The sequence below is a fragment of the Salmonella sp. SJTUF14076 genome (assembly GCF_015534835.1).
Lineage (GTDB): Bacteria > Pseudomonadota > Gammaproteobacteria > Enterobacterales > Enterobacteriaceae > Salmonella > Salmonella enterica.
In genome coordinates, this window is record NZ_CP064674.1 from 1,031,182 (window position 1) to 1,088,072 (window position 56,891).

At 47.8% G+C, this 56,891-nt stretch carries 59 protein-coding genes and 4 pseudogenes (2 of these 63 only partly in view); 42 read left to right on the forward strand and 21 right to left on the reverse strand.

What is annotated here, in order from left to right; translation table 11 throughout:
• A protein-coding gene (gene mutS, locus HU143_RS05035; protein ID WP_001005802.1) for a DNA mismatch repair protein MutS crosses the window boundary here: on the reverse strand, positions 1 to 920 show its start. The gene continues 1,648 nt to the left of window position 1, outside the view; only the first 920 of its 2,568 coding nucleotides appear in the window; the start codon lies at positions 918 to 920; its stop codon lies off the left edge, out of view.
• A 158-nt stretch (positions 921 to 1,078) separates the two neighbouring features.
• Here mutS and HU143_RS05040 point away from each other — a divergent pair.
• The 3 genes and pseudogenes from HU143_RS05040 to HU143_RS05055 form a co-directional block, all read left to right on the forward strand.
• A pseudogene (locus HU143_RS05040) lies at positions 1,079 to 1,477 on the forward strand (cytoplasmic protein); the annotation flags it as partial.
• Positions 1,478 to 2,062: 585 nt separating this feature from the next.
• A complete protein-coding gene (locus HU143_RS05050) occupies positions 2,063 to 2,731 on the forward strand; it encodes a hypothetical protein (RefSeq protein ID WP_000445914.1) in 669 nt (222 codons plus the stop codon).
• Between the two features lie 26 nt (positions 2,732 to 2,757).
• Positions 2,758 to 3,252, forward strand: coding sequence for a hypothetical protein (locus HU143_RS05055; RefSeq protein ID WP_023227564.1), 495 nt, complete (start codon positions 2,758 to 2,760; stop codon positions 3,250 to 3,252).
• Between the two features lie 244 nt (positions 3,253 to 3,496).
• Here the strand turns inward: HU143_RS05055 and pphB are convergent, their stop codons facing one another.
• Positions 3,497 to 4,153, reverse strand: a complete 657-nt coding sequence (pphB, locus tag HU143_RS05060) for a protein-serine/threonine phosphatase (RefSeq protein ID WP_000420452.1) — start codon at positions 4,151 to 4,153, stop codon at positions 3,497 to 3,499.
• A 337-nt stretch (positions 4,154 to 4,490) separates the two neighbouring features.
• Between pphB and HU143_RS05065 the strand changes: the two are divergent.
• Positions 4,491 to 4,705, forward strand: a pseudogene (locus tag HU143_RS05065) (IS5/IS1182 family transposase); the annotation flags it as partial.
• Between the two features lie 72 nt (positions 4,706 to 4,777).
• Here HU143_RS05065 and HU143_RS05070 read toward each other — a convergent pair.
• The 3 genes and pseudogenes from HU143_RS05070 to HU143_RS05080 form a co-directional block, all read right to left on the reverse strand.
• The gene (locus HU143_RS05070; protein WP_023227563.1) at positions 4,778 to 5,305 is read right to left on the reverse strand and encodes a GNAT family N-acetyltransferase; all 528 of its coding nucleotides are present in this window, start codon (positions 5,303 to 5,305) and stop codon (positions 4,778 to 4,780) included.
• Entirely contained in the window at positions 5,302 to 5,592 is a 291-nt protein-coding gene (locus HU143_RS05075; protein WP_072162154.1) for a DUF1778 domain-containing protein, read from the reverse strand. The genes HU143_RS05070 and HU143_RS05075 overlap by 4 nt, the downstream gene beginning before the upstream one ends.
• Positions 5,593 to 5,861: 269 nt before the next feature.
• Positions 5,862 to 6,040: pseudogene (locus HU143_RS05080) on the reverse strand (IS3 family transposase); the annotation flags it as partial.
• A gap of 240 nt (positions 6,041 to 6,280) precedes the next feature.
• On the opposite strand from HU143_RS05080, the gene HU143_RS05085 reads away from it, so the two are divergent.
• Positions 6,281 to 6,607 carry a hypothetical protein gene (locus tag HU143_RS05085; protein WP_000393302.1) on the forward strand — a complete coding sequence of 109 codons (327 nt, stop codon included), beginning with the start codon at positions 6,281 to 6,283 and terminating at the stop codon, positions 6,605 to 6,607.
• Between the two features lie 272 nt (positions 6,608 to 6,879).
• Here the strand turns inward: HU143_RS05085 and HU143_RS05090 are convergent, their stop codons facing one another.
• From HU143_RS05090 to invH, 3 genes and pseudogenes are all read right to left on the reverse strand, one after another.
• Entirely contained in the window at positions 6,880 to 7,227 is a 348-nt protein-coding gene (locus HU143_RS05090) for a DUF1493 family protein (RefSeq protein ID WP_001669174.1), read from the reverse strand.
• On the reverse strand, positions 7,212 to 7,661 hold the full coding sequence (locus HU143_RS05095) for an STM2901 family protein (RefSeq protein ID WP_000381610.1): 450 nt from the start codon (positions 7,659 to 7,661) through the stop codon (positions 7,212 to 7,214). The genes HU143_RS05090 and HU143_RS05095 overlap by 16 nt, the downstream gene beginning before the upstream one ends.
• Positions 7,662 to 8,091: 430 nt before the next feature.
• A pseudogene (gene invH / locus HU143_RS05100) lies at positions 8,092 to 8,536 on the reverse strand (SPI-1 type III secretion system invasion lipoprotein InvH).
• Positions 8,537 to 8,991: 455 nt separating this feature from the next.
• Here invH and invF point away from each other — a divergent pair.
• From invF to sptP, 22 genes are all read left to right on the forward strand, one after another.
• Positions 8,992 to 9,642 carry a type III secretion system transcriptional activator InvF gene (invF, locus tag HU143_RS05105; RefSeq protein WP_001674874.1) on the forward strand — a complete coding sequence of 217 codons (651 nt, stop codon included), beginning with the start codon at positions 8,992 to 8,994 and terminating at the stop codon, positions 9,640 to 9,642.
• On the forward strand, positions 9,639 to 11,327 hold the full coding sequence (gene invG, locus HU143_RS05110; protein ID WP_000848113.1) for a type III secretion system outer membrane ring protein InvG: 1,689 nt from the start codon (positions 9,639 to 9,641) through the stop codon (positions 11,325 to 11,327). Before invF ends, invG begins: the two co-directional genes overlap by 4 nt.
• Entirely contained in the window at positions 11,324 to 12,442 is a 1,119-nt protein-coding gene (gene invE, locus HU143_RS05115) for a type III secretion system gatekeeper InvE (protein ID WP_000612171.1), read from the forward strand. The genes invG and invE overlap by 4 nt, the downstream gene beginning before the upstream one ends.
• Before the next feature lie 24 nt (positions 12,443 to 12,466).
• Positions 12,467 to 14,524 (forward strand): type III secretion system export apparatus protein InvA, encoded by a 2,058-nt coding sequence (gene invA, locus HU143_RS05120; protein WP_185191074.1) that lies wholly within the window; start codon positions 12,467 to 12,469, stop codon positions 14,522 to 14,524.
• A gap of 23 nt (positions 14,525 to 14,547) precedes the next feature.
• Positions 14,548 to 14,955, forward strand: coding sequence for an SPI-1 type III secretion system chaperone SpaK (spaK, locus tag HU143_RS05125; protein WP_001164066.1), 408 nt, complete (start codon positions 14,548 to 14,550; stop codon positions 14,953 to 14,955).
• Entirely contained in the window at positions 14,952 to 16,247 is a 1,296-nt protein-coding gene (invC, locus tag HU143_RS05130) for a SctN family type III secretion system ATPase InvC (RefSeq protein ID WP_000856766.1), read from the forward strand. The genes spaK and invC overlap by 4 nt, the downstream gene beginning before the upstream one ends.
• Positions 16,225 to 16,668 carry an SPI-1 type III secretion system protein SpaM gene (gene spaM, locus HU143_RS05135; protein WP_000555884.1) on the forward strand — a complete coding sequence of 148 codons (444 nt, stop codon included), beginning with the start codon at positions 16,225 to 16,227 and terminating at the stop codon, positions 16,666 to 16,668. The genes invC and spaM overlap by 23 nt, the downstream gene beginning before the upstream one ends.
• Positions 16,668 to 17,678, forward strand: a complete 1,011-nt coding sequence (spaN, locus tag HU143_RS05140; RefSeq protein ID WP_001619772.1) for an SPI-1 type III secretion system protein SpaN — start codon at positions 16,668 to 16,670, stop codon at positions 17,676 to 17,678. Before spaM ends, spaN begins: the two co-directional genes overlap by 1 nt.
• On the forward strand, positions 17,678 to 18,589 hold the full coding sequence (gene spaO, locus HU143_RS05145) for an SPI-1 type III secretion system protein SpaO (RefSeq protein ID WP_000058736.1): 912 nt from the start codon (positions 17,678 to 17,680) through the stop codon (positions 18,587 to 18,589). Before spaN ends, spaO begins: the two co-directional genes overlap by 1 nt.
• On the forward strand, positions 18,579 to 19,253 hold the full coding sequence (gene spaP / locus HU143_RS05150) for an SPI-1 type III secretion system export apparatus protein SpaP (protein ID WP_000526016.1): 675 nt from the start codon (positions 18,579 to 18,581) through the stop codon (positions 19,251 to 19,253). The genes spaO and spaP overlap by 11 nt, the downstream gene beginning before the upstream one ends.
• 25 nt (positions 19,254 to 19,278) lie before the next feature.
• Positions 19,279 to 19,539, forward strand: a complete 261-nt coding sequence (gene spaQ / locus HU143_RS05155; RefSeq protein ID WP_000342503.1) for an SPI-1 type III secretion system export apparatus protein SpaQ — start codon at positions 19,279 to 19,281, stop codon at positions 19,537 to 19,539.
• Positions 19,540 to 19,542: 3 nt separating this feature from the next.
• A complete protein-coding gene (gene spaR, locus HU143_RS05160; protein ID WP_000498965.1) occupies positions 19,543 to 20,334 on the forward strand; it encodes an SPI-1 type III secretion system export apparatus protein SpaR in 792 nt (263 codons plus the stop codon).
• Positions 20,321 to 21,391, forward strand: a complete 1,071-nt coding sequence (gene spaS, locus HU143_RS05165) for an SPI-1 type III secretion system export apparatus protein SpaS (RefSeq protein WP_000097721.1) — start codon at positions 20,321 to 20,323, stop codon at positions 21,389 to 21,391. The genes spaR and spaS overlap by 14 nt, the downstream gene beginning before the upstream one ends.
• A gap of 137 nt (positions 21,392 to 21,528) precedes the next feature.
• A complete protein-coding gene (gene sicA, locus HU143_RS05170) occupies positions 21,529 to 22,026 on the forward strand; it encodes a SycD/LcrH family type III secretion system chaperone SicA (RefSeq protein ID WP_000386309.1) in 498 nt (165 codons plus the stop codon).
• A 2-nt stretch (positions 22,027 to 22,028) separates the two neighbouring features.
• Positions 22,029 to 23,810: an SPI-1 type III secretion system needle tip complex protein SipB gene (gene sipB / locus HU143_RS05175; RefSeq protein WP_000245782.1), complete on the forward strand. Its 1,782-nt coding sequence runs from the start codon at positions 22,029 to 22,031 to the stop codon at positions 23,808 to 23,810.
• 27 nt (positions 23,811 to 23,837) lie between these two features.
• Positions 23,838 to 25,067 (forward strand): SPI-1 type III secretion system needle tip complex protein SipC, encoded by a 1,230-nt coding sequence (sipC, locus tag HU143_RS05180; protein WP_000909022.1) that lies wholly within the window; start codon positions 23,838 to 23,840, stop codon positions 25,065 to 25,067.
• Positions 25,068 to 25,137: 70 nt separating this feature from the next.
• Positions 25,138 to 26,169: an SPI-1 type III secretion system needle tip complex protein SipD gene (sipD, locus tag HU143_RS05185; protein ID WP_000932249.1), complete on the forward strand. Its 1,032-nt coding sequence runs from the start codon at positions 25,138 to 25,140 to the stop codon at positions 26,167 to 26,169.
• 18 nt (positions 26,170 to 26,187) lie between these two features.
• Entirely contained in the window at positions 26,188 to 28,245 is a 2,058-nt protein-coding gene (gene sipA, locus HU143_RS05190; RefSeq protein WP_023227560.1) for an SPI-1 type III secretion system effector SipA, read from the forward strand.
• A gap of 18 nt (positions 28,246 to 28,263) precedes the next feature.
• Positions 28,264 to 28,512 (forward strand): acyl carrier protein, encoded by a 249-nt coding sequence (locus tag HU143_RS05195; protein ID WP_023227559.1) that lies wholly within the window; start codon positions 28,264 to 28,266, stop codon positions 28,510 to 28,512.
• A gap of 43 nt (positions 28,513 to 28,555) precedes the next feature.
• A complete protein-coding gene (locus HU143_RS05200) occupies positions 28,556 to 28,816 on the forward strand; it encodes a hypothetical protein (protein ID WP_000692250.1) in 261 nt (86 codons plus the stop codon).
• 26 nt (positions 28,817 to 28,842) lie between these two features.
• Entirely contained in the window at positions 28,843 to 29,235 is a 393-nt protein-coding gene (sicP, locus tag HU143_RS05205; RefSeq protein WP_001147851.1) for a chaperone SicP, read from the forward strand.
• Positions 29,222 to 30,853, forward strand: coding sequence for an SPI-1 type III secretion system effector GTPase-activating protein SptP (gene sptP / locus HU143_RS05210; protein ID WP_023227558.1), 1,632 nt, complete (start codon positions 29,222 to 29,224; stop codon positions 30,851 to 30,853). Before sicP ends, sptP begins: the two co-directional genes overlap by 14 nt.
• Before the next feature lie 53 nt (positions 30,854 to 30,906).
• Here the strand turns inward: sptP and iagB are convergent, their stop codons facing one another.
• The 3 genes from iagB to hilD all read right to left on the reverse strand — a co-directional run bounded on the left by iagB (position 30,907) and on the right by hilD (position 35,086).
• On the reverse strand, positions 30,907 to 31,389 hold the full coding sequence (gene iagB / locus HU143_RS05215; protein ID WP_023227557.1) for an SPI-1 type III secretion system invasion protein IagB: 483 nt from the start codon (positions 31,387 to 31,389) through the stop codon (positions 30,907 to 30,909).
• Positions 31,390 to 31,406: 17 nt separating this feature from the next.
• The gene (gene hilA / locus HU143_RS05220) at positions 31,407 to 33,068 is read right to left on the reverse strand and encodes a transcriptional regulator HilA (RefSeq protein ID WP_001728894.1); all 1,662 of its coding nucleotides are present in this window, start codon (positions 33,066 to 33,068) and stop codon (positions 31,407 to 31,409) included.
• Between the two features lie 1,088 nt (positions 33,069 to 34,156).
• Positions 34,157 to 35,086 (reverse strand): transcriptional regulator HilD, encoded by a 930-nt coding sequence (hilD, locus tag HU143_RS05225; RefSeq protein ID WP_000432699.1) that lies wholly within the window; start codon positions 35,084 to 35,086, stop codon positions 34,157 to 34,159.
• A 315-nt stretch (positions 35,087 to 35,401) separates the two neighbouring features.
• Between hilD and prgH the strand changes: the two genes are divergently transcribed.
• The 9 genes from prgH (at position 35,402) to sprB (ending at position 41,966) form a co-directional block, all read left to right on the forward strand.
• Positions 35,402 to 36,580 carry a type III secretion system inner membrane ring protein PrgH gene (gene prgH, locus HU143_RS05230; protein WP_023227556.1) on the forward strand — a complete coding sequence of 393 codons (1,179 nt, stop codon included), beginning with the start codon at positions 35,402 to 35,404 and terminating at the stop codon, positions 36,578 to 36,580.
• A 24-nt stretch (positions 36,581 to 36,604) separates the two neighbouring features.
• Positions 36,605 to 36,847, forward strand: a complete 243-nt coding sequence (gene prgI, locus HU143_RS05235; protein ID WP_001143300.1) for a type III secretion system needle filament protein PrgI — start codon at positions 36,605 to 36,607, stop codon at positions 36,845 to 36,847.
• A gap of 18 nt (positions 36,848 to 36,865) precedes the next feature.
• A complete protein-coding gene (gene prgJ, locus HU143_RS05240) occupies positions 36,866 to 37,171 on the forward strand; it encodes a type III secretion system inner rod protein PrgJ (RefSeq protein WP_000020431.1) in 306 nt (101 codons plus the stop codon).
• Complete coding sequence (prgK, locus tag HU143_RS05245; RefSeq protein ID WP_000621238.1) at positions 37,168 to 37,926, forward strand: type III secretion system inner membrane ring lipoprotein PrgK; 759 nt, start codon at positions 37,168 to 37,170, stop codon at positions 37,924 to 37,926. Before prgJ ends, prgK begins: the two co-directional genes overlap by 4 nt.
• Positions 37,898 to 38,497, forward strand: coding sequence for an oxygen-regulated invasion protein OrgA (gene orgA, locus HU143_RS05250; protein WP_001591231.1), 600 nt, complete (start codon positions 37,898 to 37,900; stop codon positions 38,495 to 38,497). Before prgK ends, orgA begins: the two co-directional genes overlap by 29 nt.
• Positions 38,454 to 39,125, forward strand: coding sequence for a type III secretion system linker protein OrgB (gene orgB / locus HU143_RS05255; RefSeq protein ID WP_000916658.1), 672 nt, complete (start codon positions 38,454 to 38,456; stop codon positions 39,123 to 39,125). Before orgA ends, orgB begins: the two co-directional genes overlap by 44 nt.
• 15 nt (positions 39,126 to 39,140) lie before the next feature.
• Positions 39,141 to 39,593, forward strand: a complete 453-nt coding sequence (locus HU143_RS05260; RefSeq protein ID WP_000612177.1) for a type III secretion system effector protein OrgC — start codon at positions 39,141 to 39,143, stop codon at positions 39,591 to 39,593.
• A 345-nt stretch (positions 39,594 to 39,938) separates the two neighbouring features.
• On the forward strand, positions 39,939 to 40,826 hold the full coding sequence (gene hilC, locus HU143_RS05265) for an invasion transcriptional regulator HilC (RefSeq protein ID WP_000243998.1): 888 nt from the start codon (positions 39,939 to 39,941) through the stop codon (positions 40,824 to 40,826).
• Between the two features lie 384 nt (positions 40,827 to 41,210).
• Positions 41,211 to 41,966, forward strand: a complete 756-nt coding sequence (gene sprB, locus HU143_RS05270) for a transcriptional regulator SprB (RefSeq protein ID WP_001246666.1) — start codon at positions 41,211 to 41,213, stop codon at positions 41,964 to 41,966.
• A gap of 276 nt (positions 41,967 to 42,242) precedes the next feature.
• Here sprB and sitD read toward each other — a convergent pair whose 3' ends face one another.
• From sitD to sitA, 4 genes are read right to left on the reverse strand one after another with little or no spacing between them, the layout of a single operon-like run.
• On the reverse strand, positions 42,243 to 43,091 hold the full coding sequence (sitD, locus tag HU143_RS05275) for an iron/manganese ABC transporter permease subunit SitD (protein ID WP_000480208.1): 849 nt from the start codon (positions 43,089 to 43,091) through the stop codon (positions 42,243 to 42,245).
• Complete coding sequence (sitC, locus tag HU143_RS05280) at positions 43,082 to 43,942, reverse strand: iron/manganese ABC transporter permease subunit SitC (protein WP_023227555.1); 861 nt, start codon at positions 43,940 to 43,942, stop codon at positions 43,082 to 43,084. Before sitC ends, sitD begins: the two co-directional genes overlap by 10 nt.
• Positions 43,939 to 44,760 (reverse strand): iron/manganese ABC transporter ATP-binding protein SitB, encoded by an 822-nt coding sequence (gene sitB / locus HU143_RS05285; RefSeq protein WP_023227554.1) that lies wholly within the window; start codon positions 44,758 to 44,760, stop codon positions 43,939 to 43,941. The genes sitC and sitB overlap by 4 nt, the downstream gene beginning before the upstream one ends.
• Positions 44,757 to 45,674 (reverse strand): iron/manganese ABC transporter substrate-binding protein SitA, encoded by a 918-nt coding sequence (gene sitA, locus HU143_RS05290; RefSeq protein WP_064441661.1) that lies wholly within the window; start codon positions 45,672 to 45,674, stop codon positions 44,757 to 44,759. Before sitA ends, sitB begins: the two co-directional genes overlap by 4 nt.
• A gap of 181 nt (positions 45,675 to 45,855) precedes the next feature.
• Here sitA and HU143_RS05295 point away from each other — a divergent pair, with 181 nt between their 5' ends.
• On the forward strand, positions 45,856 to 46,200 hold the full coding sequence (locus HU143_RS05295; protein ID WP_023227553.1) for a nitrous oxide-stimulated promoter family protein: 345 nt from the start codon (positions 45,856 to 45,858) through the stop codon (positions 46,198 to 46,200).
• Positions 46,201 to 46,261: 61 nt separating this feature from the next.
• Here HU143_RS05295 and flhA read toward each other — a convergent pair whose 3' ends face one another.
• The 6 genes from flhA to hypA all read right to left on the reverse strand — a co-directional run bounded on the left by flhA (position 46,262) and on the right by hypA (position 52,248).
• Positions 46,262 to 48,340: a formate hydrogenlyase transcriptional activator FlhA gene (flhA, locus tag HU143_RS05300; RefSeq protein WP_064441663.1), complete on the reverse strand. Its 2,079-nt coding sequence runs from the start codon at positions 48,338 to 48,340 to the stop codon at positions 46,262 to 46,264.
• Positions 48,341 to 48,558: 218 nt separating this feature from the next.
• Complete coding sequence (hypE, locus tag HU143_RS05305; RefSeq protein WP_001059959.1) at positions 48,559 to 49,569, reverse strand: hydrogenase expression/formation protein HypE; 1,011 nt, start codon at positions 49,567 to 49,569, stop codon at positions 48,559 to 48,561.
• A complete protein-coding gene (gene hypD, locus HU143_RS05310) occupies positions 49,566 to 50,687 on the reverse strand; it encodes a hydrogenase formation protein HypD (protein WP_023227552.1) in 1,122 nt (373 codons plus the stop codon). The genes hypE and hypD overlap by 4 nt, the downstream gene beginning before the upstream one ends.
• Positions 50,687 to 50,959, reverse strand: coding sequence for a hydrogenase 3 maturation protein HypC (hypC, locus tag HU143_RS05315; protein WP_000334871.1), 273 nt, complete (start codon positions 50,957 to 50,959; stop codon positions 50,687 to 50,689). Before hypC ends, hypD begins: the two co-directional genes overlap by 1 nt.
• Positions 50,950 to 51,822, reverse strand: coding sequence for a hydrogenase nickel incorporation protein HypB (gene hypB, locus HU143_RS05320; protein WP_000337646.1), 873 nt, complete (start codon positions 51,820 to 51,822; stop codon positions 50,950 to 50,952). Before hypB ends, hypC begins: the two co-directional genes overlap by 10 nt.
• A gap of 69 nt (positions 51,823 to 51,891) precedes the next feature.
• Positions 51,892 to 52,248: a hydrogenase maturation nickel metallochaperone HypA gene (gene hypA, locus HU143_RS05325; RefSeq protein ID WP_000544461.1), complete on the reverse strand. Its 357-nt coding sequence runs from the start codon at positions 52,246 to 52,248 to the stop codon at positions 51,892 to 51,894.
• A gap of 209 nt (positions 52,249 to 52,457) precedes the next feature.
• Here hypA and hycA point away from each other — a divergent pair, with 209 nt between their 5' ends.
• From hycA to hycE, 5 genes are all read left to right on the forward strand, one after another.
• Entirely contained in the window at positions 52,458 to 52,919 is a 462-nt protein-coding gene (hycA, locus tag HU143_RS05330) for a formate hydrogenlyase regulator HycA (protein ID WP_000158074.1), read from the forward strand.
• 145 nt (positions 52,920 to 53,064) lie between these two features.
• Entirely contained in the window at positions 53,065 to 53,673 is a 609-nt protein-coding gene (hycB, locus tag HU143_RS05335) for a formate hydrogenlyase subunit HycB (RefSeq protein ID WP_001079163.1), read from the forward strand.
• Entirely contained in the window at positions 53,673 to 55,499 is a 1,827-nt protein-coding gene (gene hycC / locus HU143_RS05340; protein ID WP_023227551.1) for a formate hydrogenlyase subunit 3, read from the forward strand. The genes hycB and hycC overlap by 1 nt, the downstream gene beginning before the upstream one ends.
• Positions 55,500 to 55,501: 2 nt before the next feature.
• Positions 55,502 to 56,425: a respiratory chain complex I subunit 1 family protein gene (locus tag HU143_RS05345; protein ID WP_000110563.1), complete on the forward strand. Its 924-nt coding sequence runs from the start codon at positions 55,502 to 55,504 to the stop codon at positions 56,423 to 56,425.
• Between the two features lie 17 nt (positions 56,426 to 56,442).
• On the forward strand, positions 56,443 to 56,891 hold the beginning of the coding sequence (gene hycE / locus HU143_RS05350) for a formate hydrogenlyase subunit HycE (RefSeq protein WP_023227550.1). 1,261 nt of this gene lie beyond the right edge of the window; 449 of the gene's 1,710 nt are visible here — the first part of the coding sequence; it begins with the start codon at positions 56,443 to 56,445; its stop codon lies beyond the right edge, outside the window.

Here is a 56,891-nt window from a genome sequence, read left to right on the forward strand (position 1 = left end):
CGGCTACCCATTGGCGTCACGGTACAGTCAAGCACCGCGGCGAGGGTATTTTCGACACCACCGGCCAGGTTTTGGGTAATTTCCAGATTGCGGCGGGTCGCGGCATCCATAATGATGCTGTCCTGCTGGCGTTCCATCGTAATGGAACGAATATGCGGCAGGGAGGTGCGCTGGGTATCTTTTGCGTACTGTAACAGGCAGCCTGCCGCACATAATCCACGCGAGGCATTTTCGACGCCGAAACCGACCAGATCCCGCGTACCGAATTGCAGATTTAACTGCTGGCGGGCGGTATCAATCTCAAACTCCCACAACGGGCGACGGCGCAGACCCCGGCGTCCCTCTATTAACGCCATTTCAGCAAAATCTTCGGCATACAACAGTTCGGCGGGATTGGTGCGCTGCAGCTCTGCGGCCATCGTTTCACGATCGGCGGGTTCGCTCAGCCGAAAGCGCCCGGAGCTGATATCCAGCGTGGCGTAACCGTAGCCTTTACCATCCTGCCAGATAGCCGCCAGCAGGTTATCCTGACGCTCCTGTAACAGGGCTTCATCGCTGATGGTGCCAGGCGTAACGATACGCACGACCTTACGTTCAACGGGACCTTTGCTGGTGGCCGGATCGCCAATCTGTTCGCAAATAGCGACGGATTCGCCCTGATTGACCAGTTTCGCGAGGTAGTTTTCTACGGCGTGGTGCGGGATACCCGCCATAGGGATAGGTTCGCCAGCCGATGCGCCGCGTTTGGTCAGCGAAATATCGAGCAACTGCGACGCACGCTTTGCGTCGTCATAAAACAGCTCGTAAAAGTCTCCCATACGATAAAAGAGCAGGATCTCCGGATGCTGGGCTTTCAGCTTGAGATACTGCTGCATCATCGGGGTGTGGTTGGAGAAGTCCTTATCAAATGACTCATTCATATTGATTTTACTCGTTTTTTTATTCTTTCAAGTGCTCATGTGGCCCCGGGTAAAACCCTTATAAACTCACATAAACTCATAAATTTGTAGCTCACCTGTAGCCTAAAATGTGACAGGTTACATTCTCATCATTCCTGGACTACAACAGGGGTGATACTTTGAAAACAACTCTCAGCCAGCCTTTCATTATCAACAAGTTAAGTATCAATTTTAAGCCTGCACTCAGTCGCTCTGGAAAAATCGTTTTCGAAGCTAACCCAGCTCAAAAACTCTACACTGTTTTCGATGACCACAGACAAGCTCCTGCTGGTTTCGGGGTAAAAGCCAGTTTGACGAAAAAAACCTACGTAATCCAGCGAAGAGTAGCCTCGTCAGATCGTAATGTCAGTGAGGGTAGGAAGCCAAGTTCTGTCTTGAAAGTAAAAGTTGGAAATGTGTTCGATTTTCCAAATATTGATGAAACAAGGCAAGTAGCCAGGCAATTAGTTCAGACCATGCTCGCAACAAAGAGAAATCCCAACAAAATTAAGAGGGAAACGGATGCTTCCGAACTCAAAATGAGACTGTAATTAAAATTGTGTAATTGCCTGATTTTGATATGTTCGATTCAACATCAAAAGCTGGTTGCTTTATGGACGAAAAACAGTTGCAGGCTCTGGCTAATGCACTGGCCAAAATCTCAAAATACCTGAAGATCTCAGCCCGTTCGATCGTCTGCTGAAGAAAAACCAGACTCGCATTTCCGGCATAGATAACCAACATGCTATCAAAAGCGTACGGTGTTTCCGACGGACGAGTCAGTGAAAAAGGTTGTGTGACTGGCAATTCAGGCCGACATCCGAAAATGGACAATGTCGCTAAGGGACTGGCTCATGACAACGAGTCGCTTTATTATCACGCTCGGGTTCTGTAGCCGCCTGGACGTTCACTTCTGAGAAAGGCATTTACACCGAATGGTGTATAGGCTCGTGGTTGGTCTTCGGTGAGAGGCAGGATGTCTCTCATTAATCTCCGGGAGCGTACAATAGTTGCTCCGGCAGCCTGAAGGATGAAGTGTATATAACCTAAAACATAACGGATATAGCTTCCTTACTCAACCTGACGTAATACGCCGACAGTAAAATCAGGGATACCATACCATCATGGAAAGTCGTCAATACACCCGGCATCTTTCGCTTTCGGAGCTGAAATGGTTTGCTATCGGGATCGGTTTTTTTATTCTCAGCATAGCAACAGCCACCGTGAATTATCGGCTTTCCGGTATATCGCTACTGGTGGGCCTGTTGTTTATCATCTGGAAATTCAGCGTCACAGTTCTGTTTCTGTTTACGCCGCGCAGGATGACGTTAACCGAAACCGCGTTGCAGGCCGGGCATCGTGTTATCCATTACGATGCGCTTGAATCAATGCGTCTGCTCCACCAATCCGACAAACTCATCTTGCGCCACAGTGGCGGCAAGAAGTACGTCATCTACCTTGATTTCTGGAACGATGGCAACGGAATTTACGACCGACTGGCTGCTGAACTTGTCCGGCGACACGGTTCTGCGCTGGGGGCGCGCCTCGCCGCCGATGGACGTCTTAAATTCGGCAAAGTGACCGCGCTGGCGGATCGGCTTGAACACAAAAACCGGGCGGTGCCGTATGCGCAGATCGCCAGTATTCGCACCCAGCGCGAGGAGGGGGCTGGCAGTTCAATGAGCTATCTGATGATTAGCACCGCTACGGGCCGGATCTGCAAAATCGACCGCTCCACTATCGTCAATGAGCCGCTGCTGCTCAACTTTCTTTCCCAGCGTTTACCCGCCTGACGACATTTTTATACAAGGATGAATCAATGGAACTGTACGTATCAAAAACCAGCCAGCAAAACATGCCTGTGGAGTTCAATATCTATTATTCCAGATCTAAAACGTTGGTTGGTATTGTGTTCTGGATTTGTATGATGGGAGTTTTTATTGCGCTGGCGGTGAGTATGGCCACCGATCCCGAGGAGCCCAAAACTGGCGGTGCCGTCTTTATGGGGCTTATTTGTTGCGGCAGTCTGTTATTTATTGTGCGCCTGGCTCGCTCATTTTTAAGCGCGGCAAAGCCGGCAGTCACCATCAGTCGTGAAGGTATTCGCTTCTGTAATAGCAAATTCGCGGCCTGGACAAATATCGCCGAAAACACCTGGCATTCACAGAGCATTAACTTCATCCCGGCCGCCGCCGGTATTAAGATTGTGTTGCATGAAGGCAAGCCGATCCATTTCGCCACCACGGTTATTGCGCTTTCTTCCGATAGGTATCTTGAGATGTGCGATCTTTACTCGTCTCAGGCGATCGGGTAACTACCTGCGTCGGATTACGGCTTCGTTTTTTTGGCCTGCGATCTTAATGCTGAAATGGGCAGAAAAACGTGAAATTTAGACGCTATTACGAATGGGCAATGGTACTTATTGAAGGCTATATCATTGCCCATAATGCAGGGAGGGTTAATATGCTATGATAGAATTCTATGTTTGAATATATATCCTCAGAATACAAAATAAAGTAACGCTATCGTTGCGTATATTATATAATTCTATTTCCAGATTACTTTATTTTAAAAAAAGACAGATTGCCTGAACAGAAAGAACCGGTGTCAATGTAGATTTGATTGGCGAATGTTGTTGTGTAGTCAACAATCATATGGCCGAAGATAAAAGTATCCGCACCGCGTATTGGATGGATATTCCCCTGTAACGAACCAAGCAGACGATCGCGTGACCATAGAACGCTATCAATATCAACTTGCTTCCCATAATCGTAGCTGTCATCTGGATAATCGGCATGGGCAATCACGTACTTCTTTGAGGACGTTTCAACTTCTATGATGTGAGGACGCTGCTTAAAAGTTAGTAATAGCTCAGTGGCTTCTTGCCTGTCTTTTTCGGTGACCGAGTCGTACCAGTAACCACCGTTTACATACCAGAAATTGCCATCCTGTGTTTCAAAAGCGTCAAGCGCCATAGCTTCATGATTACCCACTACAGAAATAAACCATGGGGTATTTAACAGTCTCAGTGTTTCAAGGTTTTCTTTTCCTCGATCAATGTTATCTCCAGTGGAGATCAAGAGATCGGTATCAGGAGAGAAATTTAATTGAGCCAGTCTGGTTAACAATAAGGAGTAACATCCATGAATATCACCAACGACCCAAATGTGGCGATAGAGATCGCTGTTGATGTCAGCATAACGGATTAATTCCATGATGTTCCTATAGCACAATTTTGGAGGCTGGTATTATAACAAAGAAGTAGGGTAATATTAATTTTTATTCTTTAAAATACACAGTTATTAAAATAGCCTACAAGCTAGAAATGAACAGAGAATATATATTTTATGAATCGGTTAATTAAAGTAGACGATGTGCTTGAAAGATGCACTATTTCTCGCGCAACACTTTCCTGATTAATTGCAAAGGCATACTTTCCCGCTCAGCGGAAGCTTTATCCCGAAGGGGCTTTGTTGAATAAAGAGATTGGCGGATCTGATCGTTACTGTCGTTTCAGCATCGGGTTCCCATGGCAAAGCAAAAGTTTAAAATCAACATCTGAGCGGCAGCAATGAGGTCTGGAAAAGAAAGTGGGCTATCACCGTCGTTCAGTAGCGGAAACGGTCATGTTCCGTATCAAAACCTTGCTGGGCGGCCATTTGAGCCTGCGGAACTATGACGCGCAGGTGGGTGAAGTGATGGCGATGGTCAAAGCGCTGAATCGGATGACGTTGTTGGCAATGCCGACCAGCGTCAGGCTCGTATAACGAGTGCTCCGGTGGGAGTCCTGTATCCTTATCGTTGGCCGATTCTGAATTATTCAACAAAGCCTCATGTTGTCATAACCTACCAGATGCAGATAAAGCAGCATAAAGCGTTTTAAACGACAGCAACAAGGAAAGGGGTTGATCGTTTAATGGTACTGCGCCAAATCCTTTGTACCAGTCGCAGACCTGTTTATTTTTGGCATCAATAAGCAGGGCTACGCTACCGACCTGCAAAGCCGCCTGTATGCAACGCTTTCCGGCAGATAACAAAAGTTGTGCTCCCAGCCCTTGCCCCTGCATAGATTTGTCTACGGCTAAACGACCCAGACGAAACACTGGCACATCATATCTCCCTAATCCTTTGCTGATTGCGCCGGGAACCTGTGCATATATCAGTGATGCAGGACTGACTGAGTAAAAGCCGTGGATACGTGTAACATCCGAATTATCAAGCGCAACATAGGTTTTCGTTGTCCCTTTCTCATGATTTTGTCGTGCATGGCGTTGCAGGAATTGGTTCAGATCGGCATCCCCACAATCAAAATTCATTCGATTGTGGGTTTTCCCTATCGCGGCCTCATGCCAGTCTGTAAACATCATTTCTTCATGTCCGGCAGGGCGAAAGCAGCGGCAAGAAGCTTTTCATTCGGCGCTGGCGGGTTATCTAAAATTTCCATGATCATTTTAGTATCGCGCTCCGTCAGATATACCCGTTCGGCGGCATCAACAATCTTCTGTGCGACAGGTAGTACGTTACTGACCACAAAATCCGTCAGGTTGGTTTGCTGGATTGCCGCAGCGCGGACTATCAACTTTTTGGCATCCGTCGATACACGCAACGACAGCCTTTCGTTAGATTCTATAGCTATCTGAGGCATGGTTTTCATCCTCCTGTTTATGAACAATATGTACAATTATAGTATATATATGTACGCTTTCAAGGCGTACATGTGAGGCTAATATAGTCCAGACATGGCAAGAAGGTCGTTCACTGTCTTTAAACAGGGGATTAACTTCGGTTTATCGCGATTGCATTACTTTAATCTCACTGATTACGTATCATCAGGGAGTTTGCTAAATATATTCATGATTCTCTTTTTTGCCGTAACTGCTTGATTGATCCTACCCGCGTAATAGGGACACAACCCTAAGCGGCGGACATCTCCTGCTCACGTTCAGAAGAAGAGATCTGAGTTTCGCCAGCTGTAGATCTGTGATTTATACAGGTTAAGCTCGCTGGTGGCAGCGGCCACCCCAATGCGTTCCGCCAGTTTCAGGGCTTTCAGGCGTGTGCTGCTTGCGTGGCTTATTGGTGGTTGATGCTGGTTTTGTCATGTGAGTCACCTCTTGCTTGAGCGTTTACTCACTTAGTTGCGTGTCCACTATTGCTGAGTAAGATCAGAAGGTTAAAAATCAACAAAGGCTCAACGGCGTGCATTAGGCCCTGGTGATGAAGGTGGCATATGGGAGGATGTATATCCTACACTTTCATCCGGATGATGTAACAAAAATACAGGTATCGGTAATGAAACAATCATCACCGTTTAATAGAGGCCCATATATTGAGGTTCCATAATGGAAGAAGTTAACTCTGAATTCACAATCGTTGTTGAGTCTGATCTGGATAAATATGAGTTAATTGATTTTTTATCCCAAGGGATTCCAGACATAATAAAAGTGAACTTATTATATTTAAGATACGAAAATACAATGATTACAATAGAAAGAAATTATGACTGTAATCCTAAGTTGATAAATGAGAATGATGGTTGGCTGTATTATAAATATGAATTAACGGTATTTTCCATGGAGAATACCTCGTATGAATATCAGTATGAATTAGCGAATAAAATTATGAATGCTCTACGTGAGGCGGGATATCTGGCAGAATCAATTTGGTAATATACCGGTACCTATGTAACAGCATCGTCGCCACCATACATGCAGGCTAAAAAAGAGTGAATAGTCAAGCACTTCAGAAATATCTACTCGCGATATACCACCAGAACCAAATGGTCAATTTAAAACGGATGGCGTCAGAGTTACTGGTGGTCGAAAGGTAGATACAACACATTATTTTAATTTGAAAAGTATATGAAATTTACTACTTTTAATTTTAATCGATTAACAAAATTCATAGTAATTAGCTCCTGATTAATTCGACATATTTTTCATTAATCATAAAGCCATTTCCCAGCTTTCGCTGATTCAGAAAACATTCTGATTGTTAAAGGCTTACGAGTTCGTTCTACATCTTCCCGTTTTAATTTAAACCATCGTGTAAGCAGTGGAGTATTCTCCCAAGGGAAATAACACGACCATTTAACTTGTGATAAATCTACATTAAATTTTTTTTCAAATTTATCCAAAGCTTCATGCAGGTCATCGCCTGGAGCTTCAAATAAATCAGAATCAAGTTCTAATGGGATTTCTTTCCAATTGCTGTCTAAATATCCGGGAATCTCTTCACGGAAGAGTGCTAACACCTCTTGCTGAATTGTGTCCATCAAAAGGATGTCCATTGTATACGATCTTTAGGGCGTGCTATTAGGTTGTATTTTGCCTGAGTTCTCCTTGATACCTGGTAAATTGAATTCACAAGACCAACCCAACCTAACCATGGAACATATCGTGCTATGACTGCGGCAAGATTATTTGTTTTTCGCATTCTTATACCAACGGGTGTAGGAACTCTAATACCAAAAGGAGTTCGTGCATTTCGTAAAAGCATTCTCCCATACCTGGAGATAACACTTGTCCCTTTGATTGCCTCTCCCGGTTTCGTTCTGGTTTTTAACCACGGTTGCCCGGCGAGGATAGCAGCACCTGACTCAATGCCAATCCCAAGTTCATCACAAAATTGCTCAATGAAAATTACATCAAATAGTTCACCTGCTGACAGGTTCGATTGTCCGTGGTAGAAGTAGGTTCCGTTTAGTTCTTCTGTCGTATCCATTCAATCACCTTATAGACTGTTTGCCATTCATTCCAGGCATCGGGACGTTTCTGCCGCTATACTAGCCTGGTCGTCAATACGCTGTCACGGGTAAAAAGAACGTTATTCGCGAAAAGTGGATGGGGTATCGTAAGAATGCCAACATGTGGGGCAAGAGGGGGATGTCAGTTTATCGCGATATACGAGACGATAGTTTGTCAGTATAAGTTTCGGCTATTTCCCAAGTCTGGGAGGCCGTTCTTTATCACAAATAAAAAAAGCAGCAGCGAGGTGCTGCTGTATCAAAAAGCAGATTGATAAATGCAACGTAAGAGACAAATGGCCAACCGTAAAAGTGACCATAGCTATAATAATTATATTGATATTAAGTGGCAATGCAAAATATGGTCTTAATTATATCATGATGAGTTCAGCCAACGGTGATATGGCCTTATAAGGCTTGCAGTCTTTCATGGGCAGCAAGTAACGTCTGATATATGCTTAAATTCTTACTTCCGGGTTCAAGAAGAACTTTTTTAAATTCGGTCATGAGTTGCTCTTCATCTTCTTTCGAACGCATGTATTGTGGATGTTCCTGGAAGAAGGTGAGCGCCTGCTCTTTGGTTTGTTTATATTTTTCGCAAAAAAATGCTTGAGCTGATTGCGCTATTTTTTGATGCGGAATTATCAGCGTTCTGGTTTGATAATGATTTATTCTTCGCAAGGTCTGACGGCACATACGGAAGAGACTGACACTCATCAATACTATTTGCGTTGGCCAGTTGCTCTTTCTGAGCGCCAGGTTGCTGTACCGGTTTGCTCACGGAGGAAGGGAGGGGCACCTGGGCACAGCCGATCAGTAAAAAGACAGGAAGACAGCTATAAAATTTTTTCATATTAACTCCAACTACAGAAGAATGAGGCGCAATGTTTTTACACAACCGTCAGAATGTTATCTGACAATAGTGATAAGAGGCGAATGCGTTTCAGGAATGCTAGCAAAAAAAACTCCTGATATAAATAATTAATTCTCCATCCAGATGACAATATCTGAATTTTTGCTGCTGCAGAACAATAAGCCAGAATTTATACACTATGAGCTAATTTTCTATTTTAAATCAGCAAGCGCTGTGCAAGTTGGCTAATTTAATTAGCGGGTGGCATCAGTTTCATAATGTTTGCATCAGGATTTTGCCACCCGCTCCCGGTATTGTTTACATATTAAAATGATTTTTAACTGGTGCTGACAACTATGCTAAATACGCAGGAAGTACTTAAAGAAGGAGAGAAGCGGAAAATCCGCAGCCCGGAAGCATGGTTTATACAGACGTGTTCCGCGCAAAAGCTGCATATGTCATTTTCTGAAAGCCGACACAATGAAAACTGCCTGATTCAGGAAGGCGCGCTGCTTTTTTGCGAGCAGGCCGTTGTCGCACCAGTATCAGGAGACCTGGTTTTTCGACCGTTAAAAATTGAAGTACTCAGCAAATTACTGGCATTTATCGATGGCGCAGGATTAGTGGACACGACATATGCTGAATCCGATAAATGGGTTTTGCTGAGTCCTGAGTTTCGCGCTATTTGGCAAGATCGTAAACGCTGCGAGTACTGGTTTTTGCAGCAAATTATTACGCCTTCTCCGGCCTTCAATAAGGTACTGGCGCTGTTACGAAAAAGCGAGAGTTACTGGTTGGTTGGCTATTTACTCGCTCAGTCAACCAGCGGCAACACGATGAGAATGCTGGGAGAAGACTATGGCGTTTCTTATACCCATTTTCGTCGTTTGTGCAGCAGAGCGTTGGGCGGAAAAGCGAAGAGTGAATTACGAAACTGGCGTATGGCGCAATCGCTGCTGAATAGTGTAGAAGGCCACGAGAACATCACCCAATTAGCCGTTAATCATGGTTACTCATCGCCTTCACATTTTTCTAGTGAGATCAAAGAGCTGATCGGCGTTTCGCCGCGGAAATTATCAAATATTATTCAATTGGCAGACAAATGAAGACACATATTCTTTTGGCCAGAGTGCTGGCATGTGCCGCGCTTGTTCTGGTTACACCTGGTTATTCTAGTGAAAAAATACCTGTAACGGGAAGTGGGTTTGTTGCGAAAGACGATAGCCTGCGGACATTTTTCGATGCCATGGCGCTACAGCTAAAGGAGCCTGTCATTGTTAGCAAAATGGCGGCACGAAAAAAAATTACGGGCAACTTTGAGTTTCACGATCCTAACGCATTACTGGAGAAGCTTTCCCTACAACTGGGGCTGATTTGGTATTTCGATGGGCAGGCTATCTATATTTATGACGCCAGTGAAATGCGCAATGCCGTGGTTTCTTTACGCAACGTCTCACTCAATGAGTTCAACAATTTTCTAAAACGCTCAGGTTTATATAACAAAAATTACCCGCTACGTGGCGATAACCGTAAAGGAACATTCTATGTTTCAGGGCCACCCGTCTATGTTGATATGGTGGTCAACGCCGCCACCATGATGGACAAGCAAAACGATGGTATTGAGCTGGGACGCCAGAAAATAGGGGTGATGCGTCTGAATAATACCTTCGTGGGCGATCGTACCTACAATCTGCGCGATCAGAAAATGGTTATCCCCGGTATTGCCACGGCCATTGAAAGGTTATTGCAGGGAGAGGAACAACCCTTAGGTAATATTGTCAGTAGCGAACCCCCGGCGATGCCAGCGTTTTCAGCGAATGGAGAAAAAGGTAAAGCAGCAAATTATGCCGGTGGCATGAGTCTGCAGGAAGCTTTAAAGCAAAACGCCGCGGCGGGCAATATTAAAATCGTGGCCTATCCGGATACCAACAGTTTGTTAGTAAAAGGAACGGCTGAGCAGGTGCATTTTATCGAAATGCTGGTTAAAGCGCTGGATGTCGCCAAACGTCACGTAGAATTATCCCTGTGGATTGTCGATCTTAATAAAAGCGATCTGGAGCGTTTGGGCACTTCATGGAGCGGCAGCATTACTATTGGGGACAAACTTGGCGTGTCATTAAACCAGTCTTCAATAAGTACCCTCGATGGCAGTCGATTCATCGCCGCGGTAAATGCGTTAGAAGAGAAGAAACAGGCGACGGTGGTTTCGCGCCCGGTATTACTGACTCAGGAAAATGTTCCCGCTATTTTTGATAACAACAGAACGTTTTACACCAAGCTGATTGGGGAACGTAATGTGGCGCTTGAGCATGTAACATACGGAACAATGATCCGAGTGCTGCCCCGTTTTTCCGCAGATGGTCAGATAGAAATGTCGCTGGACATTGAAGATGGCAACGATAAGACGCCGCAATCTGATACTACCACCTCCGTAGATGCGTTACCCGAAGTCGGGCGAACGTTAATTAGCACTATTGCGAGAGTGCCGCACGGAAAAAGTTTGCTGGTCGGGGGTTATACACGGGATGCAAATACCGATACTGTCCAAAGTATTCCGTTTTTAGGCAAATTACCGCTTATTGGTAGCCTGTTCCGTTATTCCAGTAAGAATAAAAGTAATGTTGTTCGTGTGTTCATGATTGAACCAAAAGAAATTGTCGACCCGTTAACGCCGGATGCCAGCGAATCGGTAAACAATATTCTGAAGCAAAGCGGTGCCTGGAGTGGGGACGATAAGTTACAGAAATGGGTTCGTGTTTATCTGGATAGAGGTCAGGAGGCAATTAAATGATTCCTGGCTCAACCTCCGGTATTTCATTTTCCAGAATATTGTCCCGGCAGACATCTCATCAGGATGCGACCCAGCATACTGATGCGCAACAGGCGGAAATACAACAGGCCGCAGAGGATTCGTCTCCAGGGGCGGAAGTACAAAAATTTGTCCAGTCGACGGACGAAATGTCAGCGGCGCTGGCGCAATTTCGTAACCGTCGCGATTATGAAAAAAAATCCAGTAATTTATCTAACAGTTTTGAACGCGTGCTGGAGGATGAGGCTTTACCGAAGGCGAAGCAAATCTTAAAGCTAATTAGCGTACATGGCGGCGCGTTAGAAGATTTTTTACGTCAGGCGCGTAGCTTATTTCCTGACCCCAGTGATTTAGTCCTTGTGTTACGCGAATTGCTTCGTCGTAAAGACCTGGAAGAGATCGTGCGGAAAAAGCTGGAGTCGTTACTTAAGCACGTTGAAGAGCAAACCGATCCGAAGACCCTCAAGGCAGGGATTAATTGTGCGTTGAAGGCCCGGCTTTTTGGGAAAACATTATCGTTAAAACCAGGCTTATTGCGCGCCAGCTATCGGCAATTTATCCAGAGTGAATCACATGAAGTGGAGATTTACTCTGACTGGATAGCCAGTTATGGCTATCAACGTCGACTGGTGGTACTGGATTTTATTGAGGGTTCGCTATTAACCGATATTGACGCGAATGACGCCAGTTGTTCGCGCCTGGAGTTTGGCCAGCTTTTACGACGCCTGACGCAACTTAAAATGTTGCGCTCCGCTGACCTACTATTTGTGAGTACATTGTTGTCGTATTCGTTTACCAAAGCGTTTAATGCGGAGGAGTCGTCGTGGTTACTACTGATGCTTTCGCTATTGCAACAGCCACATGAAGTGGATTCGCTGTTAGCCGATATTATAGGTTTGAATGCGTTATTGCTTAGTCATAAAGAACATGCATCCTTTTTGCAGATATTTTATCAAGTATGTAAAGCCATACCCTCTTCACTCTTTTATGAAGAATATTGGCAGGAAGAATTGTTAATGGCGTTACGTAGTATGACCGATATTGCCTACAAGCATGAAATGGCAGAACAGCGTCGTACTATTGAAAAGCTGTCTTAATTTAATATTAACAGGATACCTATAGTGCTGCTTTCTCTACTTAACAGTGCTCGTTTACGACCTGAATTACTGATTCTGGTACTAATGGTGATGATCATTTCTATGTTCGTCATTCCATTACCTACCTATCTGGTTGATTTCCTGATCGCACTGAATATCGTACTGGCGATATTGGTGTTTATGGGGTCGTTCTACATTGACAGAATCCTCAGTTTTTCAACGTTTCCTGCGGTACTGTTAATTACCACGCTCTTTCGTCTGGCATTATCGATCAGTACCAGTCGTCTTATCTTGATTGAAGCCGATGCCGGTGAAATTATCGCCACGTTCGGGCAATTCGTTATTGGCGATAGCCTGGCGGTGGGTTTTGTTGTCTTCTCTATTGTCACCGTGGTCCAGTTTATCGTTATTACCAAAGGTTCAGAACGCGTCGCGGAAGTTGCGGCCCGATTTTCTCTGGATGGTATGCCCGGTAAACAGATGAGTATTGATGCCGATTTGAAGGCCGGTATTATTGATGCGGATGCCGCGCGCGAACGGCGAAGCGTACTGGAAAGGGAAAGCCAGCTTTACGGTTCCTTTGACGGTGCGATGAAGTTTATCAAAGGTGACGCTATTGCCGGCATCATTATTATCTTTGTTAACTTTATTGGCGGTATTTCGGTGGGGATGACCCGCCATGGTATGGATTTGTCCTCCGCTCTGTCTACTTATACCATGCTGACCATTGGTGATGGTCTTGTCGCCCAGATCCCCGCATTGTTGATTGCGATTAGTGCCGGTTTTATCGTGACTCGCGTAAATGGCGATAGCGATAATATGGGGCGGAATATCATGACGCAGCTGTTGAACAACCCATTTGTATTGGTTGTTACGGCTATTTTGACCATTTCAATGGGAACTCTGCCGGGATTCCCGCTGCCGGTATTTGTTATTTTATCGGTGGTTTTAAGCGTACTCTTCTATTTTAAATTCCGTGAAGCAAAACGTAGCGCCGCCAAACCTAAAACCAGTAAAGGCGAGCAGCCGCTCAGTATTGAGGAAAAAGAAGGGTCGTCGTTAGGACTGATTGGCGATCTCGATAAAGTCTCTACAGAGACCGTACCGTTGATATTACTTGTGCCGAAGAGCCGGCGTGAAGATCTGGAAAAAGCTCAACTTGCGGAGCGTCTACGTAGTCAGTTCTTTATTGATTATGGCGTGCGCCTGCCGGAAGTATTGTTACGCGATGGCGAGGGCCTGGACGATAACAGCATCTTATTGTTGATTAATGAGATCCGTGTTGAACAATTTACGGTCTATTTTGATTTGATGCGAGTGGTAAATTATTCCGATGAAGTTGTTTCCTTTGGCATTAATCCAACAATCCATCAGCAAGGTAGCAGCCAGTATTTCTGGGTAACGCATGAAGAGGGGGAGAAACTCCGGGAGCTTGGCTATGTGTTGCGGAACGCGCTTGATGAGCTTTACCACTGTCTGGCGGTGACGCTGGCGCGCAACGTCAATGAATATTTCGGTATTCAGGAAACAAAACATATGCTGGACCAACTGGAAGCGAAATTTCCTGATTTACTTAAAGAAGTGCTCAGACATGCCACGGTACAACGTATATCTGAAGTTTTGCAGCGTTTGTTAAGCGAACGTGTTTCCGTGCGTAATATGAAATTAATTATGGAAGCGCTCGCATTGTGGGCGCCAAGAGAAAAAGATGTCATTAACCTTGTGGAGCATATTCGTGGGGCAATGGCGCGTTATATTTGCCATAAATTCGCCAATGGCGGCGAATTACGAGCAGTAATGGTATCTGCTGAAGTTGAGGATGTTATTCGCAAAGGGATCCGTCAGACCTCTGGCAGTACCTTCCTCAGCCTTGACCCGGAAGCCTCCGCTAATTTGATGGATCTCATTACACTTAAGTTGGATGATTTATTGATTGCACATAAAGATCTTGTCCTCCTTACGTCTGTCGATGTCCGTCGATTTATTAAGAAAATGATTGAAGGTCGTTTTCCGGATCTGGAGGTTTTATCTTTCGGTGAGATAGCAGATAGCAAGTCAGTGAATGTTATAAAAACAATATAAGGGCTTAATTAAGGAAAAGATCTATGCAACATTTGGATATCGCTGAATTAGTTCGTTCCGCACTGGAAGTAAGTGGTTGCGATCCTTCATTAATTGGAGGAATAGATAGCCATTCAACAATTGTTCTGGATTTATTTGCATTGCCAAGTATCTGTATCAGCGTCAAGGACGATGATGTATGGATCTGGGCGCAATTGGGTGCTGACAGCATGGTGGTATTACAACAGCGGGCTTATGAAATCTTAATGACCATAATGGAAGGATGCCATTTTGCCCGCGGCGGGCAATTACTACTGGGGGAGCAGAATGGGGAGCTAACGCTTAAAGCCTTAGTGCATCCGGATTTTTTATCTGACGGTGAAAAGTTCTCTACTGCCTTGAATGGGTTTTACAACTATCTGGAAGTTTTTAGTCGGTCGCTAATGAGATGAAAACACCTCGTTTACTGCAATATCTGGCCTACCCACAAAAAATAACCGGCCCAATTATTGAGGCGGAATTGCGCGATGTAGCCATTGGCGAACTGTGTGAAATACGCCGTGGCTGGCACCAAAAACAGGTTGTTGCACGTGCGCAGGTGGTTGGCTTACAGCGGGAACGCACCGTGCTGAGCCTTATCGGCAATGCCCAGGGGCTGAGCCGCGATGTCGTGCTTTATCCCACTGGACGTGCGTTATCGGCGTGGGTGGGATACTCGGTATTAGGCGCGGTGTTGGATCCGACAGGGAAAATCGTTGAGCGTTTTACCCCTGAAGTGGCGCCGATTAGCGAAGAACGCGTTATTGATGTCGCACCGCCGTCTTACGCTTCACGCGTTGGCGTCCGTGAACCGCTGATTACCGGTGTGCGCGCGATTGACGGGTTATTGACCTGTGGCGTAGGCCAGCGAATGGGCATTTTTGCCTCCGCAGGATGCGGTAAGACCATGCTGATGCATATGCTGATCGAGCAAACGGAGGCGGATGTCTTTGTTATCGGTCTTATCGGTGAACGAGGCCGTGAGGTCACTGAATTCGTGGATATGTTGCGCGCTTCGCATAAGAAAGAAAAATGCGTGCTGGTTTTTGCCACTTCCGATTTCCCCTCGGTCGATCGCTGCAATGCGGCGCAACTGGCGACAACCGTAGCGGAATATTTTCGCGACCAGGGAAAACGGGTCGTGCTTTTTATCGATTCCATGACCCGTTATGCGCGTGCTTTGCGAGACGTGGCACTGGCGTCGGGCGAGCGTCCGGCCCGTCGAGGTTATCCCGCCTCCGTATTCGATAATTTGCCCCGCTTGCTGGAACGCCCCGGGGCGACCAGCGAGGGAAGCATTACTGCCTTTTATACAGTACTGCTGGAAAGCGAGGAAGAGGCGGACCCGATGGCGGATGAAATTCGCTCTATCCTTGACGGTCACCTGTATCTGAGCAGAAAGCTGGCCGGGCAGGGACATTACCCGGCAATCGATGTACTGAAAAGCGTAAGCCGCGTTTTTGGACAAGTCACGACGCCGACACATGCTGAACAGGCATCTGCCGTGCGTAAATTAATGACGCGTCTGGAAGAGCTCCAGCTTTTCATTGATTTGGGAGAATATCGTCCTGGCGAAAATATCGATAACGATCGGGCGATGCAGATGCGGGATAGCCTGAAAGCCTGGTTATGCCAGCCGGTAGCGCAGTATTCATCCTTTGATGACACGTTGAGCGGTATGAATGCATTCGCTGACCAGAATTAAAGTATTGCAGCGGCGCTGTACGGTATTTCATTCACAGTGTGAGTCGATATTACTTCGCTATCAGGATGAGGACCGCGGGCTGCAGGCCGAGGAGGAGGCGATCCTTGAACAAATAGCGGGTCTGAAATTGTTATTAGATACGCTGCGTGCAGAAAACAGACAGCTCAGTCGTGAGGAAATTTATACGTTATTACGTAAGCAGTCTATTGTTCGCCGGCAGATAAAAGATTTAGAACTCCAGATTATACAAATTCAGGAAAAACGGAGCGAGCTGGAAAAGAAAAGGGAAGAGTTTCAGAAAAAAAGTAAATATTGGTTGCGCAAAGAAGGGAACTATCAACGCTGGATAATCCGTCAGAAAAGACACTATATCCAGCGAGAGATACAGCAGGAAGAGGCCGAGTCAGAGGAGATAATTTAATGGGCGATGTGTCAGCTGTCAGTTCATCCGGGAACATTTTACTGCCGCAGCAGGATGAGGTTGGCGGTTTATCAGAAGCATTAAAAAAAGCGGTGGAAAAACATAAGACAGAATATTCCGGTGATAAAAAAGATCGCGACTATGGCGATGCTTTCGTAATGCATAAAGAAACGGCTTTACCGGTATTACTGGCGGCATGGCGACATGGCGCGCCAGCGAAATCAGAACATCACAATGGCAACGTTTCTGGTCTGCATCATAACGGAAAAGGCGAACTCAGGATTGCTGAAAAACTGTTGAAAGTCACTGCTGAAAAATCTGTCGGTTTGATTTCTGTGGAGGCCAAAGTAGATAAATCCGCAGCGTTGCTATCGTCTAAAAATAGGCCGTTAGAAAGCGTAAGCGGTAAAAAATTATCTGCTGATTTAAAAGCCGTGGAATCCGTTAGTGAAGTAACCGATAACGCCACGGGAATCTCTGACGATAATATCAAGGCATTGCCTGGGGATAATAAAGCCATCGCGGGCGAAGGCGTTCGTAAAGAGGGCGCGCCGCTGGCGCGGGATGTCGCACCTGCCCGAATGGCCGCAGCCAATACCGGTAAGCCTGAAGATAAAGATCATAAAAAGGTTAAAGATGTTTCTCAGCTTCCGCTGCAACCAACCACTATCGCCGATCTTAGCCAATTAACCGGCGGCGATGAAAAAATGCCTTTAGCGGCGCAATCAAAGCCGATGATGACTATTTTTCCCACTGCCGATGGCGTGAAAGGAGAGGATAGCTCGCTGACTTACCGTTTTCAGCGCTGGGGAAATGACTATTCCGTCAATATTCAGGCGCGGCAAGCAGGGGAGTTTTCGTTAATACCGTCAAATACGCAGGTTGAACATCGTTTGCATGATCAATGGCAAAACGGTAATCCCCAGCGCTGGCACCTGACGCGAGACGATCAACAAAATCCGCAGCAGCAACAGCACAGACAGCAATCTGGCGAGGAGGATGACGCCTGATGTCATTGCGTGTGAGACAGATTGATCGTCGCGAATGGCTATTGGCGCAAACCGCGACAGAATGCCAGCGCCATGGCCGGGAAGCGACGCTGGAATATCCGACGCGACAGGGAATGTGGGTTCGGTTGAGCGATGCAGAAAAACGGTGGTCGGCCTGGATTAAACCTGGGGACTGGCTTGAGCATGTCTCTCCCGCTCTGGCGGGGGCGGCGGTTTCTGCTGGCGCTGAGCACCTGGTCGTTCCCTGGCTTGCTGCAACAGAGCGACCGTTTGAGTTGCCCGTGCCGCATTTGTCCTGTCGGCGTTTATGCGTAGAGAACCCCGTGCCGGGAAGCGCGCTGCCGGAAGGGAAATTGTTGCACATTATGAGCGATCGGGGCGGCCTGTGGTTTGAATATCTTCCTGAACTGCCTGCAGTCGGGGGCGGCAGGCCGAAAATGCTGCGTTGGCCGTTGCGCTTTGTAATCGGTAGCAGTGATACGCAGCGTTCGTTGCTGGGCCGAATCGGGATCGGAGATGTACTCCTGATTCGTACTTCCCGTGCGGAAGTTTATTGCTACGCGAAAAAGTTAGGTCATTTCAACCGTGTTGAAGGGGGAATTATTGTGGAAACGTTAGATATTCAACATATCGAAGAAGAAAATAATACAACTGAAACTGCAGAAACTCTGCCTGGCTTGAATCAATTGCCCGTCAAACTGGAATTTGTTTTGTATCGTAAGAACGTTACCCTCGCCGAACTCGAAGCCATGGGGCAGCAACAGCTATTATCACTGCCGACCAATGCTGAACTTAACGTTGAAATTATGGCGAATGGTGTTTTGCTGGGTAATGGCGAACTGGTACAGATGAATGACACCTTAGGCGTTGAGATCCATGAATGGCTGAGCGAGTCTGGTAATGGGGAATGATATCTCATTAATTGCCTTACTGGCATTTTCCACCCTGTTGCCATTTATTATTGCGTCAGGAACCTGTTTCGTTAAATTTTCTATTGTATTTGTCATGGTGCGTAACGCCCTGGGATTGCAGCAGATACCTTCAAATATGACGCTTAACGGCGTCGCATTGCTGCTTTCTATGTTTGTTATGTGGCCCATAATGCATGATGCCTACGTCTATTTTGAGGACGAAGATGTCACCTTTAATGATATTTCGTCATTAAGTAAACACGTTGATGAAGGCCTGGATGGTTATCGCGATTATCTGATCAAATATTCAGATCGCGAGTTAGTTCAGTTTTTTGAAAACGCGCAACTGAAGCGTCAGTATGGAGAAGAGACCGAGACGGTAAAGCGTGACAAAGATGAAATTGAAAAACCATCAATATTTGCGTTATTACCTGCTTATGCGCTGAGCGAAATAAAAAGCGCGTTTAAAATTGGTTTTTATCTCTATTTGCCCTTTGTTGTCGTCGACCTGGTGGTATCCAGCGTGCTACTGGCGCTGGGGATGATGATGATGAGTCCGGTGACGATATCTACACCTATTAAGCTGGTGCTTTTTGTCGCGCTTGATGGCTGGACCTTACTGTCTAAGGGATTGATATTACAGTATATGGACATTGCAACATGACATCATTACGAGACGGGATAGTTAAATGGATGATTTAGTGTTTGCAGGTAATAAGGCGCTCTATCTTGTTTTGATCCTGTCAGGGTGGCCGACGATTGTCGCAACGATTATCGGCCTCCTGGTAGGGTTATTCCAGACGGTAACGCAATTACAGGAACAGACGCTGCCTTTTGGCATTAAATTACTTGGCGTGTGTTTATGCTTGTTTTTACTGTCTGGCTGGTATGGCGAAGTTTTACTCTCTTACGGGCGTCAGGTGATATTCCTGGCGTTGGCTAAGGGGTAAAAAATGTTTTACGCGTTGTACTTTGAAATTCATCACCTGGTTGCGTCTGCGGCGCTAGGGTTTGCTCGCGTGGCGCCGATTTTTTTCTTCCTGCCGTTTTTGAATAGCGGGGTATTAAGCGGCGCGCCGAGAAACGCCATTATCATCCTGGTGGCATTGGGAGTATGGCCGCATGCATTGAACGAGGCGCCGCCGTTTTTATCGGTGGCGATGATCCCGTTAGTTCTGCAAGAAGCGGCGGTAGGCGTCATGCTGGGCTGTCTGCTGTCATGGCCTTTTTGGGTTATGCATGCGCTGGGTTGTATTATCGATAACCAGCGAGGGGCAACGCTAAGTAGCAGTATCGATCCGGCAAACGGTATTGATACCTCGGAAATGGCTAATTTCCTGAATATGTTTGCCGCTGTCGTTTATTTACAAAACGGCGGTCTGGTCACGATGGTTGACGTGTTAAATAAAAGCTATCAGCTATGCGATCCGATGAACGAGTGCACGCCTTCATTACCGCCGCTATTAACGTTTATTAATCAGGTGGCTCAAAACGCGTTGGTTCTGGCCAGCCCGGTGGTATTAGTGCTGTTGCTGTCAGAAGTATTCCTGGGTTTATTGTCGCGCTTTGCTCCGCAAATGAACGCTTTTGCGATTTCACTGACGGTAAAAAGCGGCATTGCCGTTTTAATTATGCTGCTTTATTTCTCTCCGGTACTACCGGACAATGTACTGCGACTCTCTTTCCAGGCCACAGGGTTAAGCAGTTGGTTTTACGAGCGAGGGGCGACGCATGTCCTCGAATAAAACAGAAAAACCGACTAAAAAACGGCTGGAAGACTCCGCTAAAAAAGGCCAGTCATTTAAAAGTAAAGATCTCATTATCGCCTGCCTGACGCTGGGAGGAATTGCCTATCTGGTGTCGTATGGCTCATTTAATGAGTTTATGGGGATAATTAAGATCATTATTGCGGATAATTTTGATCAGAGCATGGCTGACTACAGTTTGGCCGTTTTTGGGATAGGGTTAAAATATCTGATTCCATTTATGCTGCTCTGTTTAGTGTGTTCCGCATTACCGGCGTTATTACAGGCCGGTTTCGTGCTGGCGACAGAAGCATTAAAACCTAATTTATCGGCGTTAAACCCGGTAGAAGGGGCGAAAAAACTTTTTAGTATGCGCACGGTTAAAGATACGGTCAAAACCCTACTGTATCTCTCATCCTTTGTGGTGGCCGCCATCATTTGCTGGAAGAAATATAAGGTTGAAATCTTTTCTCAGTTAAATGGCAATGTTGTGGATATTGCCGTCATTTGGCGTGAACTTCTCCTCGCATTGGTATTAACTTGCCTTGCTTGCGCATTGATTGTCTTATTATTGGATGCTATTGCGGAATATTTCCTGACCATGAAAGATATGAAAATGGATAAGGAAGAAGTGAAGCGTGAAATGAAGGAGCAGGAAGGGAACCCAGAGGTTAAATCTAAAAGACGTGAAGTTCATATGGAAATTCTGTCTGAACAGGTGAAATCCGATATTGAAAACTCACGCCTGATTGTTGCCAACCCCACGCATATTACGATCGGGATTTATTTTAAACCCGAATTGATGCCGATTCCGATGATCTCAGTGTATGAAACGAATCAGCGCGCACTGGCCGTCCGCGCCTATGCGGAGAAGGTTGGCGTACCTGTGATCGTCGATATCAAACTGGCGCGCAGTCTTTTCAAAACCCATCGCCGTTATGATCTGGTGAGTCTGGAAGAAATTGATGAAGTTTTACGTCTTCTGGTTTGGCTGGAAGAGGTAGAAAACGCGGGCAAAGACGTTATTCAGCCACAAGAAAACGAGGTACGGCATTGAGCCGCGTAAAGCAGTAGCGATGTATTCATTGGGCGTTTTTTGAATGTTCACTAACCACCGTCGGGGTTTAATAACTGCATCAGATAAACGCAGTCGTTAAGTTCTACAAAGTCGGTGACAGATAACAGGAGTAAGTAATGGATTATCAAAATAATGTCAGCGAAGAACGTGTTGCGGAAATGATTTGGGATGCCGTTAGTGAAGGCGCCACGCTAAAAGACGTTCATGGGATCCCTCAAGATATGATGGACGGTTTATATGCTCATGCTTATGAGTTTTATAACCAGGGACGACTGGATGAAGCTGAGACATTCTTTCGTTTCTTATGCATTTATGATTTTTACAATCCCGATTACACCATGGGGCTGGCGGCGGTATGCCAACTGAAAAAACAATTTCAGAAAGCATGTGACCTTTATGCAGTAGCGTTTACGTTACTTAAAAATGATTATCGCCCCGTTTTTTTTACCGGGCAGTGTCAATTATTAATGCGTAAGGCGGCAAAAGCCAGACAGTGTTTTGAACTTGTCAATGAACGTACTGAAGATGAGTCTCTGCGGGCAAAAGCGTTGGTCTATCTGGAGGCGCTAAAAACGGCGGAGACAGAGCAGCACAGTGAACAAGAAAAGGAATAATTATGGTAAATGACGCAAGTAGCATTAGCCGTAGCGGATATACCCAAAATCCGCGCCTCGCTGAGGCGGCTTTTGAAGGCGTTCGTAAGAACACGGACTTTTTAAAAGCGGCGGATAAAGCTTTTAAAGATGTGGTGGCAACGAAAGCGGGCGACCTTAAAGCCGGAACAAAGTCCGGCGAGAGCGCTATTAATACGGTGGGTCTAAAGCCGCCTACGGACGCCGCCCGGGAAAAACTCTCCAGCGAAGGGCAATTGACATTACTGCTTGGCAAGTTAATGACGCTACTGGGTGATGTTTCGCTGTCTCAACTGGAGTCTCGTCTGGCGGTATGGCAGGCGATGATTGAGTCACAAAAAGAGATGGGGATTCAGGTATCGAAAGAATTCCAGACGGCTCTGGGAGAGGCTCAGGAGGCGACGGATCTCTATGAAGCCAGTATCAAAAAGACGGATACCGCCAAGAGTGTTTATGACGCTGCGGCCAAAAAACTGACGCAGGCGCAAAATAAATTGCAATCGCTGGACCCGGCTGACCCCGGCTATGCACAAGCTGAAGCCGCGGTAGAACAGGCCGGAAAAGAAGCGACAGAGGCGAAAGAGGCCTTAGATAAGGCCACGGATGCGACGGTTAAAGCAGGCACAGACGCCAAAGCGAAAGCCGAGAAAGCGGATAACATTCTGACCAAATTCCAGGGAACGGCTAATGCCGCCTCTCAGAATCAGGTTTCCCAGGGTGAGCAGGATAATCTGTCAAATGTCGCCCGCCTCACTATGCTCATGGCCATGTTTATTGAGATTGTGGGCAAAAATACGGAAGAAAGCCTGCAAAACGATCTTGCGCTTTTCAACGCTTTGCAGGAAGGGCGTCAGGCGGAGATGGAAAAGAAATCGGCTGAATTCCAGGAAGAGACGCGCAAGGCCGAGGAAACGAACCGCATTATGGGATGTATCGGGAAAGTCCTCGGCGCGCTGCTAACCATTGTCAGCGTTGTGGCCGCTGTTTTTACCGGTGGGGCGAGTCTGGCGCTGGCTGCGGTGGGACTTGCGGTAATGGTGGCCGATGAAATTGTGAAGGCGGCGACGGGGGTGTCGTTTATTCAGCAGGCGCTGAACCCGATTATGGAGCATGTGCTGAAGCCGTTAATGGAGCTGATTGGCAAGGCGATTACCAAAGCGCTGGAAGGATTAGGCGTCGATAAGAAAACGGCAGAGATGGCCGGCAGCATTGTTGGTGCGATTGTCGCCGCTATTGCTATGGTGGCGGTCATTGTGGTGGTCGCAGTTGTCGGGAAAGGCGCGGCGGCGAAACTAGGTAACGCGCTGAGCAAAATGATGGGCGAAACGATTAAGAAGTTGGTGCCTAACGTGCTGAAACAGTTGGCGCAAAACGGCAGCAAACTCTTTACCCAGGGGATGCAACGTATTACTAGCGGCCTGGGTAATGTGGGTAGCAAGATGGGCCTGCAAACGAATGCCTTAAGTAAAGAGCTGGTAGGTAATACCCTAAATAAAGTGGCGTTGGGCATGGAAGTCACGAATACCGCAGCCCAGTCAGCCGGTGGTGTTGCCGAGGGCGTATTTATTAAAAATGCCAGCGAGGCGCTTGCTGATTTTATGCTCGCCCGTTTTGCCATGGATCAGATTCAGCAGTGGCTTAAACAATCCGTAGAAATATTTGGTGAAAACCAGAAGGTAACGGCGGAACTGCAAAAAGCCATGTCTTCTGCGGTACAGCAAAATGCGGATGCTTCGCGTTTTATTCTGCGCCAGAGTCGCGCATAAAAACTGCCAAAATAAAGGGAGAAAAATATGTTAATTAGTAATGTGGGAATAAATCCCGCCGCTTATTTAAATAATCATTCTGTTGAGAATAGTTCACAGACAGCTTCGCAATCCGTTAGCGCTAAAGATATTCTGAATAGTATTGGTATTAGCAGCAGTAAAGTCAGTGACCTGGGGTTGAGTCCTACACTGAGCGCGCCTGCGCCAGGGGTATTAACGCAAACCCCCGGAACGATCACGTCCTTTTTAAAAGCCAGTATTCAAAATACCGACATGAATCAGGATTTGAATGCACTGGCAAATAATGTCACGACTAAAGCGAATGAGGTTGTGCAAACCCAGTTACGCGAGCAGCAGGCAGAAGTCGGAAAGTTTTTTGATATTAGCGGAATGTCTTCCAGTGCCGTTGCGCTGTTGGCTGCCGCGAATACGTTAATGCTGACGTTGAACCAGGCTGATAGCAAACTGTCTGGTAAGTTGTCATTAGTCAGTTTTGATGCAGCTAAAACGACGGCAAGCTCCATGATGCGCGAAGGGATGAATGCGTTGTCCGGTAGTATTTCCCAGAGCGCGCTTCAGTTGGGGATCACTGGCGTGGGCGCCAAACTGGAATATAAGGGGCTGCAGAATGAAAGAGGCGCGCTTAAACATAATGCCGCGAAGATCGATAAACTGACCACTGAAAGCCACAGCATTAAAAACGTGCTGAACGGGCAGAATAGCGTCAAACTTGGTGCTGAAGGCGTCGATTCTCTGAAATCGTTAAATATGAAGAAAACCGGTACCGATGCGACGAAAAATCTTAATGATGCGACGCTTAAATCTAATGCCGGAACCAGCGCCACGGAAAGTCTGGGTATTAAAAACAGTAATAAACAAATCTCCCCTGAACATCAGGCTATTCTGTCGAAACGTCTTGAGTCTGTCGAATCCGATATTCGTCTTGAGCAGAATACCATGGATATGACCCGAATCGATGCGCGCAAGATGCAGATGACGGGCGATCTGATTATGAAGAACTCGGTCACGGTCGGTGGTATTGCAGGGGCGTCCGGGCAGTACGCCGCTACTCAGGAACGTTCCGAGCAGCAAATTAGCCAGGTGAATAACCGTGTTGCCAGCACCGCATCGGACGAAGCCCGTGAAAGTTCACGTAAATCGACCAGCCTGATTCAGGAAATGCTGAAAACAATGGAGAGCATTAACCAGTCGAAAGCATCCGCACTCGCTGCTATCGCAGGCAATATTCGCGCTTAATCTGAAAGGTCATCTATACGCCATCATGGGTGTGATTTAATCGCGCTCCTGATGGCGAACTGGGGATATTATGCTTAATATTCAAAATTATTCCGCTTCTCCTCATCCGGGGATCGTTGCCGAACGGCCGCAGACTCCCTCGGCGAGCGAGCACGTCGAGACTGCCGTGGTACCGTCTACCACAGAACATCGCGGTACAGATATCATTTCATTATCGCAGGCGGCTACTAAAATCCAGCAGGCACAGCAGACGCTGCAGTCAACGCCACCGATCTCTGAAGAGAATAATGACGAGCGCACGCTGGCGCGCCAGCAGTTGACCAGCAGCCTGAATGCGCTGGCGAAGTCTGGCGTGTCATTATCCGCAGAACAAAATGAGAACCTGCGGAGCGCGTTTTCTGCGCCGACGTCGGCCTTATTTAGCGCTTCGCCTATGGCGCAGCCGAGAACAACCATTTCTGATGCTGAGATTTGGGATATGGTTTCCCAAAATATATCGGCGATAGGTGACAGCTATCTGGGCGTTTATGAAAATGTTGTCGCAGTCTATACCGATTTTTATCAGGCCTTCAGTGATATTCTTTCCAAAATGGGAGGCTGGTTATTACCAGGTAAGGACGGTAATACCGTTAAGCTAGATGTTACCTCACTCAAAAATGATTTAAACAGTTTAGTCAATAAATATAATCAAATAAACAGTAATACCGTTTTATTTCCAGCGCAGTCAGGCAGCGGCGTTAAAGTAGCCACTGAAGCGGAAGCGAGACAGTGGCTCAGTGAATTGAATTTACCGAATAGCTGCCTGAAATCTTATGGATCCGGTTATGTCGTCACCGTTGATCTGACGCCATTACAAAAAATGGTTCAGGATATTGATGGTTTAGGCGCGCCGGGAAAAGACTCAAAACTCGAAATGGATAACGCCAAATATCAAGCCTGGCAGTCGGGTTTTAAAGCGCAGGAAGAAAATATGAAAACCACATTACAGACGCTGACGCAAAAATATAGCAATGCCAATTCATTGTACGACAACCTGGTAAAAGTGCTGAGCAGTACGATAAGTAGCAGCCTGGAAACCGCCAAAAGCTTCCTGCAAGGATAACAGAAGAGGATATTAATAATGGTTACAAGTGTAAGGACTCAGCCCCCCGTCATAATGCCAGGTATGCAGACCGAGATCAAAACGCAGGCCACGAATCTTGCGGCGAATCTTTCCGCAGTCAGAGAAAGTGCCACAACGACGCTGTCAGGGGAAATTAAAGGCCCGCAACTGGAAGATTTTCCCGCGCTGATCAAACAGGCGAGTCTGGATGCGTTGTTTAAATGCGGGAAAGACGCTGAGGCGTTAAAAGAAGTTTTTACCAATTCAAATAATGTCGCCGGTAAGAAAGCGATAATGGAGTTTGCCGGGCTCTTTCGTTCAGCGCTCAACGCCACCAGTGATTCTCCTGAGGCGAAGACGCTACTGATGAAGGTGGGGGCAGAGTATACCGCGCAAATCATAAAAGATGGCCTGAAAGAAAAGTCAGCTTTTGGACCATGGATGCCAGAAACAAAGAAAGCGGAAGCGAAGCTGGAAAACCTGGAAAAGCAGCTGTTAGATATCATCAAAAATAACACTGGCGGTGAATTAAGTAAATTATCGACGAATCTTGTTATGCAGGAGGTGATGCCCTATATTGCCAGCTGCATTGAACATAACTTTGGCTGTACGTTGGATCCGTTAACCCGCAGCAGTCTTACGCAGCTTGTTGACAAAGCGGCGGCGAAGGCAGTTGAGGCGCTTGATATGTGCCACCAAAAATTAACGCAAGAGCAGGGTACCAGCGTAGGACGGGAAGCCCGGCACCTTGAAACGCAAACGTTGATCCCCCTGCTGCTACGTAATGTTTTTGCACAAATTCCTGCAGATAAACTGCCTGACCCTAAAATTCCGGAACCTGCGGCTGGACCAGTACCTGATGGTGGGAAAAAAGCAGAACCTACGGGTATTAATATCAATATTAATATTGATAGCAGTAACCGTAGCGTGGATAACAGTAAGCATATTAACAATAGCCGAAGCCATGTCGATAATAGCCAGCGCCATATCGATAATAGCAACCATGATAATAGCCGGAAGACGATCGATAATAGCCGAACATTTATTGATAACAGCCAACGCCATGGCGAGTCACACCATTCGACTAACAGCAGTAACGTAAGTCATAGTCATTCGCGTGTGGATTCGACTACGCATCAAACGGAGACGGCACACAGCGCCAGCACAGGGGCAATTGACCATGGCATCGCGGGTAAAATTGACGTCACGGCTCATGCGATGGCAGAGGCTGTGACCAACGCTTCATCCGAAAGTAAAGATGGAAAGGTGATCACGTCAGAAAAGGGCACTACGGGTGAAACACCCTCTTTTGATGAAGTTGATGGCGTAACCAGCAAGAACATTATCGGCAAGCCTGTACAGGCCACGGTGCACGGCGTTGATGTTAATAAACAGCAAAGCCAGACGGCAGAGATTGTGAATGTGAAGCCGCTTGCCAGTCAACTGGCTGGCGTCGAGAATGTTAAAATCGATACCTTACAATCAGACTCGACGGTAATTACAGGTAATAAAGCCGGTACGACCGATAATGATAATAGCCAGACAGATAAGACTGGCCCATTTTCTGGTTTGAAGTTTAAGCAAAATAGTTTCCTCTCAACAGTACCGAGCGTTACGAATATGCATTCAATACATTTCAACGCCCGTGAGGCGTTTTTGGGTGTGATACGTAAAGCCCTGGAGCCGGATGCCTCTACACCGTTTCCTGTACGCAGAGCGTTTGACGGCTTGCGTGGGGAAATATTACCCAATGACACGATAAAGAGTGCAGCGTTGAAAGCGCAATGTAGCGATATTGACAAGCACCCAGAATTGAAAGCGAAAATGGAGACGCTCAAAGAGGTCATTACTCATCATCCACAAAAAGAAAAACTGGCTGAGATTGCATTGCAGTTTGCCAGAGAGGCGGGGTTGACCAGGCAAAAAGGGGAAACTGACTATGTGTTAAGTAATGTGCTGGACGGCCTTATCGGAGACGGTAGCTGGCGAGCTGGCCCGGCTTACGAGTCATACCTGAATAAACCTGGTGTGGATCGGGTTATTACTACCGTTGATGGCTTGCACATGCAGCGTTAATTAACCGGGAAAGATGCGATGAATATGGATATTGAAGCAAGAGTCAAAAAAGTGATCACCTCCTGTATTGCCGTTGATGTTGATAGTATCAATGGTCAGACCCATCTGGTTGAGGATCTTTACGCTGACTCATTGGATTTAATTGATATTGTATTTGGTCTTAGTGAGGAGTTTGACATTAGTTGTAATGAAAACGATCTTCCTGATATGACGACCTTTGCGGATATATGCCGTGTTGTTAAAAAAAGTCTTGAGTCCAGGGGGTAGTATTTTTCTCTCGCTCGACAACAATTGAATAAGATTAATTGTTATGAAAATCATCACACATGTAGTACCCGGTTCAGGTATGGCTGCAATATATGATGATATTGCTGACAGTCCGCGTTTTGTTATTAAAGGCAAGTTACGTCATGTTGAAAATGATCCGAAGGAGCTGCTGATATGTGTTCCGATGCGTAGTGAATGGCTATTCTACTGGATTAAAGGAGAGAAATATTGCGCCCGGCGATGGGCGCGAAAAAATATCAAGACATTGTGTAACCAGATTAAATTTGAAGAAGCAATCTTATAAAAGATATAATTCAAGAGGAAAGTAAATTGCAAGCACACCAGGATATTATCGCTAATATTGGTGAGAAATTGGGTTTACCACTCACTTTTGACGACAACAATCAGTGCTTATTACTACTCGATAGCGATATTTTTACGTCTATTGAAGCTAAAGATGATATCTGGTTATTGAACGGTATGATTATACCGTTATCGCCTGTTTGTGGCGATTCTATCTGGCGGCAGATTATGGTGATTAATGGTGAACTGGCTGCGAATAATGAAGGTACGTTAGCGTATATTGATGCTGCAGAGACGTTGTTGTTTATACATGCAATTACCGATCTGACAAATACTTACCATATTATATCGCAGCTTGAGTCATTTGTGAATCAGCAGGAAGCGCTCAAAAACATACTACAGGAATATGCTAAGGTATGAGGAGAGGAAGTTGAATAATTTAACATTGTCTTCATTTTCAAAATCTGGTGTGTCGAATGATGCCCGACTTTATATTGCTAAGGAAAATACTGACAAGGCATATGTTGCGCCTGAAAAATTTTCGTCAAAAGTATTAACCTGGCTTGGAAAAATGCCGTTATTTAAAAACACTGAAGTGGTGCAAAAACATACGGAAAATATCAGAGTACAGGACCAAAAGATTTTACAGAAATTTCTCCAGGCACTAACGGAAAAATATGGGGAAACAGCGGTTAATGACGCACTGTTAATGTCCCGTATAAATATGAACAAACCCCTTACCCAACGTTTAGCAGTGCAGATCACGGAGTGTGTAAAAGCTGCTGACGAAGGGTTTATAAACCTTATTAAGAGCAAGGATAATGTTGGTGTCAGGAATGCCGCTTTAGTCATAAAAGGCGGCGATACAAAAGTGGCAGAAAAAAATAACGATGTTGGAGCAGAAAGTAAGCAACCTTTACTCGATATCGCGCTAAAGGGACTTAAAAGAACATTACCGCAACTGGAACAAATGGATGGAAATAGCCTGCGAGAAAACTTCCAGGAGATGGCTTCAGGTAACGGCCCGCTGCGTTCATTAATGACCAATTTACAGAATTTAAATAAAATTCCAGAGGCTAAACAACTTAATGATTATGTTACAACGTTAACAAATATTCAGGTCGGTGTAGCCCGGTTCTCACAATGGGGAACCTGTGGAGGAGAGGTTGAGAGGTGGGTTGATAAAGCCTCTACTCATGAATTAACCCAGGCTGTAAAAAAAATTCACGTTATTGCTAAAGAACTGAAAAATGTTACAGCTGAACTTGAGAAAATAGAAGCCGGCGCGCCAATGCCACAGACGATGAGCGGACCGACACTGGGCCTGGCACGGTTTGCGGTCAGCAGCATTCCAATTAATCAGCAAACCCAGGTGAAACTGAGCGATGGAATGCCTGTGCCAGTGAATACGTTAACTTTTGACGGTAAGCCTGTGGCATTAGCCGGTTCGTACCCAAAAAATACGCCGGATGCGCTGGAAGCGCATATGAAAATGCTTCTTGAAAAAGAATGCTCATGCCTGGTGGTGTTAACGTCGGAAGATCAGATGCAGGCAAAACAATTACCAGCCTATTTCAGAGGGAGCTACACCTTTGGCGAGGTGCATACCAACAGCCAAAAAGTGAGCTCAGCCAGTCAGGGAGAAGCGATAGACCAATACAATATGCAACTGTCCTGCGGGGAAAAGCAGTATACAATCCCGGTATTGCATGTGAAAAATTGGCCAGATCACCAGCCGTTACCGTCTACGGATCAGTTAGAATACCTGGCGGATAGGGTGAAAAATAGTAACCAAAATGGCGCGCCGGGGCGTAGTTCATCAGATAAGCATTTACCGATGATTCATTGTCTGGGCGGAGTGGGAAGAACCGGAACGATGGCGGCGGCCCTTGTACTTAAGGATAATCCTCATAGTAATCTGGAGCAGGTACGTGCAGATTTCCGGAATTCACGGAACAATAGAATGCTGGAAGACGCCTCACAGTTTGTACAACTAAAAGCAATGCAAGCCCAGCTGCTTATGACGACGGCAAGCTGATAAAAACATAGCTTACTTTTAGAACTATCTGAAAGTAAGCTATTTCTGTATAATTATTTGTTTGCCGCGATAGAAAGTCTTTTGTTTTTCTCTTCTGCTGACATCCCTTTTAATTTTCTGTAATTCTCCCAAATTTTTTTAGCATAACGTTTCCTTATATCCGATCGTTTCGGCGACGTCCCGGCATTATAAGCGCCAACGGCCTCCCAGCTATAACCGTAGATTTTCATCATATCTGATAAAATGGAGGCGCCCACAATGACAGAAATGCAGGGGTCCTGTAACAACTGTTTTTCACTAATCCCCATTTTTTTCAGCCTTTTCATATGGAAGCTGTTAATTTGCATCAGGCCAAGATCGGTTGAACCATCTCGGTTATGACCAATGGCGCCAGGTTTCATCGCCGATTCCTGCTGGGCGATAGCGTAAAGTAGTTCGGATTCAATATTGAACATTTTTTCAGCCTGAAGCCAGCAATCAGCCCATGCCGTATTTATGCTAAGCAACCAGATTACGATGATAAAAAAATAATTCATATCTCCTCTCTCAGATTTTACCGTAATTTAATCAAGCGGGGATCCTGTTTCCATCTTTTGAACCAAATATTGTCTTCGTTTTTAAATTTATTCCACATTTTCTCGGCAATAGCTTCGCCGTGGGCAACCAGCACTAACGGTAATAATCCCGGATTATTATCTATCCGCTGTTCACTTTCCAGAAATTCTCTTATCGTCGGTAAGGCACGTTCGCTATTCTGACAGTATTCAGCATAAAGAAGATTAACAGCAATAAGCCCTGTTATTTCCTGCGTGGATATTTCTTTAGTTAATTTTCGTGCCAGTTCATGTTTACCTTTAAGCGAAAGAAACATAACCTGCATACTTAATAATATTGGATTATCCTGCAGGTGTTGTGAGCGTAATTCATCGCCTAAACGTATAGCATCATCAATACCGGTATGATAATAGGTAATCCACAGCTTAGTGATCCCTGCGGCTGCACGCGTTGGGTCCAATTTTAAACACTCATTAATCGTTTGTAAGGCCTCCTCCAACTGACCAGCCATGAAAAGATTCCAGCCATAATAATATTTAATATCTGCAGAAATGGGCGAAAGTAAGTTAGCTTGTTTGAATAGCAAACTCCCGACGATGTATTCTGAATGAATCGTATTAATTAGTCCCAGTAATCCTAAAGCTTGTGGATTATTGTGGTCCAGCTCTGTCGCCTTAATCGCATGTTCTTTAGCTTTGATCATGGCGTTTTGTTTATCAAAAATCCCCATTTGCGCCATGCTGAGGTAGCATTCTGCCAGCGCACAGTAAGGCGCAATGCTGTTTGGCGACATGTTAACGCATTGAGTCAGCAATTTAAGCGCTTGCTGTAAGCTATAGGGGGTATATTGATTTAACTCATGCTTACCGCGTAAGTAAACCATAGTACTGTCAATCGAATTTAGCTCGCTAATCTGCTTTGTGTCCCAGCGAAGCCCGGGAATACATCTGAGCAAAAGATTCGCAATTTTGTTTTGCAAGAGAGAAGCGGGTTGGTGTTCTATCAACTTAATGCTTTCCTGGTGCAGCAGGTGATAACCTTTAACCCGAACTATCTCGATCTGTACAATATTATCATTGCCATCGGGTATCATCTGCCCGGAGATATAATAATCGGGGCGTAATTGATCCATGAGCTCAAGAATATCCTTAACACTACGGCAGTTCTTCGTAATGGTCACCGGCAGCACGCTCAGGCCAAAGGGCGCATACTGCGATAATCCCTTCACGATAGAGTAATGCAGACTCTCGGATTGAACCTGATCCTGCATCTGAAAAGGAAGTATCGCCAATGTATGAGTCGTAGGTAGCGGCGCTGGCGGAGACACCACTACGACCGGACGATTAAACCGATAGCCCTGTCCGTACAGTGTTTCAATGTAACGATGCTCTTTATCTTCCGACAGAATACGTCGTAAGGCATAAATACAGCGGGTAAGAGATTCTTCGTTAACTTCCGCGTCGCCCCATACCTGGTCCAGTAAGGTGTTTTTACTCACAATCTCGCCGGCGGCTTCGAGCAGGATGACCAGAACGGCATATTCTTTTGGCGGAATATTGACTTTCTTTTCTGAGCGTAGCAGGGAGCCGTCCATGTTGAGTATGAAATCATCAAAGACGAATTTTTTATTCGATACAGGAACAGGATTAAAATGTGGCATGATAATAGTGTATTCTCTTACAGGGTGAAAAGTTATAATAACTAATACAAGTCGTTAGGATAGAATCTACTGTTTCAGTAATTCTGCTGTTAGTACTAACGGTCAGGTTGAGCTTTTATTATGAGCTTAATGTCATATTTTACGGGCTCGGGTTTATATGTTTTTAACATTTGATTATTTAGCTTATGCCTGTGCTTTAAATAACTGACATGTTGGTAATAATATTGTTATAACTAACTGTGATTATCGAATGGACGCTGTCGTATATCCTGGTGCAGAGAGTCAGCGCCGGGCATCTAAATATTTACATATTTAACTTGGCCTCATTGCAATAGAGATTAGTTTTGTAGCTATCTTACTGCATTTTTTGGGGGTGTAAATGCTGCTTATTATATCTTCATGGTTAATGGTCTGATAATTACACCATCAGAACCATTTTTCTCGAAGATTTCCACTAAATGACCATTCGTTGAAAGTTTAAGAGTGTAATTTGTCTTAGGAGTCAAAATATAAATGAAAGACTGTTTTTAATGGTGCGCTTATTTTTATATTTTTTTGCAAAATAATGATATCGTCTTTCTTTACTCCCTTCAGCTATAGCGTCAAAAAGGCAGGGGGGTTATGAGCAGTATCATCCTCAGGCTGGCCCCCAGGCATTATATCGATATCAGGAGGAAGAGAAGAGGTATGCCTGGCAGAAAGCTAACAAGCGTGACTGTTTCGGTGTAGACCGTTCAGGCAAATAGTTCTCAGAGAGAACGGATGATGTATAAATATGAATAAAATGCCGGCCTTAATCCACAGGGTTAAAGCCGGAAGGAGATAGTGTCATCTGGACGAATTCTTACGCTGTGAATAAGGCAATATCGGTTTACCAGTCATCATAGCGATGACAAGTTCACAAAAATCGTGTTATATAATCAGCCTTACTTTAAATTACCAGAGATATCAGTATAAGCTGTCTTCCGGACAGAACAATGATATTGAATAGCCTCCCATCCTGATAGAGCGTGTTAATGCGCAGTCTGAATTTTAAATTATTACAATTTTAATAAAAATCTTTACTTGAGTGACAGATACAAAAAATGTTAATGGTTCGCCATTTTTATGAATGTCGATGGCGTAGTTTTAAAATATTTTTTGAAACATTGAATGAAGTAGGACGTGCTGTCATAACCACATTTTAATGCTACAGCATTAACATTATGGTTGCCTATGCGTAAAAGTTTTGCTGCCTGATTCATTCTTGCCGATAAGTAGATGTCGCTAAAGCTGGTACCTTCTTCTGCAAGTTTCCGTTTGAGCGTTGACGTACTCATAAATATATGATCGGCAACATCCGTAAGCTTCCACTGTCTACTGGGTGACGAAGATATAATGTTGTAAACGCGCTCCTTTAACGTTATCTGAGCCGAGCTAAGGATGATCTCATAACTCTCCGGGAGTCGGAGAAAAGCAGTAAGCAGGAACAGCAGAAAATAAGGAATTAACTCTTCATTTTCAATACAACTTTTGTTGTTACAGTTACTGCAACCTTTGCTTGTATCCTTCGTACAGGAGAACGCCGTTTTCAGATGTTCAAATACCTCTCTTCTGGCAGGAAAGTCAGGCGTATAGAAGATTTTCTGCGCTTTCTCTGTGGGTACCGCCATTTTGGTTTGCTGCTCGTTTGGGATAAGTGCATAGAGAGCGCCAAGTCGTTGCGTCGGTATCTCGAGTATATCGAAATCCATGTGGCCATTGACCTCTTCAAGCGTCACGTTAACTACCTGCTCTTTTTTGAGCACCAACATCCCAGGTTCGTCACAGTAAATCGTATCGTGATTATTGCTAATCGTCAGTTTACCGCTCCGAAAGCAAACTAAAGTGAAACTGCTTACATAAAGATTTTTGATGGTAACCTGCTGAGTCTGACTTTTAATTTGCTGCCGGGTATTTGTCAAAAGTGATTTTAATTTCTGTAAGTTATCTGCGGCAGGACGCTGATGACTATTACTTACAAAGGTTACATTTTCCATATTATCCCTTTGTTGATGTTATTTTAATGTTCCTTACTGGTATCCTACTGATAAAATCTGAGTTGTAAATGCTCTTTATTAGCGTGTGTTGGCAATGGTCTGATTGTTACACCAAAAGAACCCAAATTTGGGTAATTTATCTACAGTAGTTTAAGCCCCAATGGGGATGATGGTTCTTTTAATATGTGTTGAGACGCATTATACAGAATAAATTGATTTTATTTCTCACTTTTCATTCTATTTTCATCAGGAATCCCTGTGTCCTGTGCGGTAATCTGCTGCTATCGAGAACGACAGACATCGCTAACAGTATATATGGAAACATCAAAAGAGAAGACGATAACAAGCCCAGGGCCATACATAGTTCGATTACTTAACAGCTCACTGAACGGCTGTGAGTTTCCATTGCTGACAGGCCGAACACTCTTTGTGGTAGGTCAGAGTGATGCGCTCACTGCTTCAGGCCAACTCCCTGATATACCTGCCGATAGCTTTTTTATCCCGCTGGACCATGGCGGAGTAAATTTTGAAATCCAGGTGGATACGGATACGACCGAAATTATACTCCATGAGCTGAAAGAAGGAAATTCTGAATCTCGTTCGGTGCAATTAAATACGCCAATACAGGTCGGTGAATTGCTTATCCTGATTCGCCCGGAAAGCGAGCCGTGGGTGCCCGAGCAGCCTGAGAAGTTAGAAACGTCTGCAAAAAAGAACGAGCCGCGTTTTAAAAACGGAATTGTAGCCGCACTGGCCGGGTTTTTTATATTGGGAATTGGGACTGTGGGGACGTTATGGATACTTAACTCGCCGCAGCGGCAGGCCGCAGAGCTCGATTCGTTATTGGGGCAGGAGAAGGAGCGTTTTCAGGTGTTGCCAGGCCGGGACAAAATGCTCTATGTCGCTGCGCAAAATGAAAGAGATACGCTGTGGGCTCGTCAGGTTTTAGCGAGGGGCGATTATGATAAAAATGCGCGAGTGATTAACGAAAACGAAGAAAATAAGCGTATCTCTACCTGGCTGGATACCTATTATCCGCAGCTGGCTTATTATCGGCTTCATTTCGATGAGCCGCGTAAACCCGTTTTCTGGCTAAGCCGCCAGCGAAACACGATGAGCAAGAAAGAGCTCGAGGTGTTAAGTCAAAAGCTGAGAGCACTAATGCCTTACGCGGATTCGGTTAACATCACGTTGATGGACGATGCTACCGCCGCAGGCCAGGCGGAAGCGGGGCTAAAACAGCAGGCGTTACCTTATTCCCGCAGGAATCATAAGGGGGGCGTAACGTTTGTTATTCAGGGGGCGCTCGATGATGTAGAAATACTCAGAGCCCGTCAATTTGTCGATAGCTATTACCGCACATGGGGAGGACGCTATGTGCAGTTTGCGATCGAATTAAAAGATGACTGGCTCAAGGGACGCTCATTTCAGTACGGGGCGGAAGGTTATATCAAAATGAGCCCAGGCCATTGGTATTTCCCAAGCCCACTTTAATTTAACGCAAATAAGGAAGTCATTATGCCAACATCTTGGTCAGGCTATCTGGATGAAGTTTCAGCAAAATTTGATACGGGCGTTGATGATCTACAAACGCAGGTAACAGAGGCGCTGGATAAATTAGCAGCAAAACCCTCCGATCCGGCGCTACTGGCGGCGTATCAGAGTAAGCTCTCGGAATATAACTTGTACCGTAACGCGCAATCGAACACGGTAAAAGTCTTTAAGGATATTGATGCTGCCATTATTCAGAACTTCCGTTAATCAGTTATAAGGTGGATTATGTCGATTGCAACTATTGTCCCTGAGAATGCCGTTATAGGGCAGGCGGTCAATATCAGGTCTATGGAGACGGACATTGTCTCGCTGGATGACCGGCTACTCCAGGCTTTTTCTGGTTCGGCGATTGCCACGGCTGTGGATAAACAGACGATTACCAACAGGATTGAGGACCCTAATCTGGTGACGGATCCTAAAGAGCTGGCTATTTCGCAAGAGATGATTTCAGATTATAACCTGTATGTTTCTATGGTAAGTACCCTTACTCGTAAAGGAGTCGGGGCTGTTGAAACGCTATTACGCTCATGATTCGTCGATATCTATATACCTTTCTGCTGGTAATGACCCTTGCCGGCTGTAAGGATAAGGATCTTTTAAAAGGACTGGACCAGGAACAGGCTAATGAGGTCATTGCCGTTCTGCAAATGCACAATATAGAGGCGAATAAAATTGATAGCGGAAAATTGGGCTATAGCATTACCGTTGCTGAGCCTGATTTTACCGCTGCGGTGTACTGGATTAAAACTTATCAGCTTCCTCCCCGGCCACGGGTGGAAATAGCGCAGATGTTCCCGGCGGATTCGCTGGTATCTTCTCCGCGAGCTGAAAAGGCCAGGTTATATTCGGCTATTGAACAGCGACTGGAACAGTCATTACAGACGATGGAGGGCGTGCTCTCCGCCAGGGTCCATATTAGTTATGATATTGATGCTGGTGAAAATGGCCGTCCGCCAAAACCTGTTCATCTGTCGGCATTAGCCGTATATGAACGAGGTTCGCCGCTTGCGCATCAGATCAGCGATATCAAGCGTTTCTTAAAGAATAGTTTTGCCGATGTGGATTATGACAACATTTCTGTTGTGTTGTCAGAACGTTCTGATGCCCAATTACAGGCTCCCGGCACACCAGTAAAACGTAATTCTTTTGCAACCAGTTGGATTGTGTTGATTATTTTGTTATCCGTGATGTCAGCAGGCTTTGGCGTCTGGTATTACAAAAACCATTATGCCCGCAATAAGAAAGGCATAACGGCTGATGATAAGGCGAAATCGTCAAATGAATAGGCAGCCATTACCCATTATCTGGCAAAGAATCATTTTTGATCCGTTATCGTATATCCATCCTCAGCGGTTGCAGATAGCGCCGGAAATGATTGTCAGACCCGCCGCCAGGGCGGCGGCAAATGAGTTAATACTGGCGGCATGGCGGCTTAAGAATGGAGAAAAGGAGTGTATTCAAAACTCACTGACGCAGCTGTGGCTGCGTCAGTGGCGCCGACTGCCGCAAGTAGCGTATTTACTCGGTTGCCATAAACTGAGAGCCGATCTGGCAAGGCAGGGAGCTTTGCTTGGCCTGCCGGATTGGGCGCAAGCATTTTTGGCAATGCATCAGGGAACAAGTTTATCCGTCTGCAATAAGGCGCCGAATCACAGGTTTTTACTTAGCGTCGGGTATGCACAGTTAAATGCCCTGAATGAATTTTTACCTGAATCTTTAGCACAGCGTTTTCCTTTGCTTTTTCCTCCATTTATTGAGGAGGCATCGAAGCAGGATGCTGTAGAAATGTCAATTTTGCTACTGGCCTTACAATATGCTCAAAAATATCCCAATTCCGTCCCCGCTTTCGCCTGTTGAGGGGATACTGATAAAGCGTAAAACGCTGGAACGTTATTTCTCTATTGAAAGATTAGAACAGCAGGCGCATCAACGGGCTAAGCGTATTTTGCGAGAGGCGGAAGAAGAGGCAAAGACCTTGCGGATGTACGCCTATCAGGAAGGTTACGAGCAGGGAATGATAGACGCGTTACAGCAGGTCGCCGCTTATCTTACTGATAATCAGACAATGGCCTGGAAGTGGATGGAAAAAATACAGACTTATGCCCGCGAGTTATTTTCAGCAGCGGTCGACCATCCCGAAACGCTTTTAACCGTCCTGGATGAGTGGCTGAGGGATTTCGATAAGCCTGAGGGGCAACTTTTTTTAACACTGCCAGTTAACGCGAAAAAAGATCACCAAAAACTGATGGTGTTGCTTATGGAGAACTGGCCAGGCACTTTTAATCTTAAATATCATCAAGAACAGCGCTTTATCATGAGTTGCGGCGATCAGATCGCAGAATTTTCACCTGAACAATTTGTTGAAACGGCAGTAGGCGTCATTAAGCATCATCTTGATGAACTTCCACAAGACTGCCGGACGATTTCTGATAACGCCATTAACGCACTTATTGATGAATGGAAGACAAAAACGCAAGCATTGTAAAATGGAGGTTATAAGGTGATACCGGGTACGATTCCGACTTCTTATTTGGTCCCGACAGCGGACACTGAAGCGACGGGTGTGGTTTCGTTGAGTGCCAGGGCCGCTATGCTGAATAATGTGGATAGCGCGCCTTTAAGCAATGGCGGCGACGTTGATCTTTATGATGCATTCTACCAACGACTTTTGGCGCTCCCTGAGTCAGCCTCTTCTGAAACGCTTAAAGATAGCATTTATCAAGAGATGAATGCCTTCAAAGATCCTAAAAGTGGTGATTCGGCTTTTGTTTCTTTTGAGCAGCAAACGGCTATGCTACAAAACATGTTGGCAAAAGTTGAACCGGGCACCCATTTATATGAGGCTTTAAACGGGGTATTAGTTGGTACAATGAATGCACAGTCACAAATGACCTCCTGGATGCAGGAGATTATTTTATCGGGCGGGGAAAACAAAGAGGCAATTGACTGGTGAACCCCCCATTGCTGGCGATTTGTGATAAGGTATGGTGTATATATCAGCAAATAATGCAGAAAATGCACCATGCCAGTGTATCTATCTTATTGATGTATATGGATTATTAAGGTGTTTGCCAGGCGTTTTATTCTGAAATGATTACATTAATATTGTAAGCTTACATTACAAAATTGTGCATAAAGTTTGTAAGAGTATCTTTTTGTGACGAAATGAACGCGCGTTGGAATGTAATTATTGGCTATAATAATAAAAAAATCGGATTTAAATCATCTCTGTGAGTTTTAATTATTTGTTTATAAGAATATAACGATTTTGAGTTCCTTATAGCACACAGGATAAAATATGGTATTGCCTTCAATGAATAAATCAGTTGAGGCCATTAGCAATAATCACCTTCAACAACCGAACAAATTTCCATTAATAAATGGATTAGCTGACGTAAGAGACTATTATGTCGCAAACTGCTTATTGTTTAAACTTAATAAAGGCAGTTTGCGAATTGAGAACGAATTTGGGGAGTTCATCGAACAATCTGCGCCGTGTTTATTTTTATTGGAAAAAGATCAAACAATCACGCTTAGTATGAGCGAAATAGAAGGACATATTGATTTTTCTTCACTGGAAGTTTCCTATGACTTAATGCAAAAATTCTACAAAGTTTTTTACAGTACAAGAAACTATAATGATCGAGAGCTATCATTAAAAACGAAACCAAAGTATTTTTTTCATGCGGACTTGTTGCCAGGGATGAGTGATACTTTTGACTCTATTTTGCATGGTGTGGCATGTCCACGGGTTTGTAGTAATGTGAGTATTGATGATCATGATTATTCATATTTCTCATTGATGTATCTTATATCGGCATTTGTACGTAAGCCCGGTGGGTTTGATTTCCTTGAGCGAGCAATAAAAATTACGACAAAAGAGAAAGTTTATAACATTATTATCAGCGATCTCACCCGCAAATGGTCACAGGCTGAGGTGGCAGGAAAGCTGTTTATGAGCGTATCAAGTCTGAAGCGAAAACTGGCCGCTGAAGAGGTGAGTTTTAGCAAAATATACCTGGATGCTCGTATGAATCAGGCTATAAAATTATTACGTATGGGGGCTGGAAATATTTCACAAGTCGCGACGATGTGTGGCTATGATACGCCTTCTTATTTTATCGCTATTTTTAAACGGCATTTTAAGATTACACCGCTTAGCTTTATGCGTACGATGAACCATTGATTTGTGAAATTATTTTAAACGTTACTATCTGTTTGCGTTACAGATACCAAATATTTTTTTAATCGTAGTGTATATTTCAGTATCGCTACACCAGTGATATATAGTTAATGAAAGGGAATCGAAAGCGTTCATTGTCAGACATACATGGCCACCAGGCGTCGGGCAATCGTTGTACTCTAAGAGATTACAGTAAAGTAAAACAGCAAATTTAATCATTATCAGATTTGTAAAAGGAATTCATTTCGGTAACGACATTGCGCATGTAATAACGTATCTGGTCTTATTACCTTTGTAGTAAGAAGGCGTTATCTACTTGCGCAGTAGTCGCCCAGGAAGAAAAATCATTACCGAAGCTGTGGTCAGTTTTCAAAAAAGGATAAATAAATGAGAAATGTAATTATATACGGTATTAACTGGACTAATTGTTATGCCCTTCAGTCTATTTTTAAGCAAAAATATCCGGAAAAGTGCGTTAAAACGTGTAACTCATTAACCGCACTTTTGCATTCTCTATCCGATATGCCGGACGCCGGGCTGATTTTAGCTTTGAACCCGCATGAGCATGTTTATCTTTTTCATGCGTTGCAGACGCGGTTGCAGAACCGTAAAGTTTTGGTAGTGGCAGATCGCTTGTATTATATCGATCGCTGTGTGCTGCAATATTTTGGCGTTATGGATTATGTTTTAAAAGACGAACTATCCTGCGCTATCCGCTCGGATCGAGAGAAGCTCCGTCTTCCGGAAGCCTGGCTGCGTTTCTGCCACAGGCCACAAAAGAAAACCGTGGCTGCTACGTATGCTTTTAATGCCGGCGAGACGCCGGAAGAGGTATTGTTTAATATCAATCAATACGCCTGGTGGAATCTACCTCCCGGCGTCACGCAGGCGAAATATGCGCTGCTGATATTATTATCCTCCGGACATCCGGCAATTGAACTGGCGAAAAAATTTGGTCTGGGAACAAAAACCGTCAGTATTTATCGTAAGAAGGTTATGTATCGTTTGGGGATGGACTCTTCACCGCTATCGCTGTTCCGGGGACTGAAACTAGACGCGCATTTACAGCGCACTGCTTTTGCACATAACCCTGGTGTACTTGACGATAATTGCGCCTTACCGATTGCAGTAGGAATGAATTAAACTATTTTTTATGTGACAATCATGCTCTTGTATTACGTGTAGTTATAGATTTATTTTTTGCTGGGATATTACAGATCTTGTGAGTAATAATCACATTATGCTGGGTTAGCCAAACTCTGAAAAAATTTCGAAACAGGAAAAACATGGGGAGTAAAGCAGCTCATCTTTACGCTTGTTGCAAAGAAATTTAAAGATAGCTGCTTACCATACTGACCAACAACAGATATAGGGTGGCGTTCTACTACAACTGCCGTATTTATTTTCTGAACGCAGCTTTTAACCTTGCGCCTCTGGTACGATTTCATTACGCCTGTCGCGCCATGTTGCGTAAATAAATGCCGCAATAAACACGATGGCAAATAATACCACGATGGTCGGCGCTGGCGCGCTATCAAGGTAAAAAGACAGATAGACGCCCGCAAAAGCGGTAATAACTGACAGACTCACCGCTAATCCCAGCGCGCGCGCAAAGCGTCGCGTCAGCAAAATGGCAATTGCGCCGGGGGCGATAAGTAGTGAGATTGACAGAATAATGCCCACCGATTTCAGCGTGGCGACGATAGTCAGCGCAATCATACATAGCAGGCCATAATGCAGTAGCGTGGTATTCAGCCCGCTGGCTTTCGCCTGGTGCGGGTCAAAAGCGTGTAGCAGGAGATCTTTCCATTTCAGCCCTATGATTAACGCAATACCCAGTGCAATAACCGACGTTTGTACGATATCCCCCAGCGATACGCCCAGCATATCCCCAAACAGGATGTGATCCAGATGCACTTCCGATTGAATAGAAACATAGAGCACCAGACCTGCGCCAAACATCCCGGAAAAGACGATGCCCATCACCGTATCACGTTTGATGCGGCTGTTATCGTCCAGATAGCCGGTCGCGATAGCGCAAAATAATCCGGCAATGAAAGCGCCAATCGCCAGGGGGATCCCCACAATATATGCCAGCACGACCCCGGGGAATACCGCATGACTCATTGCGTCGCCCATTAACGCCCAGCCTTTTAACACTAAAAACACGGACAGTAAGGCGCAGGGAATCGCCACAATGACCGAAACCATAAGGGCGTTCACCATAAAATCAAACTGAAAGGGTTCCAGTAACGTTGTTAAGAACATGTCGGCTCCTTCTGCAGGCGGGCGCGTCGACGGTTGGCTAACAGACCGTGTTTCGGGGCGAAAATAAAGGCTGTGATGAACAGTAAGGTTTGCATGACGACAATAATTCCACCAGTGGCGCCATCCAGCCAGTAGCTAAGCCATGCGCCCAGAAAACTGGTCAGGCTGCCAATCACGACGGCAATCATGAGCAGACGTGGAAAACGGTCGGTGAGTAACCAGGCCGTCGCGCCCGGCGTGACGACGAGACAGATCACCAGGAACGCCCCAACGGTTTGCAGGGCCGCCACGGTGGAGACGGACAATAGAGTGAAAAACAACAATTTTAGTCGACCCGGATTAAGTCCGATAGAACGCGCATGGGTCTCATCGAAAAAGACGACCATCAAATCTTTCCACTTTAACAGCAGAATCGTCAGCGAGACTGCGCCGATAATCGCCAGTTGCGCAATATCCGCTGGCGCGATCGCCAGCACGTTGCCGAGAATAATCGTCTGGATATTCACCGACATCGGATTGAGCGACACCATAAAAAGGCCGACGCCAAAAAAAGAGGAGAAGATAAGCCCGATAATCGCGTCTTCTTTCAGGCGTGAGCGTTGGTTAAGAAAGAGCATACTGCCTGCCGCCAGTCCGCCGGAAAGAAACGCGCCGAGCGAGAAGGGCAGCCCTAACATCCAGGCGCCAGCGACGCCAGGCACAATAGAGTGAGATAGCGCATCGCCAATGAGCGACCAGCCTTTGAGCATCAAATAGCAGGAGAGAAACGCGCACAGACCGCCCACCATCGCGGAGACCCACATCGCGTTGAGCATATACTGGTAGTCAAACGGCTCAACAAGCCAGTTCATGACGATTTTCCTCCGCTGGCCACGCGTCGGGAAATAAAGGGGCGCTCGTCATCGGTGATGATGTGCTCTTCACTTCCGCTTAGCGCGATATGACGTAGAACGCCGCTAAACGCCTGTTCCAGATTTGCGGCGGTAAACGTGGTTTCGGTAGGGCCGCTGGCCAGTACGGTTCCTTTAATCATTACCGTATAGTCGCAAAACTCGGTGACGGAGCCGAGATTATGCGTTGAGACCAGCATCGTGCGGCCTTCATCGCGCAGTTCCCGCAGTAGATCGATGATTCGCGCTTCGGTTTTTACATCCACGCCGGTAAAAGGTTCATCCAGCAGGATTACCTGTCCATCCTGAGCGATGGCCCTGGCAAGAAAAACACGTTTTTTCTGCCCGCCGGACAGCTCGCCAATCTGCCTGTGACGATACTCCTGCATATCTACCCGCGCCAGCGCGGCGTCAACACAGGCGTGATCATGCGCAGTGGGACGGCGTAGCCAGCCCATATGGCCGTAGCGTCCCATCATCACCACATCTTCTACCAGCACCGGAAATGACCAGTCCACTTCTTCTGATTGCGGAACATAAGCAATGAGGTTTTTTTTCAGCGCCTTGTTGACTGACTGTTGCAGGATAGTGATATCGCCCTGCGCAAGATGCACAAAGCCCATTAACGCTTTAAATAACGTAGACTTACCGGAACCATTTACGCCTACCAGCGCGGCGATTGAACCGCCAGGCACCTGAAAAGTGGCGTCCCGTAGGGCGGTATGACCGTTGCGATACGTCACCGTGACTTGATCAACGGTAATCGCAGATTGACTCATTGTTGACTCCTCAGTCCGTCGTTAATGCCGTTGACGATGGTTTCGGTCGTGACGCGCAGCAGATCCAGATAGGTTGGCACAGGGCCGTCAGCGGCGCTCAGAGAATCGACATACAGCACGCCGCCATAATGCGCGCCGGATTCACGCGCGACCTGACGGGCCGGTTTATCGGAAACCGTACTCTCGCTAAAGATGGCGGGAATACGGTGCTTTTTAATGGTATCAATCACTTTACGCACCTGTTTTGGCGTCCCCTGTTGATCGGCGTTAATTGGCCAGAGATAAAGCTCTTTCATGTCATTATCGCGCGCCAGGTAAGAGAACGCGCCTTCACTGGTGACCAGCCAGCGCTGATCGGCGGGAATTTTTTCCAGCTCGGCACGCAACGGATCGGCCATCTGGCGAATTTTCGCTTTATAGCGTTCGGCATTTTGCTTATAGATCTGCGCATTATCCGGATCGTACTTCACCAGGGCGTCGCGAATGTTATCGACATAAATCAGCGCGTTTTCTGCCGACATCCAGGCGTGCGGGTTCGGTTTACCGTTATACGGGCCTTCGGTAATGCCCATCGGTTTGACGCCGGTGGAGACGACGACTTCCGGTACGCCGGAAAGGTGCTGATAAAAGCGGGCGAACCATCGCTCCAGGTTCAGACCATTCGCGAGGATAAGCTGTGCCCCCTGCGCTCGTTTAATATCGCCGGGCGTTGGCTGATACTCATGGATTTCAGCGCCGGGTTTGGTAATCGAGCTGACTTCCGCTGCGTCGCCCGCCACGTTTTTCGCCATGTCGGCAATAACGGTAAACGTGGTGATGACTTTAAATTTCTCTTTTGCATAGGCTGGCGATAGCGCGAGTATCGCGACAATACCGGCAATCAGGAGTGTTTTCAGACGATGTAGATTCGTCATAGTATCCCTCGCAACAATGTGGTTAATTAATCATCGAATATAGCCTTTGCTATGTTATATAGCACAAGGTATGAATAAATGAAAATAATTCTTATTTGCGTAATGGCGATGATATGCAGTGATAGTGCTAAAGAGGGATAAGGTGTAAAATAAATACACCTTAATGTTCGGAGAGAGCACGATGCCTGGTAAACGTATCGCTCGTGAAAAACTGACGATCAAAAAAATGATCGTGCTGTATGAAAGCCAGTGCCCACAGGCGTCAGCGGTGCAGGGGCATTACGACGCGCTGTTCGCCTACGCGCAAAAACGTCTTGATAAGTGCGTATTTGGCGAGGAAAAACCCGCCTGTAAGCAGTGCCCGGTGCACTGCTATCAGCCGGCTAAACGCGAGGAGATGAAGCAGATTATGCGTTGGGCAGGTCCGCGAATGCTTTGGCGGCATCCTGTCCTGACCGTGCGGCACCTTATCGACGATAAGCGCCCCGTTCCGGAATTGCCGGAAAAATATCAGCGCAAGAAGTGAAGGGGAAGCGCCAGGCCTACGGCGCGCATCATCTCCTGGCCGGATCAGATCCGGCAACCCGTTACGCTAACGCGTCTTTATCAATACCCAATCGCTTCATACGCGACAGCAGGGTGGTTCGTTTAAGCCCCAGACGCTGCGCCGCGCCTTTTGGTCCAGCCACTACGCCATTGGTCTCTTTCAGCACGCGTATAATAAGCTGATATTCATCTTCGCCTTCTTTGGCGCTTTCAGTCGCAACAGGCGAGGTATCGGGCGTTACGGCGGTAATATCCGGCAGCGACAGTTGTAGCACATTGCCGCGCGTCAGCAGCACGGCGCGCTCGACGACATTCTCCAGCTCGCGAACGTTCCCCGGCCATTCCATGCTGCTGAGCGTGAGCAGCGTTTCGGCGGGAATGCTGTCGATATTACGCCCCATTCGGCGGGCGATTTTGAAAGTGAACGCTTTGACCAGTAGTGGAATATCTTCCGGACGTTCGCGCAACGGAGGAAGCTGGATCGGAAAAACATTCAGCCGATAGTAGAGATCGTTACGGAATTCGCGATCGGCGACCATTTTTTTCAGATCGCGGTTAGTCGCGGCGATCAGCCGCACGTCGGTCTGGATCAGTTTATTGCTGCCGAGACGTTCAAACTCTTGCTCCTGAAGGACGCGCAGTAGCTTAGGCTGTAGCTCCAGCGGCATGTCGCCCACTTCATCCAGAAACAGCGAGCTTTTATCCGCCAGCTCGAAACGGCCAATCCGCTGCGCGCTGGCGCCGGTAAACGCGCCGCGCTCATGACCAAACAAATCGCTTTCCAGCAGCCCCGCCGGCATCGCGGCGCAGTTCATCTTTACCATCCTGCGCCCGCTACGTCCGCTCAGGTTGTGAATGGCGCGGGCAATCAACTCTTTACCGGTTCCCGTTTCGCCCAGAATCAGCACGGTACTGTCGCTCTGCGCCACCATCTCAACCTGCTTTAGCACGTTGTACATCGCTTCGCTGCGCCCGATGATCTCGCCAAACTCGCTGTCGACGTTATTAAGCTGCTCCGTGAGCGCCAGGTTTTCGTCGACCAGGCGTTCCTTCAGACGGTGGATTTCCTGATAGGCCAGCGCATTATCCACGGCAATGGCTACCCGTTCGGCAATCTGACGCAGCAGCTTGAGGTTGGCGGTGGTAAACACTTTTTCTTCGCACTGGGCCAGTTTGAGCACGCCAAGCATCGTCTTGCCGGACATCAACGGCAGCAGGCAAAGCGTCTGGATCTGATTGCCCCAGGTATCGAACAGCATTCGTTCGTAGGGGGCAAGCGGATCGCGTTCGTTGAGGTTGATAAGCAGCATCTCTTTACTTTTAAAGACGCGCTCCGTGAGCGTGCCGGCTTCGTCGACTTCGCTCTGTTCGTGCGCCGGATGATGCTCATCAAGGTAGTGGGTGGAGTAGATATTCAGCTTATTTTTGCGATGGCTGCGCAACACGATGCTGATCGCGTCGATATTGAAATAGTGGTGGATCTCTTTTGCGACTTCGCTTACCAGCTCATCAATATCCAGACGCGACAGGACGGCGTTGGTGATCGCAACCAGAATACGGAAGTTATCGCGTTCGCGGCACAACAGATCATAATCGACGTTATTGTTTACCCGGTTTTGAATTTGCTCGGCGACCACGCCGACAATTTGGGTAAACGTATGCAGACGGTCATATTCCTTTTCACTCCAGGGGCGATCTTCCTGACGGATGAATTCGCAGCCGCCGAAAATACGGCCCTCCGCGGCTAAAGGAAGCAGACAGTAATGACCAAATTCAGGGTAGAGGCCGCTCGCGGCAAGCTGCGGCCAGGTTTCGGTAAACTCATGGAAATTACAGTGCAATGCATCGGGGCGAGAAAGGATGCGACGTACCGGGCCGTGCGCCAGTACGGTTTCATCTTCATATTCAACAGGACGGCCATTTTCTCGCGTCGCATAATATTGTGCGCGTTGCGACTGCGCCTGCCATAGCACAATGCCGGCGCTGTCGGCGAGCGCTGAACGCTTTACCAGTTGCGAAAGCGCTTCACTGAGCGACGCCAAATCGGGCTGCTGCAATAAGGTACGAGTGATATCGAACAAGCCTTGCTGTCCAAGATCGCTCATGGGTGTATACGACATGTTGCTTTTCCAGGAAAATACCGCAAAACGGTGCGAAAACGGTAAATGAATTATAGGTATAAGTCGTAAGTTATTGCCGGATGGCTGACCGCAAACTCGCTGGTCACACACTCCGTAGGCCTGATAAGCAAAGCGCCATCAGGCGTTCATGCAGCGTTAATGCCGGATCTCGCCGCAAATGCGTCTTATCCGGCCTACAGTATGCTGCCAACAGGCTGCTAGCATATACGAGGTAATGGTTCGGCGTGTGGCAAATCAAGGGTTCGCTTCACGCCATAGAGTCCGGCTAAGCGAACGCCTTTGCGTTCCACGACTTCGCCAATCAGTGCTGCATCACGTCCCAGCGGATGCGCGCGTAATGCCGCCAACGCCCGATCTGCGGCCTGCCGTTCAACGGCAATCACCAGTTTTCCTTCGTTGGCAAAGTTCAGAGCATCCAGCCCCAACAGCTCGCAGACGCCGCGCACGGCAGGTTTGAGCGGCAGTGCGGATTCGGACAATTCAATACCATAACCGCAGGACGCCGCAAACTCATGGGCGACCGCATTCACGCCGCCGCGCGTGGCGTCACGCAATGCCTTCACTCCGTCAATATGACGCAGCGTCTGAATAAGCGGCGTTAATACTGCGCAGTCGCTCGCCAGCTCGCCATCCAGTCCCAGTTGCTCACGCAGGTTGAGGATAGTGGCGCCGTGATCGCCAAGCGTACCGCTGACTAACAACACATCGCCAACGCTCAGCGTTTGCGCGCCCCAGTGAATATCGGCGGGAATCGCCCCCATGCCGGCAGTGTTGATAAACAATTTATCCGCCGCGCCGCGCTGCACAACTTTGGTGTCGCCGGTTACAATGGCGATACCCGCTTCCCGCGCGGTCGCCGCCATGCTATTGACCACGCTTTTTAACGTCTCCATCGGCAGCCCTTCTTCAAGGATAAAGCCGCAGGAGAGATAGCGGGGGATCGCGCCGCTCACCGCAACGTCGTTCGCCGTACCGCAAATCGCCAGTTTGCCGATATTGCCGCCGGGGAAAAAGAGCGGATCGATCACATAGCTATCGGTAGAAAACGCCAGACGGTCGCCCTCCGCCGTCAGTTGCGCCAGCTCCAGACGCGCCTGATCTTCTTGTTCCGCCAGCCACGGGTTGGCAAAGGCCTCCATAAACAGGCTATTAATCAACTGTTGCATAGCCTGGCCGCCGCTGCCGTGGGCGAGTTGTATATTGTTCAAACTTCACACTCCTGCTGACGATACTGATACCAGGCGGCGCATGCGCCTTCGGAAGAGACCATCAGCGCGCCGAACGCGGTCTCTGGATTACATGTTTTACCAAATAGCGGGCACTGATGCGGCTTGCATCTGCCGGTCAGCACTTCGCCGCAACGGGCGCGCGGATCGTCATAGACCTGCTGCGGCGCTGGGCGGAAATGCGCTTCGGCGTCAAAGCGCTGATACTCTGGCGTCAGGTGGACGCCGGAGGATTCAATCACGCCCAGGCCGCGCCACTCGCTGTCGCCATTAACGCAGAACACATCGGCGATGGCCTGCTGCGCCAGTATGTTTCCGGCATCCGGCACCACGCGACGGTATTGGTTTTCAACCTGGCTTAGGGCCGCTATTTTCTGCTCAACCAGCATGACCACGCCTTGCAGTAGATCAAGCGGTTCGAATCCAGCCACCACCAGCGGGCGATTAAAATCGGCGGCGATAAACTGATACGCCTCGGTGCCGATGACCATGCTGACGTGGCCTGGCGCAAGAAAGGCGTCAATGCCGTTGTCCGGCTGCTCCAGTAGGCTACGCAGCGTCGGGATCAGCGTAATGTGCTGGCAGAAAAAGTAGAAGTTTCGCACGTCACGCTGTTTTGCCTGCTGCAGCGTGATGGCGGTGGTCGGCATGGTGGTTTCAAAGCCCAGCCCGAAAAATACCACTTTGCGGGTCGGGTTATCCTGCGCCAGCTTCAGCGCGTCCATCGGAGAGTAAACAATACGGACATCCGCGCCGCGCGCTTTAGCCTGCAACAGAGAACCCTGTTTCCCCGGCACGCGCATGGCATCGCCAAAGGTGCAGAAAATCACCTCCGGATGGCTGGCGATTTCCACGCAACTGTCGATACGTCCCATCGGCAGCACGCAGACCGGACAACCGGGGCCGTGAATAAACTCCACGTTTTCGGGCAGTAACTGATCGAGACCAAATTTAAAAATCGCGTGGGTATGACCCCCGCAGACTTCCATAATGCGCAGCGGTTGTTCAGCAGTGTAAGGAAGAAGGGCGGCGCGTTCACGCAGGTGTTCAATGAGCTGCATTACCTGTTCCGGCGCACGGTACTCGTCAACAAAACGCATTATCTCTCCTCACCATACAGCAGTGCGCCGACGTCCGGCTCAACATCAAACATATTTTGTAGCGCGTCGAGCGTGTCGCGCGCTTCCGCTTCGTTAATGACGCTCATGGCGAATCCGACATGAACCAGCACCCACTGACCCAGACGCGGCTGACCGTTTTCATCACAACTGCCGACTAATGTGAGATCGACGTCGCGCTGAATGCCGCAGACGTCAACTTTTGCCTGATTGCCGTCAATGGCGCGGATTTGACCCGGCACGCCTATGCACATCGCTGCGCCTCCAGCCAGGCCAGCCACTGATCCATGCCTTCGCCGCTGGTGGCGGAAATCAGGATAATTTCAATCTCCGGGTTCACTTCACGCGCGCTGGCGATGCACTTCTCAACGTCAAAATTGAGGTAGGGTAGCAGATCGACTTTATTGAGCAGCATGAGCGACGCAGCGGCAAACATATGGGGATATTTCAGCGGCTTATCTTCACCTTCGGTCACGGAAAGCACTGCGACTTTATGCTTTTCGCCCAGATCGAAGCTGGCCGGGCAGACGAGATTACCGACGTTTTCGATAAACAGAATACCGTGGTCATCCAGCGGCAGGCGCGGCGCGGCGTCGGCGATCATTTGCGCGTCAAGATGGCAGCCTTTACCGGTGTTGACCTGAATGGCGGGCGTGCCGGTAGCGCGGATGCGGGCGGCGTCGTTCACTGTCTGCTGGTCGCCTTCAATCACCGCGCACGGTACACGGTCTTTCAATTTCATCAGCGTTTCGGTCAGCAGGGTGGTTTTACCTGACCCGGGACTGGACACCAGGTTGAGCACCAGTTGCTGGCGGGCGGCGAAACGGGCGCGGTTGCGCTCAGCCAGACGATTATTTTTGTCCAGCACGTCGATTTCAACCTCCAGCATCCGCCGCTGACTCATACCAGGCGCGTGGGTTCCGGCTTCGCCGTGGCCGTAATGCAGATCGCCTTCTGCGGTCTGACTTGGGGTAAAGTCAGGCGTTTTAATGCCGGTAATATTCAGCGCCGGGCGAGCCGCTGGGGCAAAGGGCGCGCTACGAAACGCTGAGTGCGGATTATGTTCATCGCCTTCTATATAAAGGTTGCCTTCAGCGCAACCGCAAGTCGTACACATCGCTTACTCCTGATCTTCTTCTTGTTACAGGCTTTCTGCCGGATGGCGACGCGAGCGTCTTATCCGGCATTAATCTTCAGTTTCATCAATCTCTATGCGCCGAATTTGTAAGCCGTCATCGGCCACAATTCGCAGCGTATCGCTATGACATTGCGGACAACGACGTACACGGTGGGTTAACAACGTGACATATTGTTGACAATGCTCACACCAGCATTCGGCTTCCTGTTCTTCGAGGTGCAGTTTACAACCTTCTGCTATCGTGCCGCGGCATACCAGATCAAAACAAAAGGAAAGAGCGCTGGTTTCCACGCAAGAAAATGCGCCAATTTTGATCCAGACGGCTGTCACACGTTTTGCACCGTATGCTGAAGCCTGTTGTTCAATCAATTCCAGTGCCCGTTGGCAGAGGGTGATTTCGTGCATATCGCCTCCCGTAGTGGTTGCCCCTGTAAAGCAATATTTATGCCAATATTTGTATCCCCTGGCAGGTCAATGTCGACAATGACGAAATGACATGTCGTCACCGCGTCGAAACGGCAGTAACTGTGCGCGTCTTCCATTAAAAACAATAAGTTAAAAATTGGCATGGAAAATGCTTAACGCAGGCATCTCTGTTAAACGGGTAACCTGACATGACTATTTGGGAAATAAGCGAAAAGGCCGATTACATCGCGCAACGGCATCGTCGCCTACAGGACCAGTGGCATATTTACTGCAACTCGCTGGTTCAGGGGATCACCCTCTCGAAAGCGCGCCTGCATCACGCAATGAGCTGCGCGCCGGAAAGGGATCTTTGCTTTGTCCTGTTTGAGCACTTTCGTATTTACGTCGCGTTGGCGGATGGTTTTAACAGCCACACCATTGAGTACTACGTTGAAACCAAAGATGGCGAAGATAAGCAATTGATTGCACAGGCGCAGCTCGATATCGACGGCAAGGTTGACGAACGGGTTAACAACCGCGATCGCGAGCAGGTGCTGGAGCACTATCTGGAAAAAATCGCCAGCGTTTACGACAGCCTCTATACCGCTGTAGAAACCAACTCGCCGGTTAATTTGCGGCAATTGGTAAAGGGACACAGCCCGGCGGTATAAGCCTGAGGTGTTGCCCGCTTTGATTCTCGATATGGCGTTGCGCCATGTCATGAATGTTTTGGGGATGGGCGTGTCGATAAGTGTCGAAAATGACATTTCAACGGCATGTTTTCGTCAAAAATGACAATCACCTGAGGAATGCCTGGTGAATCGTTTTGTAATTGCTGACTCCACTCTCTGTATCGGCTGCCACACCTGTGAGGCCGCCTGTTCAGAGACGCATCGCCAGCATGGCCTGCAGTCAATGCCGCGCCTGAAAGTGATGCTGAATGAAAAAGAATCTGCGCCGCAGCTCTGTCACCACTGTGAAGATGCGCCATGCGCCACGGTATGCCCGGTTAACGCGATTAATCGCGTTGACGGCGCTGTCCAGCTTAATGAAAGCCTGTGCGTGAGCTGCAAACTGTGCGGTATTGCCTGTCCGTTTGGCGCTATTGAGTTTTCCGGAAGCCGTCCGCTGCATATTCCGGCGAACGCCAATACGCCGAAAGCGCCGCCCGCGCCGCCAGCGCCTGCGCGCGTCAGTACGTTGCTCGACTGGGTGCCGGGCGTACGCGCTATCGCGGTGAAATGCGACCTGTGCAGCTTTGACGAGCAAGGCCCGGCCTGTGTGCGGATGTGCCCGACTAAAGCGCTACACCTGGTGGATAACACGGATATCGCCCGCGCCAGCAAACGTAAACGTGAGCTGACGTTTAATACCGATTTTGGCGATCTCACCTTGTTTCAGCAGGCTCAGAGTGGGGATGCATAATGAGTTCACTTTCACTGATTACTAGCGGCGTCGCGTGGTTTGCCGCCGCCGCCGTTCTGGCGTTTCTGTTTTCGTTTCATAAAGCGCTGAGCGGCTGGATTGCCGGTATCGGCGGCGCGGTCGGCAGCCTGTGTACGGCTGGCGCGGGGTTCACCGCACTGACCAGCGCCGTTACGGTGAGCGGCGTGATGCCGTTTACCGGCCACATGCTGCAAATAACGCCGCTGAATGCTATCTGGCTGATTACGCTGGGGCTGTGCGGTCTGTTCGTCAGCCTGTTCAATATCGACTGGCATCGCCATCCACAGGTAAAAGCCAACGGACTGTTGGTCAACCTGCTGATGGCGGCAGCCGTCTGCGCCGTGGTCGCCAGTAATCTGGGGACGATGGTGGTGATGGCGGAAATCATGGCGCTCTGCGCCGTGTTCCTCACCGGCGGTAGCAAAGAGGGCAAACTGTGGTTTGCGCTGGGCCGTCTCGGTACGTTGCTGCTGGCAATCGCCTGCTGGCTGGTGTGGCAGCGCTACGGCACGCTGGATCTGGGGTTGCTGGATCAACGCGCTCAGCAACTGCCGCTGGGCTCCGATATCTGGCTGCTCGGCGTTATCGGCTTTGGTCTGCTGGCCGGGATTATCCCGCTACACGGTTGGGTGCCGCAGGCGCACGCCAACGCCAGCGCTCCCGCCGCCGCGCTGTTCTCGACCGTGGTGATGAAAATCGGGCTGCTGGGCATTCTCACGCTATCTCTGCTTGGCGGCAATGCGCCGCTGTGGTGGGGCGTGGCGCTGTTGGTGCTTGGGATGATCACCGCCTTTGTCGGTGGTCTGTACGCGCTGATGGAGCATAACATTCAGCGCCTGTTGGCCTATCACACGCTGGAAAATATCGGCATCATTTTGCTCGGTCTGGGCGCAGGCGTTACCGGGATTGCTCTCAATCAGCCGGTACTGATCGCGCTGGGTCTGACCGGCGGGCTCTATCACCTGCTGAACCATAGCCTGTTCAAAAGCGTGCTGTTTCTGGGCGCGGGCAGCATCTGGTTCCGTACCGGTCATCGCGATATCGAAAAACTGGGCGGTATTGGTAAACGGATGCCGGTTATTTCTATCGCCATGCTGGTCGGTCTGATGGCGATGGCGGCGCTGCCGCCGCTGAACGGCTTTGCCGGCGAGTGGGTGATTTACCAGTCCTTCTTCAAACTGGGCAACAGCGGCGCATTTGTTGGTCGTCTGTTAGGACCGCTGCTGGCGGTTGGCCTGGCGATTACCGGCGCGCTGGCGGTGATGTGTATGGCGAAAGTGTATGGCGTGACGTTCCTTGGCGCGCCGCGCACGAAGGAAGCTGAAAACGCCAGCTGCGCGCCTATCCTGATGGGCGTCAGCGTGGTTGCGCTGGCTATCTGCTGTGTGATTGGTGGGGTTGCCGCGCCGTGGCTGCTGCCGATGATTTCCACTGCGGTACCGTTGCCGCTGGAAACCGCGCACACCACCGTATCGCAGCCGATGATCACGCTGCTGTTGGTCGCCTGTCCGCTACTGCCGTTCATCATTATGGCGATGTTCAAAGGCAACCGTCTGCCGTCGCGTTCTCGCGGCGCGGCCTGGGTGTGCGGCTACGACCATGAGCAGTCGATGGTGATTACCGCGCACGGTTTCGCCATGCCGGTGAAAGAGGCCTTTGCCCCGGTACTTAAACTGCGTAAATGGCTGAACCCGGTATCGCTGGTGCCGGGCTGGCAGAACGCGGCGGCCGCGGTGCTGTTCCGTCGTCTGGCGCTGATTGAGCTGGCGGTGCTGGTGGTGATTGTGGTTTCACGAGGAGCCTGAAAATGAGTGTGTTTTATCCGTTAATTCAGGCGCTGGTGCTATTTGCCGTTGCGCCATTGCTGTCCGGTATTACTCGCGTGGCGCGCGCCCGTCTACACAATCGCCGTGGGCCGGGCGTGTTGCAGGAGTACCGCGACATTATCAAACTGCTCGGTCGCCAGAGTATTGCGCCTGCGGATTCCGGCTGGGTTTTTCGCCTGACGCCGTTTGTGATGGTCGGCGTGATGCTGACTATCGCCACCGCGCTGCCGGTCGTCACCGTTGGATCTCCGTTGCCGCAACTGGGTGATTTAATCACCCTGATTTATCTGTTCGCGATTGCGCGCTTCTTCTTCTCTATTGCAGGCCTGGATACCGGCAGTCCGTTCACCGCGATCGGCGCCAGCCGTGAAGCGATGCTCGGCGTGCTGGTGGAGCCGATTCTGCTGCTGGGTCTGTGGGTCGCCGCGCAGGTTGCGGGTTCAACGCATATCAGCAATATCGCCGATACCATTTATCACTGGCCTGTCGCGCGCAGTATTCCGCTGATTCTGGCGCTGTGCGCCTGCGCCTTCGCCACCTTTATCGAAATGGGCAAGCTGCCGTTCGACCTGGCGGAAGCGGAGCAGGAGTTGCAGGAAGGGCCGTTGACCGAATACAGCGGTAGCGGCTTTGCGGTGCTGAAATGGGGCATCAGCCTTAAGCAACTGGTGGTGCTGCAAATGTTCGTCGGCGTGTTTTTGCCGTGGGGACAGATGGAAACCTTCAGCGCAGGCGGACTGTTGCTGGCGCTGGTGATTGCCGTCGTCAAGCTGATTGTCGGCGTACTGGTGATCGCCCTGTTTGAAAACAGCATGGCGCGACTGCGTTTTTGCGCCACTTCACGCGTGACCTGGGCCGGTTTTGGGTTTGCGTTTTTAGCCTTCGTCTCCTTGCTGGCGGCGTGATTTAAGAGAGTTTGAGCATGTCTGAAGAAAAATTAGGTCAACAATACCTTGCGGCGCTGCACCAGGCGTTTCCGGGCGTCGTGCTGGACGAAGCCTGGCAGACCAAAGATCAGCTGACTATTACGGTGAAAGTAAACTATCTGCCGGAAGTGGTGGAGTTTCTTTACTACCAGCAGGGTGGGTGGCTGTCGGTGCTGTTCGGTAATGACGAACGCCAGTTGTGCGGCCACTATGCCGTTTATTACGTGCTGTCGATGGAGCAGGGCACGAAGTGCTGGATTACCGTTCGCGTTGAAGTAGATGCCAATAAGCTGGAATTCCCATCCGTTACGCCGCGCGTGCCGGCTGCCGTGTGGGGTGAGCGCGAAGTACGCGACATGTACGGTTTAATCCCGGTCGGTCTGCCGGACGAGCGCCGTCTGGTGCTGCCGGACGACTGGCCGGATGAACTCTATCCGCTGCGTAA

Bases quoted from the DNA above. Each gene is read 5' to 3' on its own strand.
- hilD (WP_000432699.1), bottom strand. From the start codon at position 35,086: ATGGAAAATGTAACCTTTGTAAGTAATAGTCATCAGCGTCCTGCCGCA.
- HU143_RS05055 (WP_023227564.1), top strand. From the start codon at position 2,758: ATGGAACTGTACGTATCAAAAACCAGCCAGCAAAACATGCCTGTGGAG.
- prgI (WP_001143300.1), top strand. From the start codon at position 36,605: ATGCCAACATCTTGGTCAGGCTATCTGGATGAAGTTTCAGCAAAATTT.
- sptP (WP_023227558.1), top strand. From the start codon at position 29,222: ATGCTAAGGTATGAGGAGAGGAAGTTGAATAATTTAACATTGTCTTCA.
- prgK (WP_000621238.1), top strand. From the start codon at position 37,168: ATGATTCGTCGATATCTATATACCTTTCTGCTGGTAATGACCCTTGCC.
- sipD (WP_000932249.1), top strand. From the start codon at position 25,138: ATGCTTAATATTCAAAATTATTCCGCTTCTCCTCATCCGGGGATCGTT.
- pphB (WP_000420452.1), bottom strand. From the start codon at position 4,153: ATGGAATTAATCCGTTATGCTGACATCAACAGCGATCTCTATCGCCAC.
- HU143_RS05050 (WP_000445914.1), top strand. From the start codon at position 2,063: ATGGAAAGTCGTCAATACACCCGGCATCTTTCGCTTTCGGAGCTGAAA.
- sipA (WP_023227560.1), top strand. From the start codon at position 26,188: ATGGTTACAAGTGTAAGGACTCAGCCCCCCGTCATAATGCCAGGTATG.
- HU143_RS05095 (WP_000381610.1), bottom strand. From the start codon at position 7,661: ATGGATACGACAGAAGAACTAAACGGAACCTACTTCTACCACGGACAA.
- invG (WP_000848113.1), top strand. From the start codon at position 9,639: ATGAAGACACATATTCTTTTGGCCAGAGTGCTGGCATGTGCCGCGCTT.
- hycA (WP_000158074.1), top strand. From the start codon at position 52,458: ATGACTATTTGGGAAATAAGCGAAAAGGCCGATTACATCGCGCAACGG.
- spaO (WP_000058736.1), top strand. From the start codon at position 17,678: ATGTCATTGCGTGTGAGACAGATTGATCGTCGCGAATGGCTATTGGCG.
- HU143_RS05195 (WP_023227559.1), top strand. From the start codon at position 28,264: ATGAATATGGATATTGAAGCAAGAGTCAAAAAAGTGATCACCTCCTGT.
- sicA (WP_000386309.1), top strand. From the start codon at position 21,529: ATGGATTATCAAAATAATGTCAGCGAAGAACGTGTTGCGGAAATGATT.
- prgJ (WP_000020431.1), top strand. From the start codon at position 36,866: ATGTCGATTGCAACTATTGTCCCTGAGAATGCCGTTATAGGGCAGGCG.
- spaM (WP_000555884.1), top strand. From the start codon at position 16,225: ATGCATTCGCTGACCAGAATTAAAGTATTGCAGCGGCGCTGTACGGTA.
- hilC (WP_000243998.1), top strand. From the start codon at position 39,939: ATGGTATTGCCTTCAATGAATAAATCAGTTGAGGCCATTAGCAATAAT.
- invE (WP_000612171.1), top strand. From the start codon at position 11,324: ATGATTCCTGGCTCAACCTCCGGTATTTCATTTTCCAGAATATTGTCC.
- sipB (WP_000245782.1), top strand. From the start codon at position 22,029: ATGGTAAATGACGCAAGTAGCATTAGCCGTAGCGGATATACCCAAAAT.
- flhA (WP_064441663.1), bottom strand. From the start codon at position 48,340: ATGTCGTATACACCCATGAGCGATCTTGGACAGCAAGGCTTGTTCGAT.
- sipC (WP_000909022.1), top strand. From the start codon at position 23,838: ATGTTAATTAGTAATGTGGGAATAAATCCCGCCGCTTATTTAAATAAT.
- HU143_RS05295 (WP_023227553.1), top strand. From the start codon at position 45,856: ATGCCTGGTAAACGTATCGCTCGTGAAAAACTGACGATCAAAAAAATG.
- HU143_RS05085 (WP_000393302.1), top strand. From the start codon at position 6,281: ATGGAAGAAGTTAACTCTGAATTCACAATCGTTGTTGAGTCTGATCTG.
- hycC (WP_023227551.1), top strand. From the start codon at position 53,673: ATGAGTTCACTTTCACTGATTACTAGCGGCGTCGCGTGGTTTGCCGCC.
- sitC (WP_023227555.1), bottom strand. From the start codon at position 43,942: ATGAACTGGCTTGTTGAGCCGTTTGACTACCAGTATATGCTCAACGCG.
- orgA (WP_001591231.1), top strand. From the start codon at position 37,898: ATGATAAGGCGAAATCGTCAAATGAATAGGCAGCCATTACCCATTATC.
- spaN (WP_001619772.1), top strand. From the start codon at position 16,668: ATGGGCGATGTGTCAGCTGTCAGTTCATCCGGGAACATTTTACTGCCG.
- HU143_RS05070 (WP_023227563.1), bottom strand. From the start codon at position 5,305: ATGATGTTTACAGACTGGCATGAGGCCGCGATAGGGAAAACCCACAAT.
- orgB (WP_000916658.1), top strand. From the start codon at position 38,454: ATGCTCAAAAATATCCCAATTCCGTCCCCGCTTTCGCCTGTTGAGGGG.
- hypD (WP_023227552.1), bottom strand. From the start codon at position 50,687: ATGCGTTTTGTTGACGAGTACCGTGCGCCGGAACAGGTAATGCAGCTC.
- spaK (WP_001164066.1), top strand. From the start codon at position 14,548: ATGCAACATTTGGATATCGCTGAATTAGTTCGTTCCGCACTGGAAGTA.
- HU143_RS05200 (WP_000692250.1), top strand. From the start codon at position 28,556: ATGAAAATCATCACACATGTAGTACCCGGTTCAGGTATGGCTGCAATA.
- HU143_RS05075 (WP_072162154.1), bottom strand. From the start codon at position 5,592: ATGAAAACCATGCCTCAGATAGCTATAGAATCTAACGAAAGGCTGTCG.
- sitA (WP_064441661.1), bottom strand. From the start codon at position 45,674: ATGACGAATCTACATCGTCTGAAAACACTCCTGATTGCCGGTATTGTC.
- sitD (WP_000480208.1), bottom strand. From the start codon at position 43,091: ATGTTCTTAACAACGTTACTGGAACCCTTTCAGTTTGATTTTATGGTG.
- HU143_RS05345 (WP_000110563.1), top strand. From the start codon at position 55,502: ATGAGTGTGTTTTATCCGTTAATTCAGGCGCTGGTGCTATTTGCCGTT.
- sitB (WP_023227554.1), bottom strand. From the start codon at position 44,760: ATGAGTCAATCTGCGATTACCGTTGATCAAGTCACGGTGACGTATCGC.
- hypB (WP_000337646.1), bottom strand. From the start codon at position 51,822: ATGTGTACGACTTGCGGTTGCGCTGAAGGCAACCTTTATATAGAAGGC.
- HU143_RS05090 (WP_001669174.1), bottom strand. From the start codon at position 7,227: ATGGACATCCTTTTGATGGACACAATTCAGCAAGAGGTGTTAGCACTC.
- hilA (WP_001728894.1), bottom strand. From the start codon at position 33,068: ATGCCACATTTTAATCCTGTTCCTGTATCGAATAAAAAATTCGTCTTT.
- sprB (WP_001246666.1), top strand. From the start codon at position 41,211: ATGAGAAATGTAATTATATACGGTATTAACTGGACTAATTGTTATGCC.
- invC (WP_000856766.1), top strand. From the start codon at position 14,952: ATGAAAACACCTCGTTTACTGCAATATCTGGCCTACCCACAAAAAATA.
- hypC (WP_000334871.1), bottom strand. From the start codon at position 50,959: ATGTGCATAGGCGTGCCGGGTCAAATCCGCGCCATTGACGGCAATCAG.
- spaQ (WP_000342503.1), top strand. From the start codon at position 19,279: ATGGATGATTTAGTGTTTGCAGGTAATAAGGCGCTCTATCTTGTTTTG.
- spaP (WP_000526016.1), top strand. From the start codon at position 18,579: ATGGGGAATGATATCTCATTAATTGCCTTACTGGCATTTTCCACCCTG.
- spaS (WP_000097721.1), top strand. From the start codon at position 20,321: ATGTCCTCGAATAAAACAGAAAAACCGACTAAAAAACGGCTGGAAGAC.
- hypA (WP_000544461.1), bottom strand. From the start codon at position 52,248: ATGCACGAAATCACCCTCTGCCAACGGGCACTGGAATTGATTGAACAA.
- iagB (WP_023227557.1), bottom strand. From the start codon at position 31,389: ATGAATTATTTTTTTATCATCGTAATCTGGTTGCTTAGCATAAATACG.
- spaR (WP_000498965.1), top strand. From the start codon at position 19,543: ATGTTTTACGCGTTGTACTTTGAAATTCATCACCTGGTTGCGTCTGCG.
- invF (WP_001674874.1), top strand. From the start codon at position 8,992: ATGTCATTTTCTGAAAGCCGACACAATGAAAACTGCCTGATTCAGGAA.
- prgH (WP_023227556.1), top strand. From the start codon at position 35,402: ATGGAAACATCAAAAGAGAAGACGATAACAAGCCCAGGGCCATACATA.